Source organism: Kitasatospora sp. NPDC127121 (genome assembly GCF_042677305.1).
Lineage (GTDB): Bacteria > Actinomycetota > Actinomycetes > Streptomycetales > Streptomycetaceae > Kitasatospora.
The window spans coordinates 57672-114847 of the sequence record NZ_JBHXTQ010000009.1 but is presented as its reverse complement, the minus strand read 5'-3'; the positions used below and the strand labels follow the sequence as shown (position 1 = coordinate 114847).

The window sequence follows — 57176 nt, the reverse complement described above, 5'->3', positions numbered from 1 at the left end:
ATCCCGTTCGGCCCGACCTTCGGGGACTTCGAGACGGTCGGCGTGCTGAGCGCGCTCGGCGCCGCCGTGCTCGGCCTCGGGCTGCACCAGGCCGCGTTCGCCGCCGAGATCATCCGCGGCGGCGTCATCGCGGTGGACGCCGGCCAGCGGGAGGCCGCCACCGCGCTCGGCATCCCGCGCTGGCGCCAGAGCTGGCGGATCGTGCTGCCGCAGGCGATGCGCGGCATCCTGCCGGCCGCCGCCAACGAGGTGATCTCGCTGCTCAAGGGCACCTCGGTGGTCTACGTGATGGCCATCGGCGAGCTCTTCTACCAGGCCCAGGTGGTCTACGGCCGGACCGGCCGGGTGGTGCCGCTGCTGATGGTCGCCACCGTCTGGTACGTGCTGCTGACCACGGTGCTGTCCATCGGCCAGTACTACGTCGAGCGCTACTTCGCCCGCGGCGCGCAGCGCACCCCGCCGCCCACCCCGCTCCAGCGCGCCCGGGCCTTCGTCCGGAGCCTGCCCGCCCGCACGCCGACCACCCGCACGCCGACCACCCGCGCAGCGACCGCCCGCACCACCGGAGGACGTCGATGACCACGCTCACCAAGACCGAACCGGCGGCCGCACCGATGGTGCAGGTCCGCGGCCTGCACAAGAGCTTCGGGCCACTGGAGGTGCTGCGCGGCCTCGATCTGGACGTCCCGGCCGGCTCGGTCACCGTGGTGCTCGGCCCGTCCGGCTCCGGCAAGTCCACGCTGCTGCGCGCGATCAACCACCTGGAGAAGCTCGACGGCGGCTACGTCGCCATCGACGGCGAGCTGATCGGCTACCGGCGCTCCGGCGACCGGCTGTACGAGCTCAAGGAGCGCGAGGTGCTGCGCCAGCGCACCCACATCGGCTTCGTGTTCCAGAACTTCAACCTGTTCCCGCACCTCACCGTGCTGGAGAACCTGGTCGAGGCGCCGATCGCCGCGCTGCGCCGCCCCCGGGCCGAGGCCAGGGCGACGGCGTTGGCGCTGCTGGAGCGGGTCGGGCTGGCGGACAAGGCCGCCGCGTACCCCCGGCAGCTCTCCGGCGGCCAGCAGCAGCGGGTGGCGATCGCCCGGGCGCTGGCCCTGGAGCCGAAGGTGCTGCTGTTCGACGAGCCCACCTCGGCGCTCGACCCGGAGCTGGTCGGCGAGGTGCTGGACGTCATCAAGGACCTCGCCCGGACCGGCACCACCATGATCGTGGTCACCCACGAGATCGGCTTCGCCCGCGAGGTCGCCGACACCGTCGTCTTCATGGACGGCGGCGTGGTGGTCGAGCAGGGCCCGCCGGCCGAAGTCCTGGACCGCCCCCGGCACGAACGCACCCGGGCCTTCCTCGCCAAGGTGCTCTGAGCCGAGGTGCTCTGAGCCGAGGTCCTCCAGCCCTTCCCGCCGCTCCGAAACCCCCTTCACCGAGCAGGAGTTCCGTCATGCCCCTACCCCGTCGCGCCCTCGTGGCCGCCGCCGGCTCGCTCGCCGCCGCCCTCGCCCTGACCGCCTGCGGCGGCGCGTCCTCGGGGGCCACGGCGGAACTCGCCCCGGCCAAGGGCAGCACCGCGCCGAACGGCGCCGTGGTGAACCTGACGGCCGACCAGAACCGGGTGACCACGGCCAAGGTCGACGCGATCGCGGCGCTCGTCCCGGAGGAGATCAGGAGGAGGGGGACCCTGGCCGTCGTCGACTCCCTCGGCACCACCCCGCCGCTGGACTTCTACGCCAACGACGACAGGACCATCATCGGCGTCGAGCCGGACATCGCCACCCTGGTCGGCAACGTGCTCGGCCTCAAGGTCGAGTTCAACCCGGTCTCCTGGGAGAACATCTTCGTCGGCCTGGACAGCGGCAAGTACGACGTCGGCCTCTCCAACATCACCGTCACCGAGGCGCGCAAGGAGAAGTACGACTTCGCCACCTACCGGCTGGACGTCCTCGGCTTCGAGGCCAGGAAGGGCAGCGGCCTCAAGGTCACCGGCGCCAAGGACCTGGCGGGCAGGTCGGTGGGCGTCTCCTCCGGCACCAACCAGGAGAAGCTGCTGATCTCCTGGAGCGAGGAGAACACCAGGAACGGCCTCAAGCCGATCGACATCAAGTACTTCCAGGGCGCCGAGTTCTACCTGGCGCTCTCCTCCGGCCGGATCGACGCCTACGTCGGCCCCAATCCCAACCTGGCCTTCCACGTCGCGCAGACCGGCGAGACCGAGATCGTCGGCACCTACTCGGGCGGCGGCGCGGACGTCCTCGGCAAGATCGCCGCGACCACCCGCAAGGGCAACGGGCTGGTCCAGGCGCTCAACGGGGCGCTGAACGAGGTGATCAGGAACGGCAGTTACAGCCAGGTGCTCAAGCGCTGGGGCCTGGACAACGAGGCGGTGCCGACCTCCGAGGTCAACCCGCCCGGGCTGCCCAAGCCGTAGGGCCCGTCCGTTCACCCGTTCGCCGCCCCCCGCCGCTATGGTGACCCCTCCGATCCGACGGCGAACACCGCCCGGACACGGCGGACTTGGGGGAGGACATGCAGCAGGGGGAGGTGCTCGACGGCCGGTACCGGCTGGACGAGTGGCTGGGCAGGGGCGGCTTCGGGGTGGTCTGGAAGGCGACCGACCAGCGGCTCGACCGCGAGGTCGCGGTCAAGCTGCTGCTGGCGGAGCACGCCGCCGACCGGGAGGCCGTCGGGCGGTTCGTCCGCGAGGCCCGTACGGCCGGCGGCCTCTCCAATCCGCACATCGTGACCGTGTACGACTACGGCCTGGTCGCGACCGCCACCGGGGGGACCCACTACCTGGTGCTGGAACTGGTCCGCGGCCGGGCCCTGTCCGACATCCTCAAGGACGGTGTCCCGGACCAGGAGGCCGCGCTGAAGTGGATGCGCCAGGTCTGCAAGGCGCTGGACGCCGCGCACCGCTCGGGCGTCGTCCACCGCGACATCAAGCCCGAGAACGTGATGGTCGACGCGGGCGGCAAGGCCAAGGTGCTGGACTTCGGCATCGCCCGGTTGCTCACCCAGTCCGCGGTGCTCACCTCCACCGGCAGCGTGGTCGGCACCGTCCCGTACCTGGCGCCCGAGTGCTGGTCCGGCGCCGCCGTGGACGGTCGGGCCGACCTCTACGCGCTCGGCGTCATGCTGTACGAACTCTGCACCGGGCGGCGCCCGTTCCGCGCCTCCTCGGCCGCCGAGTACATGTACAAGCACCTGGAGGAGACCCCGCCCCGGGTGCGCAGTACCGATCCGGCGCTGGCCGACCTGGTCGCCGGGCTGCTCGCCAAACGGCCCGCGGACCGGCCGGCCACCGCCGCCGAGGTGCTGGAACGGCTGCGCCGGATCCGGCCCGGGGTGCTCCGCCCGGACGACCCCAGCCCGGAGCAGCTGCGCCGCCGGGCCGACCAGGCCTGGCTACGCGGCGCGCAGGGCGCCCCCGGGGAGGCCGTCGAGATGCTCACCGCGCTCATCCCCGACCTCGCCCGGATCTGCGGCCCGGCCGACCCGCGCACCCTGCGCACCTGCCACGACCTGGCCCTGTGGCTGGCCCAGGACGGCAGCCCGGGCGCCGCCGTCGCGCTGCTGCGCGAGCTGGCCGCGGAGCCGGCCGCCGAACCGGACGTCCGGGCCGACGCGCTGCGCGACCTCGACCGCTGGCACCGGGAGGCCGCCCGGAGCGGGCCGGGCCGGCCGCGGGCGCTGAGCCTGGCCGGCCTGATCGGCGGCGGTCCGCAGGGCGGCTGAGGGCCCTCGGCGCCGTACGGGCGGGAGGCTGTCAACCGTGCGGGCCGCTGATTCGGCGTCTGCGGCGACTGTGGGAATTGAGAGGAATCCGCCCACCGGGACGGTCTGGTTCACGGCCGGTGGCGTTGATATACCTCGTTGCCAGAGTCGGGTGCGGTGTCTTCGGCCGCCCCGGTGAGCTGCGACGAAAAGGCTGGTGACGGATCGATGAAGCTCCTCCGCGTCGGACCCCCGGGCGCCGAGCGCCCGGTCGTGCTGGGCCAGGACGGCATCGGGTACGACCTCTCCGGGCGTGCCCGGGACATTGACGGGGCCTTCCTGGCCGGGCTGGACACCGCCGCCCTGGCGCGGGACGTGGCCGCCGGGGCGCTGCCCCGGGTGGACCTCGCCGGGCAGCGGGTGGGCGCGCCGGTCGCCCGCCCGGGCAAGGTGGTCGGCATCGGGCTCAACTACCGCGACCACGCCGCCGAGGCCGGGGTCGCGCCCCCGGACGAGCCGGTGATCTTCCTCAAGCCGAGCTGCACCGTGGTCGGCCCGTACGACGAGGTGCTGGTGCCGCGCGGCGGCGAGAAGACCGACTACGAGGCCGAGCTGGCCGTCGTGATCGGCCGCACCGCCCGCTACCTGGCCGGGCACGAGGAGGCCGCGGCGGTGATCGCCGGCTACACGATCGCCAACGACGTCACCGAACGGGCCTTCCAGTTCGAGCGCGGCGGCCAGTGGGACAAGGGCAAGTCGGCGGAGACCTTCACCCCGCTGGGGCCCTGGCTGGTCACCGCGGACGAGGTGGCCGACCCGCAGCAGCTGCCGCTGCGGCTGTGGGTCAACGGCGGCCTGCGGCAGGACGGCAACACCGGCAAGATGATCTTCCCGGTGCTCGAACTGGTCCGCTACGTCAGCCAGTTCATGGTCCTGGAGCCGGGCGACGTGATCGTCACCGGCACCCCGGCCGGCGTCACCCTGGGCCACCCCGGCACGCCGTTCCTGGCCCCGGGCGACATCGTCGAGATCGAGATCGAGGGCCTCGGCCGCCAGCGGCAGGTGCTCGGCAAGGCGTAACGCCCTGCCGGCGCGGCACCGGCCGCCCCGACCCCGGGCACGGGGGTCGGGTCACCGGGCCGCCAGCACCTCGCGCAGCCGCTCGGCCCGCGACGCCTGCGGCCCCTCCAGCGCGAGCAGCACGGCCAGCACCTGCGCGGTCTGCGGGTCGTGCAGCGCGGTCGCCGCCGCCATCGCCGTGAACTGGTCCACCAGCCAGTCGCGCAGCTCGCCCACCGGCAGCGTGCGCCCCTCGTCCAGCCAGGTCAGCGACGCGCCCTCGACCACCGCGATCCACGAGCGCACCAGCAGTGTCAGCCGGGGCCCGGCCTCCCGCACGCCGAGGTGCCGCAGGGTCCGCTTGAGCGCCGCCCGCCGGACGTCGTCGACGATCGCCGAGGTGCGGGCCGTCTCCACCACCGAACCGCCGCGCAGCAACGCCGAGTAGCCGGCGTCGTGCTCGGCCACGAAGGCGAAGTAGCCGTCCAGGACGGCCGCCAGCTGCTCGGACGGGGTCCCGGCCAGCGGGACGGTGAAGCGGCTGGTCAGCTCGTCGGCAGCGCTGCGCAGCGCGGCCTCGTACAACTGCTGCTTGCCGCCCGCGAAGTAGCGGTAGACCAGCGGGCGGGAGGCCCCGGCGGCCTCGGCGACGTCGTCCAGGCCCACCTCCTCGGGCGGCCGGGCGGCGAACAGTTCCAGGGCGACCGCGATCAGCTGTTCGCGGCGCTGCTGCACCGGCAGCCGCCGGTAGCCGGTGCGGCGCGGGCGGGGGCCGGGTGCGGCCGGGGCGGGCACCTGGTCGGTTGCCGTGGCGGGGCGGGCTTCCATGGCGGTCAGCGTAATGGGCGTGGGCCCGATCGGATCCTGTCGCGCGCGGCGGTTTCCCGAACGTGTGTTTGCGTGGGTCCGCCCGGCGGCGGTCGGCCGGTGCATGTCACCGATCGCCCGGTAAAGGCTTGCAATCGGCCCCCGCCACGCCATGATGTCCGAATGGTTGAAGAACTGATCACCTCCGACGCCACCACCCCGCGCCGCGTCGCCGACGGTTACGTCCGGGCCCTGGCCGAACTCGACCCGCTGACCGCGGTCTACCTGGGGTTCAGCCCCGAGGACGACCGGCTGCCCGACCTCTCGCCGGCCGGCGCCGAGGCGATCGCCGACCTCGGCCGCCGCACCCTGGCGGCCCTCGCCGAGGCCGAACGCTCCGACGCCGCGCAGGACGAGGCGGAGCGCCGCTGCGCCCGCCTGCTGCGCGAGCGGCTGACCGCCTCCCTCGCCGTCCACGAGGCCGGGGAGAACTTCCGCGCGGTGCGCAACCTGGGCTCCCCGGTGCACGAGGTCCGGGACGTCTTCACCCTGATGGGGACGGACACCGAGGCCGAGTGGCAGGTGGTCGGCCGCCGGCTGGCCCGCGTGCCGCTCGCGCTGGCGCAGTACCGGGAGACGCTGGCCGCCGGCATCGAGCGCGGCCTGCTGTCCGGCCCGCGCCAGGTGGCCACCGTGGTCGGGCAGCTCGGCGAGTGGCTGGAGGGGGACGTGCCCGGCGGCTGGTTCGGCGCGTTCGTCCAGGGCGCGCCGGAGGGCCTGCGCGCCGAGCTGTCCGGGCCCGCGCTGGCCGCCGGGGAGGCGCTGGCCGCCCTGCGCGACTGGCTGCGCGACGTCTACGGCCCGGCCGCCGCCGACACCTCCGACACCACCGGCCGCGAGCGCTACCGCCGCTTCGTCCGCTTCTGGACCGGCTCCGACCTGGACCTGGACGAGGCCTACGCATGGGCCTGGGGCGAGTTCCGCGACCTGCTCGCGCAGATGGAGGCCGAGGCCGAGAAGGTCCGCCCCGGCGCCGGCCCGATGGCGGCGATGAAGTGGCTGGAGGCGGACGGCCCGGCCGTGGAGGGCGCCGAGGCCACCCGGGTGTACCTCCAGGAGCTGATGGACCAGGCGGTCCGGGACCTCCAGGGCACCCACTTCGACCTGGCCGAGCCGATCACCCGGGTCGAGTCGAGGATCGCCCCGCCCGGCAGTGCGGCCGCGCCGTACTACAGCGCGCCCTCGCTGGACTTCAGCCGCCCCGGGCGGACCTGGCTGCCGGCGCTCGGCCGGGAGCGCTTCCCGGTCTGGGACCTGGTCTCCACCTGGTACCACGAGGGCGTTCCGGGCCACCACCTGCAGCTCGCGCAGTGGAACTACGTCGCGGACCGGCTCTCCACCTACCAGGTCAGCCTGGGCGGGGTGAGCGCCAACCTGGAGGGCTGGGCGCTGTACGCCGAGCGCCTGATGGACGAGCTCGGCTACCTCACCGACCCGGGCCACCGCCTCGGCTACCTCAACGCGCAGATGATGCGCGCGCTGCGGGTGATCGTCGACATCGGCATGCACGCGGGCCTGGACTTCCCGGCCGACTCCCCGTACCTGCCGGGCGAGCCGGTCAGCCCGGAGGCGGCCCGGGAGTTCTTCGGCCGGTACTGCGGCCTGACCCCCGACTACCTGGACAGCGAGCTGGTCCGCTACCTGGGCATGCCCGGCCAGGCGATCGGCTACAAGCTGGGCGAGCGCGCCTGGCTGCGCGGCCGGGCGGCGGCGCGGGCGGCGCACGAGGCGCGCGGCGAGGAGTTCGACCTCAAGGCCTGGCACATGGCGGCGCTCTCGCAGGGCTCGCTGGGGCTGGACGACCTGGTCGAGGAGCTGTCCGCACTGTAGGGCGGCCGCCGGCCCCGGGTCTCGTCCGCGAGTCCCGGGGCCGCTGGTCCTTTGGCCCGAAAAGGTCGATTTGGTGAGGTTTTTCCTTGCCATCCGTCCGTGCGGGAGCTTCGCTTGAAGGCGACTGCGTGACTTCCCCGACTGCGTGACCCCTCCGTACCCCTCCGGAAGGCTGACCAGTGTCTGCGCGAACCGCCACCGGTCATGAGAACGCGGACAGCCGCCGCTGGTGGGCGCTGGCGGTCATCGCCGTCGCCCAGCTCATGATCGTCCTCGACGTCACCATCGTGAACATCGCGCTGCCGTCGGCCCAGCGGGACCTGGGCATCTCCGACGCCGACCGGCAATGGGTGATCACCGCCTACACGCTCGCCTTCGGCGGCCTGCTGCTGCTCGGCGGACGGCTGGGCGACCTCTTCGGCCGCAAACGCGTCTTCACCGTCGGCCTGCTGGGTTTCGCCGCCGCCTCCGCCCTCGGCGGCTCGGCGGACGGCCCGGCCATGCTCTTCGGCGCCCGCGCCCTCCAGGGCGGGTTCAGCGCCCTGCTCGCCCCCTCGGCCCTGGGGCTGCTCTCCACCACCTTCACGGACCCCAAGGAGCGCAGTACGGCCTTCGGCGTCTTCGGCGCGATCGCCGCCGGCGGCTCCGCACTCGGCCTGATCCTGGGCGGGCTGCTGACCGAGTACCTGGACTGGCGCTGGTGCCTGTTCGTCAACGTCCCGATCGCCGCCGCCGCGGCCCTCGCGGCCACCTGCCTCCTGGAGCGCGACGACGCCGCCGGGGGGCGCCGGGTCCGGCTCGACCTGCCCGGCGCGCTGCTCGGCTGCGGCGGCCTGCTGGCGATCGTCTTCGGCACCTCCGAGGCCGTCACCCGGACCTGGGGCGACGGGCTGGTGCTCGGCTCGCTGGCCCTCGGCCTGGCGCTGCTCGCGGTGTTCGTCCTGGTCGAGAGGCGCACCGCGCACCCGCTGCTGCCGCTGCACATCGTCGCCGACCGCAACCGCGGCGGCGCCGCCCTCTCGGTCGGCCTGGCCATGATCGGCATGTTCGGCCTGTTCCTCTTCCTCACCTACTACCTCCAGGTCATCAAGCACTTCTCGCCGGTGCTGTCGGGCGTCTCCTTCCTGCCCATGACGGCCGCCATCGTGCTCAGCTCGACCGGCTTCGCGGCCCGGCTGATGACCAGGGTGCCGACCCGGAACCTGGTCTGCCCCGGGCTGCTGCTCGCCGCGGCCGGCATGGCCTGGCTGACCCGGATGACGGTGGACAGCCCGTGGGCCGGCACGGTGCTGCCCGCCGAACTGCTGCTCGGCTCCGGCATGGGCCTGGTCTTCATGCCGTCGATGAACCTGGCCACCCTCGGGGTCTCCCCGCGCGAGGCGGGCGCGGCCTCGGCCACCATCAACTCGGCCCAGCAGGTGGGCGGTTCGTTCGGCACGGCGCTGCTGAACACGGTCGCGGCCAGTGCCACCGCGTCGTTCCTGGCCACCCGGATCGCCTCGTCGCCGGTGGTGCGGGCCCAGGCCACGGTGCACGGCTACGTGGTCGCGAACTGGGTGTCGACGGGCGTCCTGCTGCTGGCCGCGCTGATCGCCTTCCGGGTGATCGACCACCGGCCGGCGCCCGCCGTGACGACCGTCGCCCCGGTCGAGGTGCAGGCGGGGGCCCACCCGGCCGTCCCGGCAGAGCCCCGACGAGAACCCTGAAATTTTCAGCAAGACCTTGCAGTCAACCTCCGGCGCCTGCTTGACTCCTGGCCACCGTCCAGGGACCAAGGAGGCGCCGTCGTGCTGCCCGAGTTCGACCTGCTCGTCGTCGGCGGCTCCGGCGTCGACACCATCGTCCGGGTGGACCGGCTGGAGGTCCCGCCCGGCGACTCGCTGTTCGTCGGACCCGTCCGCGACTACGTCGGCCACACCGGCAACGGCGTCGCCCTCGGCGCCCACCGCCTCGGCCTGCGCACCGCCTTCCTCGACTTCCTCGGCGACGACCCGCAGGGCGCCCTGGTCCGCGCCTCCTACGAGCACCACGGCCTGCACTTCGCGCACCTGGTGAGCCCGCACGGCACCCCGCGCGGGGTCAACCTGGTGGACGCCGCCGGCCGCCGGTTCTCCTTCTTCGACGGCCGCCACCCCGCCGACCTGCGGCTGCCGCCCGAGTTCTACCTGCCGTACGCGCGGCGCAGCCGGCACGTCCACCTCTCCATCACCGGCGTCAACCGGGACATGTACGCCGACCTCCACCGGCTCGGCCGCACCACCTCCACCGACCTGCACGACTGGGACGGCAGCAACCCGCACCACCGCGACTACGCGCTCGGCTCGGACCTGGTGTTCCTCTCGGTGGCCGGCTGCCGCGGCCGGCACGAGCAGGTGATGCGCGCGATCCTCGCCGAGGGCCGCGCCGGTGTCGTCACCGCCACCGCGGGCGCCGACGGCTGCTACCTGCTCACCCGGGACGACGACGAGGTGCGCCACCTGCCGGCCGTCGACCCGGGCCGCCCGGTGGTGGACACCAACGGCGCCGGGGACGCCTTCGTCGCGGGCTTCCTCGCCTCCTGGTTCCGGGGCCGCCCGCCGCTGGAGTGCGCCCGGGCCGGCTCGGTCGCCGGTGCCTTCACCTGCACCGTCGCCGGGACGCACACCGCCTTCATCGGGGCCGAGGAACTGGGGAGCGCGCTGGACCGCTTACGCGCCGACGGGTGAGCTTTTTCTCATGGATATCCCAGCCACCGGTAACGACCTTTCCAGGCTGAAGCGGCATAGTCGTTGATCGCACGCAGCCCCCGGGAAGCCGTCGATCACTGGCAGGAGAGACAGACATGGGTCAGCACAGCCGCCCGACGTCGCGCCGCCGCCGCAGCCTTCTGGGGCCGACCCTGTTCACCGCGCTCTCGGCGGTGGTGGTGGCCGCCGTGGTCACCGGCACGCACGGGCTGAGCCTGTCCGACGCGACGGCCGCCGGGAAGGCGGCCCGCAGCTCCCGGGCCGCCGTCGCGCCGGCCGCGACCGCGCCCGCGTCCGAGGCGCCCGCCGCACCCGCACCGGTCGACGCCCCCGCTCCGACCGACAGCCCCTCCGCCGCCCCGACGGACGGCCCGACCGGCAGTGCGGGCGCCGGCGCGAGCGCCGACCCGGGCAGCGCCCCGGCGGCCACCCCGACGCCCTCCGCGCCGGCCACCCCCGACACCCGCGGCGTCGTCCTCGGCACCACCGCCACCGCCGCCGCCACCCCCGAAGCGGCCACCGTGGGCGCGCTGTTCAGCGGCGCCGCGGCGGCCGGCAACCACTTCTGCACCGCCAGCGTGCTGCACAGTCCCGGCGGCAACCTGCTGCTGACCGCCGCGCACTGCCTCGGCAGCGCCGGCGGCGTCACCTTCGTCCCCGGCTACCGGGACGGCTCCGCCCCGTACGGCAGCTGGCAGGTCACCGCGGTCCACACCACCACCGGCTGGTCCCAGAAGGGCGACCAGGACGAGGACTTCGCCATCCTGGAGACGGCCCCGAACAACGGCCGCAACGTCGAGGACGTGGTCGGCGGCAACCGGCTCGGCGCCGACGAGCCCTTCGGCGCCACCGTCCGCCTCTACGGCTACCCCGGCGACGCCGAGGAGCCCATCCTGTGCACCAACACCACCGGCCGGCAGAGCACCTACCAGCGCGTCATCGACTGCCCCGCCTACCCGTCCGGCACCAGCGGCGGCCCCTGGATCAACGTCGCCACCGGCGACGTGGTCGGCGCCATCGGCGGCTACCAGCAGGGCGGCGACAGCGACGACGTGTCCTACAGCGCCTACTTCGACCACACCATCGCCGGGCTGGTCTCCCAGGTCGAGGGCACCTCGTCCTGAGCCCGGTCGGGCCCGCAGCGCGCGCCGCCGACCGGGCCCGGACATGACGAAGGCCCAGATCCGTGGATCAACTCCACTGATCTGGGCCTCAGTTGCACTTCTTGCGAAGTGCCCCCGGTAGGATTCGAACCTACGCACCCGCCTCCGGAGGGCGGTGCTCTATCCCCTGAGCTACGGGGGCCTGCTCGATGTCGTCGGCGTTTCGGCCTCCGACGTGAAGAACACTACCAGGCTCGGGGCGTGGTCCGTGCACGGGTTTGCGGCAGGGGTGCCGGCGCGGGTGCGGGGTGCGCCGGCGGCGGGCGGCGGGGGTGGTGGAAGTGCCCAAAGGCCGGACGGGGCGGCGGGGGCGCCGATACCCTCGGTGAGGTGTCGGGAGTGTCCGGGCGGGTCCTCGTGGTGGACGACAGCGAGGTGATCCGCCAGCTGATCAGGGTCAACCTGGAGCTTGAGGGCTTCGAGGTGGTGACCGCCGCCGACGGCGCCGAGTGCCTGGAGGTGGTCCGCCGGGTGAAGCCGGACGTGGTGACGCTGGACGTGATGATGCCGCGCCTGGACGGCCTGCGGACGGCGGCCCGGCTGCGCGCGACCCCGGGGACCAGCCGGCTGCCGATCGCGATCGTGAGCGCCTGCACCCCGGCCGATCTGGACCTGGGGGAGGCCGTCGGGGTGGACGGCTACCTCGGCAAGCCCTTCGACCCGGCCGATCTGGTGGCGCTGGTGCGGCGGCTGATGACCCTGGGCGGACAGCCGAGCGGGTTTCGCCCTGAGCGAACAGAGCGGACGGATCGAGGCTGACACCGCTGACGGGAGCGCCCGCGGGCGTCCCGACCGGCAAACCGGGTGGCGGGCGGGTACCCCGTCTCGCCTACGCTTGGCGTCGTGACACCCGCAGAGCTTTCCCAGGCAGTCCAGGCCGCAGTGAGCGCCGCCGTCGAGGCGGGCGAGCTGACCGTCGCCGTGCCCGAGCACGTGACGGTCGAGCGACCCAAGAACAGGGACCACGGCGACTACGCGATCAACGTGGCCCTCCAGCTCGCCAAGGCGGCCGGCCGCCCGCCGCGAGCCGTGGCGGAACTGCTGGCCGACCGCCTGCGAGGGATCACCGGCGTCGCCAAGGTCGACATCGCCGGGCCGGGCTTCCTGAACATCACCATGGACGCCGCGACCCAGGGCGCGCTGGCGCGCACCATCGTCGAGACGGGCGAGGCCTACGGACGCAACGAGGCGCTCAAGGGCCTGAAGATCAACCTGGAGTTCGTCTCCGCCAACCCGACCGGCCCGATCCACATCGGCGGCGTCCGCTGGGCCGCCGTCGGCGACTCGCTGGCGCGCGTGCTGCGGGCCAGCGGCGCCGACGTCACCACCGAGTACTACCTGAACGACGCCGGCGTGCAGATCTCCAAGTTCGCCGGCTCGCTGAAGGCCGCCGCGAACGGTCAGCCCGTCCCCGCCGACGGCTACGTGGGCGAGTACATCGGCGACATCGCCAAGGCCATCACCGACGGCGTCCCGGGCGTGCTCGACCTGCCCGACGCCGAGCAGCTGGAGGCCTTCCGCGCCGAGGGCCTCAAGCTCATGGTGGCCGAGATCCAGCGCTCGATGCAGGAGTTCGGCACCCACTTCGACGTCTGGTTCTCGGAGAAGTCGCTGCACGACTCCGGCGCGGTCGAGAAGGCCATGGACCGGCTGCGCGAGCAGGGCCACGTCTTCGAGCAGGACGGCGCGGTCTTCCTGCGCACCACCGACTTCGGCGACGACAAGGACCGCGTCCTGGTCAAGGCCGACGGCGAGACCACCTACTTCGCCGCCGACGCCGCGTACTACCTGTCGAAGCGGGACCGCGGTGCCGAGGTCTCCGTCTACATGCTGGGCGCCGACCACCACGGCTACGTCAACCGGCTGAAGGCCATCGTGGCCTGCGCGGGCGACGACATGGACCGCAACATCGAGGTCAAGATCGGCCAGTTCGTGAAGATGCTTCGCGACGGCGAAGAGGTCCGCATGTCCAAGCGGGCCGGCAACATCATCACGATCGACGACGTGATCGAGTGGATCGGCGTGGACGCCGCCCGCTACACCCTGACGCGGTCCCCCACGGACTCCACCATCACGCTCGACATCAACGTGCTGACCAGCCAGTCCAACGAGAACCCGGTCTACTACGTCCAGTACGCGCACACCCGGATGTGCGGTGTGGCCCGCAAGGCCGCGCAGCTCGGTGTCGACAAGGGCGCGGCGCAGGACTTCAAGCCCGAGCTGCTCGCCACCGTGTGGGAGAACGACATCCTCGGTGCCCTCGGCGAGTTCCCGCGGATCCTGGCCACGGCCGGCGAGCTGCGCGAGCCGCACCGGGTCGCCCGCTACCTGGAGGACCTGGCGGGCAAGTACCACCGCCTGTACGAGAACTGCATGTTCCTGCCCAAGGGCGACGAGGAGCTCACGGACACGCACCGCGCCCGGCTCTGGCTGGTCGAGGCCACGCGAACGGTGATGGCCAACGGCCTGACGCTCCTGGGCGTCACGGCGCCCGAGCGGATGTAGGCACCACCCCCAAGTGCGCAGCGGGGGCGGCTGACGGTCAACGGAGACCGTCGCCGCCCCTCGCCATAGGTCAAGGAAGCAGGACATGTCTCGCTCCGCACACCCCGCAGGCCCCCGTCACGGTGACGTGCTGCCCGAGGGCCACTACTCCGCCCCGCCGGCCGACCTGAACGCGCTCGACCCCAAGGTCTGGTCGTGCACCGTCGCCCGCGACGCCGAGGGCGTGGCCACCGTCGGCGGGATCGACGTCAAGTCCCTGGCGGCCGAGTTCGGCACGCCGGCCTACGTGCTCGACGAGGACGACTTCCGGGCCCGGGCGCGGGCCTGGCGCGACGCCTTCGGCACCGAGGCGGACGTCTTCTACGCCGGCAAGGCGTTCCTCTCCAAGGCGATCGTGCGCTGGCTGCACGAGGAGGGCCTGAACCTCGACGTGTGCAGCTCCGGCGAGCTGACGGTGGCGCTGGCCGCCGGGATGCCGCCGCAGCGGATCGCGCTGCACGGCAACAACAAGACGGCGGACGAGCTCGAACACGCGGTGAAGACCGGCGTCGGGCGCATCGTGGTCGACTCCTACGAGGAGATCGAGCGGCTGGCCGCCGTCACGGCCCGCCAGGGCGTCCGCCAGCAGGTGCTGATCCGGATCACCGTTGGGGTCGAGGCGCACACCCACGAGTTCATCGCCACGGCGCACGAGGACCAGAAGTTCGGGCTGTCACTGGGCAACGGATCGGCGGCCGAGGCGGTGCGCCGGGTGCTCGGGCACGAGGGCCTGGAGCTGCGCGGCATCCACTCGCACATCGGCTCGCAGATCTTCGACACCGCCGGCTTCGAGGTGGCCGCCCGCCGGGTGGTCGGCCTGCTGGCCGAGATCCGCGACGAGCACGGCGTCGAGCTGCCCGAGATCGACCTGGGCGGCGGCCTGGGCATCGCGTACACCAGCGAGGACGACCCGCGCGAGCCGGCCGAGATCGCGGCCGCGCTGGCCGACATCGTGCGCCGCGAGTGCGCCGCCGCGAACCTGGACACCCCCCGGCTGAGCGTGGAGCCGGGCCGGGCGATCGTCGGCCCGACGGCGTTCACGCTGTACGAGGTCGGCACCGTCAAGCCGCTGGAGGGCCTGCGCACCTACGTCAGCGTGGACGGCGGGATGTCCGACAACATCCGGACCGCGCTGTACGACGCCGAGTACTCGGTGGCCCTGGTGTCGCGCCGCAGCGACGCCGAGCCGATGCTGGTGCGGGTGGTCGGCAAGCACTGCGAGTCCGGCGACATCGTGGTCCGGGACGCCTTCCTGCCGGCCGACCTGGCCCCGGGCGACCTGGTCGCGGTGCCCGCCACCGGCGCGTACTGCCGCTCGATGGCGAGCAATTACAACCACGCCCTGAAGCCTCCCGTGCTGGCCGTCAAGGACGGTGCCGCGCGGGTGATCGTCCGGCGCGAGACGGAGGAGGATCTCCTGCGTCTCGATATCGGATGACGAAATCCTTGTCTCAGATCATGGAACGACCGTAGATCCGTGCGGGAAGTCCCCGAGACTGGTACGGACCGAAGTTCCCGGCGGCCCCCAGAATCCCGCCGGAATTACCGAAGCACGAAGAATGCAGAGCGGAGTCGGATGATGCGTACGCGCCCGCTGAAGGTGGCGTTGCTGGGTTGTGGTGTGGTGGGCTCCGAGGTGGCGCGCATCATGACGACGACGGCCGACGACCTCGCCGCGCGCATCGGTGCCCCGGTCGAGCTCGCCGGGATCGCGGTCCGCCGGGCCGGCCGGGTGCGTCCGGGCGTGCCCGAGCACCTGATCACCACCGACGCCGAGGCCCTGGTCAACCGGGGCGACATCGACGTGGTGGTCGAGGTCGTCGGCGGCATCGAGCCGTCCAAACACCTCATCCTGTCGGCGTTCGAGCGGGGCGCCTCGGTGGTCAGCGCCAACAAGGCGCTGCTCGCCAAGGACGGCACCGAGCTGCACGCCGCGGCCGCCGGGGCCGGGGTGGACCTGTACTACGAGGCCGCGGTGGCGGGCGCGATCCCGCTGCTGCGCCCGCTGCGCGAGTCCCTCGCGGGGGACAAGGTCAACCGGGTGCTGGGCATCGTCAACGGCACCACCAACTTCATCCTCGACAAGATGGACACCACCGGCGCCGGCTACTCGGAGGCGCTGGAGGAGGCCACCGCGCTGGGCTACGCCGAGGCCGACCCGACGGCCGACGTCGAGGGCTTCGACGCCGCCGCCAAGGCCGCGATCCTGGCCGGCATCGCCTTCCACACCAAGGTCACCGCGGCGGACGTCTACCGCGAGGGCATCACCGAGGTGACCGCCGCCGACATCGCCTCCGCCAAGGAGATGGGCTGCGTGGTCAAGCTGCTCGCGATCTGCGAGCGGGCGGCGGACGGCGAGTCCGTCACCGCGCGGGTCCACCCGGCGATGATCCCGCTGTCGCACCCGCTGGCCTCCGTCCGCGAGGCGTACAACGCGGTGTTCGTCGAGGCCGAGGCGGCCGGCCGGCTGATGTTCTACGGCCCGGGCGCGGGCGGCTCGCCGACCGCCTCCGCGGTGCTCGGCGACCTGGTCGCGGTCTGTCGCAACAAGCTGGCCGGCGCCACCGGTCCCGGTGACTCGGTGTACACGCAGCTGCCCGCCAAGCCGATGGACGAGGTGGTCACCCGCTACCACGTCAGCCTGGACGTGGACGACCGTGCGGGCGTCCTCGCCCAGGTCGCGTCCGTCTTCGCGGAGCACGGCGTCTCCATCGACACCGTGCGCCAGCAGGGCCGCGACGGCGACGCCTCGCTCGTCGTGGTCACTCACCGTGCCACCGACGCCGCGCTGTCGGCGACGGTCGACAAGCTCCGCGCGCTGGACAGCGTGCGGGACGTGGCCAGCATCATGCGGGTCGAAGGGGAGTAAGGAACAGCCATGAACGCCGTTGCCGAGAACGTCGTCCGAGGCGCGCACACCCACCAGTGGCGCGGCCTGATCGAGGAGTACCGGGACCGCCTGCCGGTCACCGCGGCCACCCCGGTGGTCACCCTGCTGGAGGGCGGCACGCCGCTGGTCCCCGCCCAGGTGCTGTCCGAGCGCACCGGCTGCGAGGTCTACCTCAAGGTCGAGGGCGCCAACCCGACGGGCTCCTTCAAGGACCGCGGGATGACGATGGCCATCTCCAAGGCCAAGGAGGAGGGGGCGCAGGCCGTCATCTGCGCCTCCACCGGCAACACCTCGGCCTCCGCCGCCGCGTACGCGGTGCGGGCCGGGATGGTCTGCGCGGTGCTCGTCCCGCAGGGCAAGATCGCCCTCGGCAAGATGGGCCAGGCGCTGGTGCACGGCGCCAAGATCCTCCAGGTGGACGGGAACTTCGACGACTGCCTCACCCTCGCGCGTGAACTGTCCGAGAAGTACCCGGTGGCGCTGGTCAACTCGGTGAACCCGGTGCGGATCGAGGGTCAGAAGACCGCGGCCTTCGAGATCGTCGACATGCTCGGCGACGCCCCGGACATCCACGTCCTGCCGGTCGGCAACGCGGGCAACATCACCGCGTACTGGAAGGGCTACCGCGAGTACTCCGCCGACGGCCTGGCCACGCGCACCCCGCGGATGTGGGGCTTCCAGGCCTCCGGCTCGGCCCCGATCGTGGACGGCGCGCCGGTGCTCAAGCCGCAGACCATCGCCACCGCGATCCGGATCGGCAACCCGGCCTCCTGGGACTTCGCGCTCGCCGCGCGGGACGAGTCGGGCGGCCTCATCGACAAGGTGACGGATCGTCAGATCCTGTCCGCCTACCGGCTGTTGGCCGCGCAGGAGGGCGTCTTCGTGGAGCCCGCCTCGGCCGCCTCGGTGGCCGGCCTGCTGGCCAAGGCGGAGGCCGGCCTGGTCGACCCGGGCCAGCGCATCGTCTGCACCGTGACCGGCAACGGCCTCAAGGACCCGGACTGGGCGGTGGCCGGCGCACCGCAGCCGCAGATCGTCCCGATCGACCCGGAGGCGGCGGCGCAGCGCCTGGGCCTGCTGGACTGACCTGCCGTCGGGCCCCGCGGGCGCCCGACGCCTCGACGGGCCGACCCTTTCGGGGGTCGGCCCGTCGATGTTCTCCGGTGACACTTTTGTGTCAATTACGCCGCGCATTCCGATCCGATTCCGGTACGCATTCCGGCCAGAAGCGGCAACACACCAGATCGGAGGACCACGGGGTGTACCACTGGGGAACCTCTCTTCGATACTCTGGGTTCGGCCGTGTGGCACATGCCCCGGGTCCGGCCTTCTCCAGGCCGCGCCAACGACCGTGACCGCCCGCCCCGCCGGGGCCTGCGGTCCATTCCCCGCCTTCGCACCGACGACGCGATCCGCGCCGCCCGATTTCCCCAGGAGAGTCCACCGCATGGCCGGTCCCGCGTTCCGTGCCGCCGCCGTCCGGGTCCGGGTTCCCGCGACCAGCGCCAACCTCGGCCCGGGCTTCGACGCCTTCGGCCTCGCGCTGGGCCTGTACGACGACGTGGTCGTCCGGGTCGCCGACTCCGGGCTCTCCATCGACATCGCCGGCGAGGGCGCCGAGACGCTGCCCCGCGACGAGCGCCACCTGCTGGTCCGCTCGATGCGCGCCGCCTTCGACCGCCTCGGCGGCCAGCCGCGCGGCCTCGAAGTGGTCTGTGCCAACCGGATACCGCACGGCCGTGGCCTCGGCTCCTCCTCGGCCGCGATCTGCGCCGGCATCGTGGCCGCCCGCGCGGTCACCATCGGCGGCCCGTCCGCGCTGGACGACGACGCGCTGCTGGCCCTCGCCTCCGAGCTGGAGGGCCACCCCGACAACGTCGCGGCCTGCCTGCGCGGCAACTTCACCATCGCCTGGACGGACGAGGAGTCGGCCAAGGCGGTCAGCCTGGAGCCCTCCGACCAGGTCGTCCCGGTGGTGTTCGTCCCCGCCGACGAGGTGCTCACCGAGACCGCCCGCGGCCTGCTGCCGAAGACCGTCCCGCTGACCGACGCCGCCGTCAACGCCGGCCGCGCCGCGCTGCTGGTCGAGGCGCTGACCAGGCGGCCCGAGCTGCTGCTCGCCGCCACCGAGGACCGCCTGCACCAGGACTACCGCTCCTCCGCCATGCCCGACAGCGCCGCCCTGGTGGGCGCGCTGCGCGCGGAGGGCGTCCCCGCGGTGATCTCCGGGGCCGGCCCGACCGTCCTCGCGCTCACCGACGAGGCGGGCGCCGACAAGGTGCTCTCCTTCGCCGGGCACCACGGCCACGGCGGCGACCCGGCGTTCGCCGCGCACCGCCTGGAGCTCGACCGGATCGGGGCCACCGTGCTCCCGCTGGACGGCTGAACGGCCCGTCCGGGCTGCTCGTCCGGCCTGGCCCGGCCACCTGCCGAGCCGGGCCGTCCGGACACGATTGGCAAGCGCAAGGCTGGGGAATGTCTGAGGGGGTCGGTAGTGTTAACCTCATTGCTGCACCAGGTGCCCTCCGGGGCTCGGTGCGCCGCGTCCCGATCCCAGCACTCCACTGCCGTGGAGTCGCGGCGATGCACGGGGCGACGATTCTCCGGGAGCCCACCGCAGCGCGTACGCAGCCTGCCTGCGCGACACGCGGCCGCATCCCGAAGCCGTGACGGCACCTGACTCCCACTCGCGGCCTCCCACCTTGAGGCCAGGACGGGCGGAGCGCGGTCCACCGTCACGCGACGGGGGCCCGGGATTCGCAGGCAAGCGTGGGGGTACGCCCGGTCGGCACACGACCGACCGGCCCGCCGCGCCACTCAGCACCACCGTGCTTCACGCACCGCACCTCGCAGCTCTCCCTCGACCGGCTTCCGCCTTTCGGGGGATCACCGCCTCGGACCGACGCAGTCGAGCGTCGGTCAGGACAGCACAACCGGTCGCCGAGCCAGACAGGCCGACGTCCGCTCCAGGGAAGGACCCTTAGTGAGCGACTCCACCGATCTGATGGGCGCGCGCCAGGACGCCGAGGCGTCGGACGCAGCCGCCGCCCCCGCGGCCCCGGCGCGGCGCCGCCGTACCGCCGCCGCTGGCCTGGACGGCATGGTCCTGGCCGAGCTGCAGAAGCTCGCCGGGGACCTGGGCATCACCGGTACCGGACGCATGCGCAAGAGCCAGCTGATCGAGACCATCAAGGAGAAGAGCGGCGGAGACCCGCTGCTCGCCGCCGGTGGTGCTCCGGCCGCCGCCACCAAGCGCACCGCCGCCAAGGCGGACGCCGCCGAGGCGCCGGCCGAGAAGCCGGCCCGCCGCACCAAGGCCGCCGCCGCTGCGGCCGCCGCGGCCCCGGCCGCCGCCGAGTCGCAGGCCCAGATCGAGATCCCGGTCCAGGCCGCCGCCGAGACCGCCGCGCCCGCCCGTGCCGAGCGCACCCGCCGCCGCGCCACCTCGGCCGCCGGCGCCCCGACCGCCGACGTCACGGCCGACGCCGCCGTCGTCGTGGCCGAGCCCAAGCAGGCCGAGACCCGCCAGGCCGAGACCCGCGCCTTCGAGGGCCGCGAGGAGGGCCGCACCGAGACCCGTCGCGACCGCCGGGACCGCCGGGACCGCAGCGACCGCCCGGAGCGGGCGGAGCGCCCCGAGCGCGCCGAGCGCCAGGACGGCGGCGAGGCCCAGGACGGCGACTCCCGCGAGTCGCGCCGCGACCGCCGCAACCGCCGCGAGCGCACCGACCGCCAGCCCCAGCAGGGCGGCGGCCAGCAGCAGGCCGCTCAGGGCGACGGCCAGCAGGCCCGCCAGGGCGGCCAGCAGACCCAGCAGCCGCAGGTCCAGCAGGGCGGCTACGACGACGACGAGTTCGGTGACGGCCGCCGCGGCCGCCGTGGCCGCTACCGCGACCGCCGGGGCCGTGGCGCCCGCCGCGAGGGCTTCGAGGCCGGCCCCGCCGAGCCGCAGGTCGGCGAGGACGACGTCCTGATCCCGGTCGCGGGCATCCTCGACATCCTCGACAACTACGCGTTCGTGCGCACCTCCGGCTACCTGCCGGGCCAGAACGACGTCTACGTCTCGCTCGCCCAGGTCCGCAAGAACGGCCTGCGCAAGGGCGATGCCATCACCGGCGCGGTGCGCCAGCCCAAGGACGGCGAGCGCCGCGAGAAGTTCAACGCCATGGTGCGGCTGGACTCCGTCAACGGCATGGACCCGGAGAGCGGCCGCGGCCGCCCCGAGTTCAACAAGCTCACCCCGCTCTACCCGCAGGACCGGCTGCGCCTGGAGACCGAGGCGGGCATCCTGACCACCCGGATCATCGACCTGGTGTCGCCGATCGGCAAGGGCCAGCGCGGTCTGATCGTCGCGCCGCCGAAGACCGGCAAGACGATGGTGCTGCAGGCGGTCGCCAACGCGATCACCCACAACAACCCCGAGTGCCACCTGATGGTCGTCCTGGTCGACGAGCGTCCGGAAGAGGTCACCGACATGCAGCGGTCGGTGAAGGGCGAGGTCATCTCCTCGACCTTCGACCGCCCGGCCGAGGACCACACCACCGTCGCCGAGCTGGCCATCGAGCGCGCCAAGCGCCTGGTGGAGCTGGGCCACGACGTGGTCATCCTGCTGGACTCGATCACCCGCCTCGGCCGCGCCTACAACCTGGCGGCGCCGGCCTCCGGCCGCATCCTGTCCGGTGGTGTCGACTCGACCGCGCTGTACCCGCCGAAGAAGTTCTTCGGCGCCGCGCGCAACATCGAGAACGGCGGCTCGCTGACCATCCTGGCCACCGCGCTGGTCGAGACCGGCTCGCGCATGGACGAGGTGATCTTCGAGGAGTTCAAGGGCACCGGCAACATGGAGCTCAAGCTCGACCGCAAGCTCTCGGACAAGCGCATCTTCCCGGCCGTCGACGTGGACGCCTCCAGTACCCGCAAGGAGGAGATCCTGCTCGGCAGCGAGGAGTTGGCCATCGTCTGGAAGCTGCGCCGGGTGCTGCACGCGCTCGACTCGCAGCAGGCGATCGAGCTGCTCCTGGACAAGATGAAGCAGACCAAGAGCAACGCCGAGTTCCTGATGCAGATCGCCAAGACCACCCCCGGCTCCAACGACTGACCGTAGCCGGACGGTTGTCGCCCACCGAACCCCGGATCGCGCGAGCGGTCCGGGGTTCGGTGCGTCCACCCGGCTTTGTTCCAGAGTTGGGACATCATGAGGCTTTTTGATCATCTTGTCCGTTTTACTCTGGACCGTATGGCCGAGCACAAGAGGGTCCTGACCCGCCGCCGCAAGATCCTGCGGGCGGCCGCCTGCGCGTTCGCCGCGCTCGTCGTCCTCGGCGCCGGAGCGGCCGGCTACGCGTACGTCAAACTCAACGGCAACATCAAGAGCGTCGACATCAACGCCCGCCTCGGCGACGCCCGCCCGCCGGCCGCCACCGACGGCTCGTTCAACGTCCTGGTGCTGGGCTCCGACTCGCGCAACGGCGAGAACGGCGACCTGGCCGGCGGCGACACCGGCGACACCGCCCGCTCGGACACCGCGATGGTGCTGCACGTCAACCAGGACCACTCGCACGCCGAGGTCGTCTCGATCCCGCGCGACACCCTGGTCACCCGGCCCGACTGCACCGACGCCGGCGGCAAGGCGGTGGCCGGCGCCAAGCGCGCGATGTACAACAGCGCCTTCGAGGCCGGCGGCGCGGCCTGCGCGGTCAAGACCACCGAGCAGCTCACCGGGCTGCGGATGGACCACTACGTGCAGATCGACTTCGCCGGCTTCGCCCGCGTCGTGGACGCGATAGGCGGGGCCACCGTGAGCACCACGGTGGCCATCCACGACAAGGACAGCGGGCTCGACCTGGCACCGGGCGAGCACCACCTCGACGGACAGCAGTCGCTGGCCTTCGTCCGCACCCGGCACGGCGTCGGCGACGGCAGCGACCTCGGCCGGATCGAACTCCAGAAGCAGATGGTGAAGTCGCTGCTCCAGCAGGCCGGCGGGATCGGGCTCTACTCCAACCCGGTCAAGCTCTGGTCGATCGGCGACACCATGACCCGCAGCATCACCACCGACTCCGCGCTGGGTTCGGTGAACGCCCTGGTGGGGCTCGTCCAGGAGCTCAAGGGGATCGGGCCGGATCAGCTCGGCATGGTGACCCTGCCGGTGGTGACCGCGCCCGGCGACCCCAACCGGGTGGTCGAGCTGCAGCCGCAGGCGGACCAGCTCTGGGCGGCCCTCAAGGCCGACCAGCCGGTCCCGCAGGCGATCGTCTCGGCGCAGCCCGAGAACCCCGCCCAGGCCGCCCCCACGGCCGCCCCCACGGCCCCGGCGAAGGCTCCCGCCCGGCGCTGAGCTGCGCCCGGAATATCCCGGAACACGACCCGGTTTGGGAAGATGCGGCCGGTCCTGGCAGACTGGTCCGTCGGTCCCGGTTCACGTGCGGCGCTCCCGCCGCCGACCCGGTGCCCTCCCGAACCTAGGAGAACCCCTTGAAGCCCAACGTTCACCCCCAGTACGTGGTCACCCGTGTGACCTGCACCTGCGGTGCCGAGTTCACGACCCGCTCGACCGAGGCCAGTGGCGAGATCCGCGCCGAGGTCTGCTCGCAGTGCCACCCGTTCTACACCGGCAAGCAGAAGATCCTCGACACCGGTGGCCGCGTGGCCCGCTTCGAGGCCCGCTTCGGCAAGCAGCACAGCGCGAAGGCCTAGCGCTCCCACGGCGCCGGTTCCCGGTGCCCCCGTACTCGTTCCGGGGGCGCTGGGGGCCGGCGCCGTTCGCATCCCCCCAGCACCCCCTCCAGCGGTTCGCACGACCGGCCGGTCCTCACCGGCTCCCAACGGTTCTCACGGGAAGAAGGCCCACTCCATGTTCGAGGCAGTCGAAGAGCTCCTCGTCGAGCACGCCGACCTCGAGAAGAGGCTGGCCGACCCGTCCGTCCACGCCGACCAGGCCAACGCTCGCAAGCTGGCCAAGCGGTACGCCGAGCTGACCCCGATCACCCGGGTCTACCGGCAGTGGCGACAGGCCGGCGAGGACATCGAGGCCGCGCGCGAACTCGCCGCCGAGGAACCGGAGTTCCTCGCCGAGGTGAAGGAGGGCGAGCAGCGCCGCGAGGGGCTGACCGAGGAGCTGCGGATGCTGCTCGTGCCGCGCGACCCGAGCGACGACAAGGACGTCATCCTGGAGATCAAGGCGGGTGAGGGCGGCGAGGAGTCCGCGCTGTTCGCCGGCGACCTGCTCCGGATGTACCTGCGCTTCGCCGAGCGGATCGGCTGGAAGACCGAGATCATCGACGCCAACGAGTCCGACCTCGGCGGCTACAAGGACGTCTCGGTGGCCGTGAAGACCAAGGGCAACGCCGAGCCCGGGCAGGGCGTCTGGGCCCGGCTGAAGTACGAGGGCGGCGTGCACCGCGTGCAGCGCGTCCCCGCCACCGAGTCCCAGGGCCGCATCCACACCTCCGCGGCGGGCGTGCTGGTCACCCCCGAGGCGGAGGAGGTCGAGGTCGAGATCGTCGCCAACGACCTGCGGATCGACGTCTACCGTTCGTCCGGCCCCGGCGGCCAGTCGGTCAACACCACCGACTCCGCGGTCCGGATCACCCACCTGCCGACCGGTATCGTGGCGTCCTGCCAGAACGAGAAGAGCCAGCTGCAGAACAAGGAGCAGGCGATGCGCATCCTGCGGTCGCGCCTGTTGGCCGCCGCGCAGGAGGAGGCCGAGCGCGAGGCCTCGGACGCGCGTCGCAGCCAGGTCCGTACGGTGGACCGCTCCGAGCGGATCCGGACGTACAACTACCCGGAGAACCGCATCTCGGACCACCGCACGGGGTTCAAGTCGTACAACCTGGACCAGGTCCTGGACGGCGAACTGAACGCGGTGATCCAGTCCTGCGTCGACGCGGACGCGGCGGCCAAGCTCGCCTCGGCCCAACAGAACTGAGACCGGCGCGCCCCAGCCCGAGCGACGGCGCGAGCCGGAGCGCAGAAACAAGAGGTCGTACGGATGAACCTGCTGCTCGCCGAGGTGGCCCAGGCCACCCAGCGGTTGGCCGCGGCCGGCGTGCCGTCGCCGCGCTTCGACGCGGAGGAACTCGCCGCCTACGTCCACAACGTCAAGCGCAGCCAGCTGCACTCGGTGAAGGACGCCGACTTCGACGCCCGCTACTGGGAGGCCGTCTCCCGCCGCGAGGCGCGCGAACCGCTCCAGCACATCACCGGGCGGGCGTTCTTCCGCTACCTCGAACTGGAGGTCGGCCCCGGGGTGTTCGTGCCCCGGCCGGAGACCGAGACGGTCGTCGAGTGGGCCATAGACGCCGTCCGAGACATGGACGTGGCCGAGCCGCTGGTCGTCGACCTGTGCTCCGGCTCCGGCGCCATCGCGCTCGCCCTGGCCCAGGAGCTGCCGCGCTCGACCGTGCACGCCTTCGAACTCGACGAGGGCGCGCTGCAGTACACCCGGCGCAACATCGAGGCCAGCCCCGACCGCGCCCGGGTCACTCTGCACGCCGGTGACGCCACCCGGGCCTTCGCCGACGACCGCTCCTGGGACGGCCGTTTCGACCTGGTGATCTCCAACCCGCCGTACATCCCGCTCACCGAGTGGGAGTACGTCGCCCCGGAGGCCCGCGACCACGACCCGCAGATGTCGCTGTTCTCCGGCGAGGACGGCCTGGACACCATCCGCGGCATCGAGCGGGTGGCCGCCCGGCTGCTGCGCCCCGGCGGCGCGGTGGTGATCGAGCACGCCGACCAGCAGGGCGGGCAGGTCCCGTGGATCTTCAATGAGGAACGCGGCTGGACGGACACCGCCGACCACCGCGACCTGAACAACCGACCGCGCTTCACGACAGCCCGCAGGGCGTCGTTGTGACCAGCCGGGCCGCGGCCGCGCCGCTCGCCCGGCCGCGCCGTGAAGACCGTGCTGTGAACGCTGTGATGAGCCATTCCGGAAGGGGACCGCACCGATGAGCCGCCGTTACGACTGTGCCGACGCCGGGGACCGCGCCACCGGCCTGCGCGAGGCCGCCTCGGCCATTCGCCGGGGCGAACTCGTCGTGCTGCCCACCGACACCCTGTACGGGGTCGGCGCGGACGCCTTCTCGCCGGAGGCCGTCGGCGACCTGCTGGCCGCCAAGGGCCGCGGCCGCAACATGCCCTCGCCCGTGCTGGTCGGCTCGCCGACCACCCTGCACGGCCTGGTCACCGACTTCTCCGAGCAGGCCTGGGAGCTGGTCGACGCGTTCTGGCCGGGCGGGCTCACCCTGGTCGCCAAGCACCAGCCCTCGCTGCGCTGGGACCTCGGCGAGACCCGCGGCACCGTCGCCGTCCGGATGCCGCTGCACCCGGTCGCCATCGAGCTGCTGAACGCCACCGGCCCGCTGGCCGTCTCCAGCGCCAACAAGACCGGCGGCCCGTCCCCGGCCACCTGCGACGAGGCGCAGGCGCAGCTCGGCGACGCCATCTCGGTCTACCTGGACGGCGGACAGGCGGACCACGCGACCGCCTCGTCCATCGTCGACGTCACGGGCAAGGTCCCGGTCCTGCTGCGGGCGGGCGCGATCAGCGTCGAGCAGCTGAGGGAGGTCGTCCCCGACCTGGAGGCCGGCAGTTGACGCCCATCGCCTCGCTCCATGCCGGGCCCGGCATAGCGCCGTACCTGAGTGTGGGCCCCAGGCCGCTGGACCACTTCCGGATCCTGTTCGTCTGCACCGGCAACATCTGCCGCTCGCCGATCGCCGAGCGGCTCACCCGGCGTGAGCTGGACACCCGGCTCAGCCCCCGGGTGGCCGGCCGGATCCTGGTGGAGAGCGCCGGCACCTGGGGCCACGTGGGCGCGCCGATGGAGGACCACGCTGTGACCGTCCTGGACGAGTACGGCGCGGACAGCGGCGGCTTCACCGGCCGCGAGCTGCTGGACGAGCACGTGGTCGAGGCCGACCTGGTGCTCACCGCGACCCTGGACCACCGCGCCCAGGTCATCTCGATGGGCCACGAGGCGGGGCTGCGCACCTTCACCCTGAAGGAGTTCACCCGCCTGGTGCGGACGATCGACCCGGGCACCCTGCCCGACCCGCGCCGCGGCGCCGACGTCACCGAGCGCGCCCGCGCCCTGGTCCGGGCGGCCGCCGCGCTGCGCGGCTGGCTGCTCGCCGCCACCCCGGAGTCTGACGAACTGGACGACCCGTACGGGGCCCCGATCGGCATGTTCCGCAACTGCGGCGAGGAGATATTCCACGCGGTCGACCCGGTGGTCACCGCGCTCACCGGCGTGCCCGCGCTGCGCTGACCGCCCGCGCCGCGAGCGGCCCGGAGGCCCCCCGGCGGCCCGGGGACGGCCCGCGGCGGCCGAGCGCCGAATGGCCCCGCGCCGACGAGCCGCCCGGCCCGGCCGGTCCTACGCTGGAGGAACCCACCCTTCCCGGCCCCACGCCGGGAGGCGCCCCCACGCCGCCCCGGAGCCCCGCCATGACCGTCACCGACGCCCCGACCGGCCCGACCGCGACCAGAGGGCGCCCGTGGGCCTCCGAGGCACTGCACCGGGCCGATCCGCAGGTGGCCGACCTGCTGGCGGCCGAGGCCGAGCGGCGGGCCGAGACGGTCCAGCTGCTGGCGGGGGAGAACCTGACCTCCCCGGCCGTCCTGGCGGCGCTGAGCGGGCCGCTGATCGACAAGTACGCCGAGGGCTACCCGGGCCGCCGGCACCACACCGGCTGCGCCCTCGCGGACGCCGCCGAGCTGCTGGCGATCGACCGGGCCCGTGAGCTGTTCGCCGCTCCGCACGCCAACGTCCAGCCCCGGTCGGCGACTTCGGCGATGCTGGCGGCGTACGCGGCGCTGCTGCGGCCCGGCGACGGGGTGCTGGCGATGTCGCTGGAGCACGGCGGCCACCTCAGCTGCGGCTCGCGGGCGAACTTCTCCGGCCGCTGGTTCGCCTTCACCGGGTACGGGGTGCGCGAGGCCGACGGCCTGATCGACCTCGACCAGGTGCGCGACCTGGCCCGCGAGCACCGCCCGAAGGCGATCGTGGCGGGCTCGATCTCGCACCCCCGGCACCCGGACTGGGCCGCCTTCCGGGAGATCGCCGACGAGGTGGACGCCTACCTGATCGCCTCGGTCGCCCAGACCGCCGGCCTGGTCGCGGCCGGCGTGGCGCCCTCCCCGGTGCCGTACGCGGACGTCACCGTGGCGGCCACCCACAAGCTGCTGCGCGGCCCGCGCGGGGGCCTGCTGCTGTCCACCGCGGAGCTGGCCGAGCGGATCGACCGGGCGGTGTTCCCGTTCAGCCAGGGCGGGGCGGCGATGAACGAGGTGGCCGGCAAGGCGGTGGCGCTGGCCGAGGCGGCGACGCCCGGCTACCGGGCGTACGCGCAGCGGACGGTGGACGGGGCGCGGGTGCTGGCGACAGGGCTCGCGGCGGCCGGGATGCGCCTGCTGACCGGCGGCACCGACACCCACCTGGTGACGGCGGACGTGAGCCCGCTGGGCGTCACCGGCGCGGAGGCCGAGCGGCGCTGCGCCGTGGCCGGACTGCTGCTCGGCAAGTGCGCGCTGCCCTTCGACCCGGCGCCGGCGGCCGAGGCCTCCGGGATCCGGCTGGGCACCGGCACGGTGACCAGCCAGGGGATGGGCGAGGCGGAACTCGCCGAGCTCGCCGGGCTGATCGCTCAGGCGCTCGCCGGGGGCACGGGCGCGCGGGTGGCGAACCGGGTCCGGGAGCTGGCCCTGTCCTTCGCCGACCGACGGTGACGAGAGCCTCGTCGACGGATATTCGGATCTCCTACCCGGGAGAGCGAACCGCGATGCGTGCCTTGAGCGTCCGACTCAATAAGGTGTGGGGCGTGGCGACGCACCTCGAACCCCGGGAACGCAGGGGAGTACCTTCGGTACCTCCCCGTTGGACAGTGACGCAGGAGGCCGGTGGTGCGTGAGTATCTGCTGGTGCTGTTCTGCACCGCCGCCGTCACCTACCTGTTGACCGGCCCGGTCCGGAAGTTCGCCATCGCGGCCGGCGCCATGCCGCCGGTCCGCGCCCGCGACGTGCACCGCGAGCCGACGCCGCGGCTCGGCGGGATCGCCATGTTCGGCGGGCTGTGCGCGGGCATCCTGGTCGCCTCGCAGCTGGACAACCTGAGCAAGGTGTTCTCGCAGGGCACCGACATCCGCGCGCTGCTGTCCGGCGCCGGGATCATGTGGCTGCTCGGGGTGCTCGACGACAAGTGGGGCGTGGACGCGCTGGTGAAGCTCGGCGGCCAGATGATCGCCGCCGGTGTGATGGTCTGGCAGGGCGTCACGGTGATCACCCTCCCGGTGCCCGGTGTCGGCGCGGTCGCGGTGAGCCCCACCCAGGGCATGGTCATCTCGGTCACCCTGGTCGTCGTCATGGTCAACGCGGTGAACTTCATCGACGGCCTGGACGGCCTGGCGGGCGGCATGGTCTGCATCGCCGCGATGGCGTTCTTCCTGTACAGCTACCGGCTCTGGTACGGCTACACGATCACCGACGCGGCGCCCGCGGTGCTGTTCAGCGTGTTGTTGATCGGCATGTGCCTGGGCTTCCTGGCGCACAACATGCACCCCGCGCGGATCTTCATGGGCGACTCCGGCTCGATGATGCTGGGCCTGATGCTGGCCGTGGCCGCGATCTCCATCACCGGCCGCGTCGACCCGGACCTGATCAGCAGCGAGACCGGTTCACAGACCGCGACCGTGCACGCCCTGGTGCCGATCTACATCCCGCTGCTGCTGCCGCTGACGGTCATCGCGCTGCCGCTGGCGGACCTGCTGCTCGCGGTGGTGCGCCGCACCTGGGCCGGCCAGTCGCCGTTCGCCGCGGACAAGCGCCACCTGCACCACCGGCTGCTCCAGGTCGGGCACTCGCACAGCCGTGCGGTCCTGATCATGTACTTCTGGGCCGCGCTGATCGCCTTCGGCACGGTGGCCTTCTCGGTCACCAACACCGGCCGCACGGTGGTGCTGACGCTCGCCGGGCTCTGCCTGGTCGGCCTGGTGGTGCTGCTGACGCCGCAGTTCCGGCCGCGCGCGCCGAAGGCGGTGCAGGCCTTCGTCCCGCCGCGCTACCGGCGCCGTCCGCCCGCCCCCATGGCCGAACTGTCGGCAAAGGACAAGCAACTTCTCGGTGAAGCCGACCGGGGAGCCTCCGCGCTCGACGACCACGGCCGGACCACCGGACGCCGCTAGCAAGGCAGTTGATGTTCCGTCAAATGGGCTCACCCGTTCGGCTGTACCGTTGCGCCGTCGGTGTGACAGGTGCCACACATTCATGGTAAAGCTCTCATCAAATAGTTTGTGATACCGTTCACGAGTACCGAGAACACGCCGAAAGACCTGACAGGTGGAGGACTTCCGTCCCTGGTCGGTCTCCCTCGACGGGCCCGCCGCTCCAGCGGGCGGCCCGGGCGGCGGCCTCTCGGTCCGGTGTCACCCACCACCTTCTGTGCCCCGTCCCCCCGTCTCATCGACATGCCGCCGGAGCTGCCGACATGCCGTCCACCGACGCCCGGATCCTCCGAGGCGCCGCGATTCCCACTGCGGCCGCCGGGATCATCGCCATGGCGATCTCGTTCGCCGTCGCCGGCGGGAAGGGGCTGCTCGGCGCCCTCTTCGGCGCGCTGCTGGTGATGGCCTTCTTCAGTTCCGGCCAGGTCGCGCTCGACCGCCTGACCAGGTCGAACCCGCAGATCATGATGGCCGCGGCGCTCCTGGTGTACACCACGCAGATCCTGCTGGTCGGCATCGTCCTGGCCGTCTTCAAGGACACCGGGCTCTTCAACCGGCAGGCCTTCGCCTTCACGCTGCTCGGCTGCGCGCTGATCTGGACGGGGTTCCAGGTGCGTGGCGCGCTGAAGGCCAAGACCTTCTACGTCGACCCCGACGCCTCGGAAAAGAAGGGTGACAAGCCTTCCGACTCGGGGCGTCAACAGTGACGAGGCCCGACTGTCCCCCCAACGAGGGGGGCGGTGTTTATGCCGCACTGACGGACTGCTATCGTCCGTCGCAACAACGGAGTACGGGAAGCGGCCAGGTCTGTCCGAACAGCGGACGGATCGCCCCCCGAATCCGCGCAGTCTTCGATGATCCCGCTGTGGTGCGGCGCACCGGCGCGCGGGATCCGCGAGAAACCCATCAAGTTTCAGTGCCGCTCCGTGGCCGCAGGCCACGCCGACACACCGAGGTTGCCGTAACCATGCGTCACGACGAAGGAGTCCGTGGTGAGTGCTGATCAGCTCACGTTCCTCGCCTCAGGCAGTTGCCACTTCGGGGACGCTGGCTGCGGCTTCCCGGCCCCGGGTCTGAACGAGTTCCAGTTCAAGCCGATCTTCTCGATCGGCAGCATCGAGTTCAACAAGCCGATGCTGCTGTCGGTCATCGTTGCGCTCCTGGTCGTCGTCTTCTTCTGGGCCGCCTTCGCCAAGCCGCGCCTGGTCCCCGGCAAGCTGCAGCTGGTCGGCGAGATCGGCTACGACTTCGTCAAGCGCTCCATCGTGCTGGAGACGATCGGCAAGAAGGGCGAGAAGTACGTCCCGATGCTCGTCTCGATGTTCTTCTTCATCTGGTTGATGAACATCATGTCGATCATCCCGTTCGCACAGTTCCCCGTGACGGCGGCGATCGCGTTCCCGGCCGGCCTCGCGGCGGTCGTGTGGATCACCTACATGACGCTGACCTTCAAGAAGCACGGCTTCGTCGGCGGTCTCAAGAACCTCTGCTGGCCCTCGGGCATCCCCGGCTGGGTCATGTTCATCCTGGTGCCGATCGAGTTCTTCTCGAACATCTTCGTGCGCCCCTTCACGCTCGCGGTCCGAGCCTTCGCGAACATGTTCGCGGGCCACCTGCTGGTCGTGATGTTCTCCGTTGCCTCCTGGTACCTGCTCAGCCCGACCCTGGGTGCGCTCTACGGCTCGGCCTCGTTCGTCGTCGCCGTCGGCCTGACCGCCTTCGAGCTGCTGGTCCAGTTCCTGCAGGCCTACATCTTCGTGATGCTCGCCAGCAGCTACATCGCCGGTGCCCTCGAAGAGGCGCACTGAGCCAGGGGGCCCCGGCCCTCCTGAACCACTCCCGGAACGCCCGGTGGCCAATCACCACCGGTACACCATCCCCGCAAAGGACACACTGCAATGAGCATGCTCGCTGAGGTCGGCGTCTACGGTTCCGTCGCTTCGATCGGTTACGGCCTCGCCGCGATCGGCCCCGGCATCGGTGTCGGTCTCATCTTCGGTAACGGTGTGCAGGCGATGGCCCGCCAGCCCGAGGCTGCCGGCCTGATCCGCTCCAACATGTTCATCGGCTTCGCGCTGACCGAGGCGCTCGCCCTCATCGGCATCGTCATGCCGTTCGTCTTCGGCCAGGGCCCCAAGTAATCCCCGGCGTAGACCCTTCGAGGAAGGTCCAGATATGAGCGTCGTGGCTCAGCTTGCGGAGACGGAGGAGATCATGAATCCTCTCCTGCCCGCGTGGCCCGAGATCATCATCGGCCTGCTCTGCTTCTTCATCGTCTTCGGCCTGCTCGGCAAGAAGCTCCTCCCCAGCATCGAGAAGGTGCTGTCGGAGCGTCGGGACGCCATCGAAGGCGGCATGGAGCGCGCCGAGGCCGCCCAGGCCGAGGCCCAGGCCCTGCTTGAGCAGTACCGCGCCGAGCTCGCCGAGGCGCGTCACGAGGCTGCCCGCATCGTCGAGCAGGCTCGCGAGCAGGGCGCTGCCCAGCTCACCGAGATGCGCGAGGAGGGCCAGCGTCAGCGCGAGGCCATCGTCGCCGCCGGCCACGCGCAGATCGAGGCCGACAAGAAGCAGGCGACCGCCGTCCTGCGCCAGGACGTGGGTTCGCTGGCCTCCCAGCTGGCTTCCCGCATCGTGGGTGAGTCCCTTGAGGACAGCGCTCGGCAGAGCGGCGTGATCGACCGTTTCCTGGACGAGCTGGAGGCCAAGGCCGCCGTTGCTCAGGGTGCGGCCAAGTGATCGGCGCCAGCCGCGAGGCCCTCGCCGCCGGCCGGCAGAACCTGGAGAGCCTGACCGACTCCACCTCGGTGGACGCGGCCAAGCTCGCCGAGGAGCTCACCGCCGTCACGGCCGTGCTGGACCGTGAGGTGTCGCTGCGCCGTGTCCTGACCGACCCGTCCCGGTCGGGTCAGGACAAGGCCCAGCTGGTCTCCTCGCTGCTGACCGGTCAGGTCTCCGGCGAGACCGTCGACCTCGTCTCCGGTCTGGTCCGCTCCCGCTGGTCGGGCTCGCGCGACCTGGTGGACGGGACCGAGGAGCTGGCCGCGTACGCCGAGGTCATCGCGGCGGACAGGGCAGGCGCCCTGGACGACGTCGAGGACGAGCTGTTCCGGTTCAGCCGGGTGGTGAGCGGCTCGCACGAGCTGCGCGCCGCGCTGACCGAGCCGAAGGCCGGCATCGCCCCGAAGGCCGCGCTGATCAACAAGCTGCTCGGCGGCCGCGCCCACGCGGGCACCGTCCGGCTGGTCACGGCCATCGTCAACGCGCCGCGTGGCCGTAGCCTGGAGCAGGGCCTGGAGTCCTACTCGAAGCTCGCCGCCGCGCGCCGCGGCCGCGTGGTGGCCCTGGTCACCACTGCGGTGCCGCTGTCGGACACCCAGAAGGAGCGCCTGTCCGGTGCTCTGGCCCGGATGTACGGCCGCCAGGTCCACCTGAACATCGACGTCGACCCCGAGGTCGTCGGCGGTGTCCGGGTGCAGGTCGGCGACGAGATCATCGACGGCACCGTGTCGAGCCGCCTCGAAGGCGCTCGCCAGTCGCTCGAAGGCTGAGCACCGAAGCAGCAGCACATCCGACCCTCGGTCGGGAAACCGGCTCCCCAAGGAGCCGGCACATCGGACGGCCGGTTCGGCAGACCCGGCCGAGAGTCGAATACTTGCGGCCCTCAATGGCGGGCCGAGGATCGCAAACTAGGAGAGCAGGGAAGCCTGATGGCGGAGCTTACGATCCGTCCGGAGGAGATCCGGGACGCGCTGGCCGACTTTGTCCAGTCGTACCAGCCGGACGCCGCTTCTGTGGAAGAGGTCGGCACGGTCACTGACGCGGCGGACGGCATCGCGCATGTCGAGGGCCTGCCCTCGGTCATGGCGAACGAGCTGCTGAGGTTCGAGGACGGCACGCTCGGCCTCGCGCTGAACCTCGACACCCGCGAGATCGGTGTCGTCATCCTCGGCGAGTTCGGTGGCATCGAAGAGGGCCAGACCGTGCGCCGCACCGGCGAGGTCCTCTCGGTTCCGGTCGGCGACGGCTACCTCGGCCGCGTCGTGGACCCGCTGGGCAACCCGATCGACGGTCTGGGTGACATCGCCTCCACCGGCCGTCGTGCCCTGGAGCTGCAGGCCCCCGGCGTCATGGCCCGCAAGTCGGTCAAGCAGCCGCTGCAGACCGGCATCAAGGCCATCGACTCGATGACCCCGATCGGCCGTGGCCAGCGTCAGCTGATCATCGGTGACCGCCAGACCGGCAAGACCGCGGTGGCCGTCGACACGATCATCAACCAGCGCGACAACTGGCGCTCGGGCGACCCGGAGAAGCAGGTCCGCTGCATCTACGTCGCCGTGGGCCAGAAGGGCTCCACCATCGCGTCCGTCCGCGGCGCCCTGGAGGAGGCCGGCGCGCTGGAGTACACCACCATCGTGGCCGCTCCCGCCTCCGACCCGGCCGGCTTCAAGTACCTTGCCCCGTACACCGGTTCGGCCATCGGCCAGGAGTGGATGTACGACGGCAAGCACGTCCTGATCATCTTCGACGACCTGTCGAAGCAGGCCGAGGCCTACCGCTCCGTGTCGCTGCTGCTGCGCCGTCCGCCGGGCCGCGAGGCCTACCCGGGCGACGTCTTCTACCTGCACTCCCGCCTGCTGGAGCGCTGCGCCAAGCTGAACGACGCCCTGGGCGGCGGCTCGATGACCGGTCTGCCGATCATCGAGACCAAGGCCAACGACGTCTCGGCGTACATCCCGACCAACGTCATCTCCATCACCGACGGCCAGTGCTTCCTGGAGTCCGACCTGTTCAACGCCGGCATCCGCCCGGCCGTGAACGTCGGCATCTCGGTCTCCCGCGTCGGTGGCTCCGCCCAGATCAAGGCCATGCGCTCGGTCGCCGGCCGTCTGCGTCTGGACCTCGCCCAGTACCGTGAGCTGGAGGCCTTCGCCGGCTTCGGTTCCGACCTGGACGCGGCCTCCAAGGCCCAGCTGGCGCGTGGTGCACGCATGGTCGAGCTGCTGAAGCAGGGCCAGTACCAGCCGTTCCCGGTCGAGGAGCAGGTCGTCTCCATCTGGGCCGGCACCACCGGCAAGCTGGACGACGTCCCGGTCGCCGAGATCCGCCGCTTCGAGCGCGAGTTCCTGGACCACGTGCGCCTCCAGCACAAGGACCTGCTCGCGGGCATCGTCGAGACCGGTCTGCTCGCCGAGGGCACCGTCGACGCGCTGACCACGGCCATCGACGCCTTCAAGCAGGGGTACCAGACCGCCGACGGCAAGCTGCTCTCCGAGCAGGCCTGAGTCCGGTAGCGAGGGAAAGGACGTAACGACCCATGGGAGCACAGCTTCGGGTCTACAAGCGCCGGATCCGCTCTGTCACCGCGACGAAGAAGATCACCAAGGCGATGGAGATGATCTCCGCGGCGCGCATCGGCAAGGCGCAGCGCGCGGTGGCCGCCTCCGCTCCGTACGCCGATGAGCTCACCCGGGCGGTGACGGCGGTGGCCACCCGGTCCAACGCCAAGCACCCGCTCACCACCGAGAACCCGAACGCCACGCGTGCCGCCGTCCTGCTGATCACGGCGGACCGCGGCCTGGCGGGCGGTTACTCGTCCAACGCCATCAAGGCGGCGCTGGCGCTCACCGAGCGCCTGCGCGGCGAGGGCAAGGACGTGGTGACCTACATCGTCGGTCGGAAGGGTCTGTCGTACTACACCTTCCGTGACCTGGCGGTCGGGAACTCGTGGACGGGCTTCTCGGACAAGCCGACCTACGGTGACGCGAAGACGGTCGCGGGCGAGCTGATCGAGGCCTTCACGGCCGAGACCGGCGGCGTGGACGAACTCCACGTGGTCTCGACCGAGTTCGTCTCGATGCTGACGCAGGACGCGGTGGACGCCCGACTGCTGCCGCTGAAGCTGGACGAGGTCCAGCTCAGCGACCAGACGTCGGCCAAGGCCGAGATCTTCCCGCTGTACGACTTCGAGCCGTCGGCGGAGGGCGTCCTCGACGCGCTGCTGCCGCGGTACGTCGAGAGCCGGATCTACAACGCGCTGCTGCAGTCGGCCGCCTCCGAGCACGCCGCCCGCCGCCGCGCGATGAAGAGCGCGACGGACAACGCCGGCGAGCTCATCAAGTCGCTCACGCGGCTTGCCAACTCGGCCCGTCAGGCCGAGATCACCCAGGAAATCAGCGAGATCGTCGGCGGTGCCAACGCCCTCGCCGACGCTAGCCGCGGGAGCGAATGAGAATGACCACCACTGTTGAGCCGACCACGGCGACGGGCCGCGTCGCGCGGGTCATCGGCCCGGTCGTCGACGTGGAGTTCCCCGTCGACGCCATTCCGAACATGTTCAACGCCCTGCACGTCGAGGTGGAGAACCCCGACGGCTCGGGCAAGAAGACCCTGACCCTCGAGGTCGCCCAGCACCTGGGCGACGGCATGGTCCGCGGCATCTCGATGCAGCCGACCGACGGTCTGGTCCGTGGCACCCAGGTCACCGACACCGGTGCCGCCATCTCGGTGCCCGTCGGCCAGATCACCAAGGGCAAGGTCTTCAACGCCCTCGGCGACGTGCTGAACGTGGACCAGAAGGAGTTCGACCAGCAGGTCGAGGTCCGCTGGCCGATCCACCGCAAGGCGCCGGCGTTCAAGGACCTCGAGTCCAAGACCGAGATGTTCGAGACCGGCATCAAGGTCATCGACCTCCTCACCCCGTACGTCCAGGGTGGCAAGATCGGTCTGTTCGGTGGTGCCGGTGTCGGCAAGACCGTTCTGATCCAGGAGATGATCTACCGCGTCGCCGAGAACTTCGGTGGTGTGTCGGTGTTCGCCGGCGTCGGCGAGCGCACCCGTGAGGGCAACGACCTCATCGACGAGATGGTCGACTCGGGCGTTCTGGACAAGACCGCGCTGGTCTTCGGCCAGATGGACGAGCCGCCGGGCACCCGTCTGCGCGTCGCGCTCTCCGCGCTGACCATGGCGGAGTACTTCCGTGACGTCGAGAAGCAGGACGTGCTCCTCTTCATCGACAACATCTTCCGGTTCACCCAGGCCGGTTCCGAGGTGTCGACCCTGCTCGGCCGCATGCCCTCCGCGGTGGGCTACCAGCCGAACCTGGCCGACGAGATGGGCCTCCTCCAGGAGCGCATCACCTCGACCCGCGGTCACTCGATCACCTCGATGCAGGCGATCTACGTCCCCGCGGACGACCTGACCGACCCGGCCCCGGCCACCACCTTCGCCCACCTGGACGCGACGACCGTTCTGTCGCGCCCGATCTCGGAGAAGGGCATCTACCCGGCCGTCGACCCGCTGGACTCCACGTCCCGCATCCTCGACCCGCGGTACATCGCGCAGACCCACTACGACACGGCCCTCCGTATCAAGGGGATCCTGCAGAAGTACAAGGACCTCCAGGACATCATCGCCATCCTCGGTATGGACGAGCTGTCGGAGGAGGACAAGATCACGGTCCACCGGGCCCGTCGCATCGAGCGCTTCCTCTCGCAGAACACCTACGTGGCGAAGCAGTTCACCGGTGTCGAGGGTTCGACCGTGCCGCTGTCGGAGACCATCGAGGCCTTCAACTCGATCGCCGACGGCAAGTACGACTCCGTCCCGGAGCAGGCCTTCTTCATGTGCGGTGGCATCGAGGACCTCGAGAAGAACGCCGCCGAGCTGGCGAAGAAGTAATCGCGGCCGGTAGCAGCTGAGTGACCGTGAGGGGTGGCCCCGAGCCCGGGACCACCCCTCACGTCGCATCGGCTGTGATTCCGGTCAAATCCGTGCCGCCGGTTTCATGCCGGGGGCGCGCGGCCGTTATTCTTACCGAAACTCCCGAGTAATCGGGGGTTGCATGAGCCTAGGAGCCCACGTTGGCTGAGCTGCACGTCGAGCTGGTCGCAGCCGACCGCAAGGTGTGGTCCGGTGCGGCCACCATCGTCGTCGCCCGTACGGCCTCCGGCGACACCGGCATCATGCCGGGTCACACCCCGGTGCTGAGTGTGCTGGAGACCGGTCCGGTCACCATCCGCACGACGGACGGCGGCACCGTGATCGCCGCGGTGCACGGCGGCTTCATCTCCTTCGCCGACAACAAGCTGTCTCTGCTCGCGGAGATCGCCGAGCTGGCGGACGAGATCGACGTCGCCCGCGCCGAGCGCGCGCTGGAGCAGGCCAAGTCGGGCCTGGACGAGCACGCCGAGCGGCGCGCCGAGGTCCGCCTGTTCGCGGCGCGCGGCCTCAAGGCCCACGTCTGAGTGCGCCAAGACCCCGGTTCAGCGGGGTCGACCGACGGTCCCGGGGACGCGTGAGCGTGACCCCGGGACTGTCGTCGTAGTTGGTAGGTCAACGCGGTCGCTTGATACGACCGATACGGGGAACGCGGGTAGCGAGGAGGTAGGTGAGCATGGTCCTCGCGCTTGTGGTGTGTGCGGCGGTCGTGGCGCTGGGTGTGATCGGCCTGGTGGCGTTCGCGGTACGACGCCGCCTGATCCAGCGGGTCGGCGGCACGTTCGACTGCAGTTACCGACTCAAAATGCCCGCCGACGCCTCGACGCAGCCCGACCTCGACGAGAACGGCAAACCCACCTCGGCCCCGGTCCCCCAGACCGACGGCAAGGGGTGGGTTTTTGGTATCGGCCGCTACAGCGGTGACTCGATCGAGTGGTTCCGGGTCTTCTCGTACGCCCCGCGCCCGCGCAGGGTGCTGCCGCGCCGGGAGATCGAGGTGCTCGGCCGGCGCTACCCGGAGGGCCAGGAGGAGCTCGCCCTGCTCTCCGGCTCGGTGGTGCTGCGCTGCCTGCACAACGGGGAGCCGCTGGAGCTGGCGATGAGCGAGGACGCACTCACCGGCTTCCTCGCCTGGCTGGAGGCCGCCCCACCCGGGCAGAGGGTCAACGTCGCGTAGCGACGGACCCTCGGGGTGGGGGCACCCCCGGCCGCCGGGCTGATCCCCGCTCGGGGTTAACGCCGCCTAACCCGTCCGGCTACGCTGGCCGCATGGTGAATCTGACGCGCATCTACACCCGTACCGGCGACGACGGCACCACCGCGCTCGGCGACATGAGCCGGACCACCAAGACCGATCCCCGCCTGGCGGCGTACGCCGACACCAACGAGGCGAACGCGGCGATCGGGGTGGCCGTCGCGGCCGGATCGCTGCCCGAGGACATCGTCACGGTGCTCGTCCGGATCCAGAACGACCTGTTCGACGTCGGCGCGGACCTGTCCACGCCGGTGGTCGAGGACCCGAAGTACCCGCCGCTGCGGGTGCTGCCGTCGTACATCGACCGGCTGGAGGGGGACTGCGACCACTACCTGGAGCAGTTGGAGAAGCTGCGCAGCTTCATCCTGCCCGGCGGCACGCCCGGCGCGGCCTACCTGCACCTGGCCTGCACGGTGGTGCGGCGGGCCGAGCGGGCCACCTGGGCGGCGATCGCGGAGCACGGGGACAGCGTCAACCCGCTGACCGCGAAGTACCTCAACCGGCTCTCCGACCTGCTGTTCATCCTGGCCCGGGCGGCCAACAAGGAGCGCGGCGACGTGCTCTGGGTGCCGGGCGAGAACCGCTAGGGCGAGTCCCTCAGAGCCGCTTCTCCGGGACGCCGGCGACGGGCTGCTCGGCGATCGGGGCGTGCGCGTCCTGCTCGCCGGCCGGCGGCTGCTTGGGCCAGAGCGTGTAGCTGACGGCGATGACCACGTTGACCACGGCGGCGATGCCCAGCTTGAGGTACCACTGGAGGAAGGTGCCGAAGTGCGCGGAGCCTCCCGACAGCGGCACCAGCAGGGTGATCAGGCTCAGCGTGATCACGGCCGAGACCACCGTGCGGCGGCAGATCTGCCACTCGTACCGGGACCGCTCCGCGCCGTACTTCGGTGAGCGCGGCGGCTTGGGGCCGCCGGCGAAGCGGTACATGAAGTGCCGGTCGGCCCAGCGGACCAGGGAGGGCCCGTACCCGATGGAGAAGCCCGCGTAGCTCGCCGCGAGGGCGTGCGTCCAGCTCGCGGCGGCGCCGCCGCGCAGGTCGAGCACGGTGAGCGCGTACAGGGTGAGGTCCACCACCGGCAGGCCGACCAGCAGGGCGGTGCTGGTGCGGCGCCACCGCAGCAGGTAGCGGGCGGCGAGACCGAGGCCGAGCAGGATCCAGAAGGAGATCTCGGCCGCGACGATGAGGGTGACGATCACGTTGTGCTCCCGGGCGGTCGGCGGTGCCTCCAGCCTGGTGCGCGGGCGTGGCCGCGTCGTCGTCGCCGGGTGCCGTCCCGGCCTGCACCTTTCGATGTACGGCTGCTCCTCCGGGGACGGGAGCCGCTCGGCGCCCGGGGATGGTGAGATGGGGGTGTGCTGAGACCGACCCTCACCCCGCGCCAGGAGGACCGGGGGATCGCCCTGCTCGGTCTGTTCGGCGGAGCGCTGCTGATCGCGCTCCAGGTCTACGACAACTCCTCGCGGATCCCGCGCTGGGCGGTGGTGCCGTCGCTGCTGGTGATGGCGGTGCTGGAGCTGTTCCGCCGGACCAGGCCGGTGCTCACCACGACGCTGGGCGGGCTCGCCTTCGGGTACAGCATCTTCACCGGCGCCCTGCTGGCGACCAGTCTGATGTACACCGACCTGCTCTACGCGGCGGTGCTCTACGGCACCCCGAGGATGTCCCGGATCCTGCACCTGACCGGCACGGGCTCGGTGCTGGTGCTGTCCACCCTGGTGCTGATCTACAGCGATGCCTCGAACGCGGTGGCGGTGGTGGTGCTCACCGTGCTGATCTACCTGGCGCCGGTCTGGACCGGGGACGTGGTCCGCAAGCACCGTGACCGGGCGGTGAGCGAGCGGCTGCGGGCCGAACAGACCGCGCTGCTCTCGGAGATGGACCGGCGTGAGGCCGTCGTCGCCGAACGCGCGAGGATGGCACGGGAGTTGCACGACGTGGTGGCCAACCACCTGTCGGCGATCGCGATCCACGCGACCGGTGCGCAGTCCGTCGCCCGGCGCCGTCGGCTGGCCGGGGACGACCCGCTGGTGGAGGTGCTGGCGGTGATCCGGGAGAGCAGCGTCCAGGGTTTGGCCGAAATGCGTCGCATGATCGGACTGCTGCGCGACAGCGGCGGGGGAGAGGCGGACGAGTCGTACGCGGCGCCCGACCTGGCCGCCGTGGACGCCCTGCTGGCCAAGGCCCGGGCGGCCGGTCAGGACGTCGGGCTGGACTTCGAACTCGCCGAGCAGGGCGAGCGCGGGGAGGTCCCGGTGCCGGTCCGGCTGGCCGCGTACCGGATCGTCCAGGAGTCGCTGACCAACGCGCTCAAGCACGCCGGGCCCGGACTGGTCAGCGTGCGGATGGAGTTCGGCCCCGAGGAACTGCGGATCGCCGTCGACAGCCCGTACCGGCACGGACCGGGCCGCGAACTGCCCGGCGCCCGGGCCGGGCTGGTCGGCATGGCGGAGCGGGCCGGGCTGCTCGGCGGCAGCTTCGAGGCGGGGCCACGGAACGACTACTGGAGCGTGCGCGCGGTACTGCCGCGCGGGCGGGAGAGCGGGGCAGGGGCATGACGATCCGGGTGCTGGTGGCCGAGGACCAGGCGGCGGTACGGGCGGCGCTGGTGATGATCCTGCGGGCCGAACCGGACATCGAGGTGGTCGGGCAGGCCGCCGACGGCGAGGAGGCCGTCCGGCTGGCGCTGGAGCTGCGGCCCGACGTGGTGCTGATGGACGTGCAGATGCCCCGGCTGGACGGCGTCTCGGCGACCCGGCAGGTGGTCGCCGCCGGGGCCGGCCAGGTGCTCGTGCTGACCACCTTCGACCTGGACGAGTATGTCTACGGCGCGCTGCGGGCCGGCGCGGCCGGGTTCCTGCTCAAGGACCTGGAGGCGGACACCCTGGTCGAGGGCGTCCGGACGGTGGCGCGCGGGGACGGCATGCTGGCGCCCTCGGTGACCAGGCGGCTGATCGGCGCCTTCGCCCGGCCGGACCGGGCGGTCGGGCCGGAAGCCAGGGAGGCGGTGGCCGGACTGACCCCGCGTGAGCGGGAGGTGCTGGCCTGCATCGGGGCCGGGCTGTCCAACGGGGAGATCGCGGCCCGGCTGGAGATGGCGGAGGCGACCACCAAGACGCACGTCAGCCGGATCCTGGCGAAGCTGGGGCTGCGCAACCGGGTGCAGGCGGCGATCCTGGCGCAGGACCTCGGGCTGAGTGTCTGACCGTCCGACCGTCTGATGGTCTGGCCATCCGGTCCGGTCAGATGGCCCGATCGGCTGGTCTGATCAGCTGGTCACGGCGGGTCTGGGTCGCCCGACCAGGTCGGGCGCAGATCACACTCCCGATTGACACCACGGGGCCGGATTGGGCATTAGAGTCCCGGCAACGAGCGACGCGGCTCTCCGGCGGTGACCCCTGCCCTGAGCCGCCTTCAGGGCCCGCCCCAGGGCGGCGACGGCATCGGGAGACCCAGCCATGAGCAATGCGTCCAGCAAGCAGATCGCCGTGATCGGTGCCGGCCTGATGGGCGCCGGCATCGCCCAGGTGTCCGCGCAGGCCGGCCACCCGGTGGTGCTGCGGGACGTCACCGAGGAGGCCCTGCAGCGCGGTCTCGCGGGCATCCGCGCCTCCTACGCGAAGTTCGTCGCCAAGGGCCGGCTGAGCGCCGAGGACGCCGAGGCCGCGCTGGGCCGGATCACCACCACCACCGACCTGGGCGCCGTCGCCGAGGCCGACATCGTGGTCGAGGCCGTGTTCGAGCAGTTCGAGGTCAAGGAGGCCGTCTTCCGGGAGCTCGACAAGCTCGCCAAGGACGGCGCGGTGCTGGCCTCCAACACCTCCGCCATCCCGATCACCCGGATCGCCGCCGCCACCCGGCGCCCCGAGTCGGTCGTCGGCGTGCACTTCTTCTCGCCGGTGCCGCTGATGAAGTTGGTCGAGCTGGTCCGCGGCTACAAGACCAGCGACGAGACCCTGGCCGCCGCCCGTGCCTTCGCCGAGGGCGTCGGCAAGGACGTCGTGGTGGTCAACCGGGACGTGGCCGGCTTCGTCACCACCCGCCTGATCACCGCACTGGTCGTCGAGGCCGCCAAGCTGTACGAGTCGGGCGTCGCCACCGCCGAGGACATCGACACCGCCTGCCGCCTCGGCTTCGGCCACCCGATGGGCCCGCTGGAGACCGCCGACCTGACCGGCGTGGACATCCTGCTGCACGCCGCCCGCAACATCTACGAGGAGACCCAGGACGAGAAGTTCGCCGCCCCGGAGATCATGGCGCGCATGGTCACCGCCGGCGACCTCGGCCGTAAGAGCGGCCGCGGCTTCTACCCGTACGAGGGCAAGTGAGCCCCCGCCGGAACGGGTGAACGACGACGCCCGGAGACCGGGCGGGCCGTGCGGCCGAACACCGTACGGCCCGCCCGGTCGGGGGCGGGTGAGTTTCCTCACGCCAGGTGCCGCAGACGGGTGATTTGGGCGGTAATCGAGCGTAGGTGTGGAGACTGACTGCGTATATTCCCTCGGACGAGTGAAGTTGCTTCAGATCTGGCCGGAACCAGCAACCTGCGCTGCTGGTTCGCCGTCAGAAGAGGGAGACCCGGCCCAGCACGACGAGGCTGCGACCGGACCCGGGCGAGGGGCCACGGCCCGCCCGGATGGACACCCCACCCCCCGCCCCGGCACGGCCGGGTCGGACCACCCCCGTACCGGACCGGTCAGGCGAAGGAGGAGAGCATGCGCATCACCGGCGACCACAGGGCGCTGGCCATCGAAGGCCGCCTCGACGTGCGCACCGCCGCCGACGCGCGTGCCCGGCTGCACCAGGCCGTGGACGGCGGCCTCGGCGACCTCGTGCTCGACCTCGCCCGGCTGGAGTTCTGGGACGCCACCGGCCTCGGCGTGATCATGGGCACCCACCGCAGGGCCGGCCGGATCGGCCGCCGGCTGGTGCTGCGCTCCGTCCCGGCCCAGCTCCAGCGGCTGCTGGTGGCCACCAAGCTGCACCGCATCCTGGCCGTCGACGGCGTCACCGAGGCCCAGGGAATCGCCCTCTAGGGCCTGTCCCGCCCTGCCCTCGTTCGGCCTCTGCCCTTGCTCGTTCCCAGCCCGCGTTCGTCCCCTGCCCGGTCTTCGTCCGGCTCCGACCCGGCCCGGATCGGCCGTCGCCCGGCCCCCGACCGGACTGCCCCTGCGCGGGCGGGCCCGGATGTGCAAGAGTCTGCCCGTCAGATGACGGCCGCCTCAGCCAGCTGCCCCCAGCCCGCGCGCGGCCGCGACCGAGACGTCAGCCGACCGGCGCGGGGCGCCGGCGGCCGAGCAGGATGCGGAGCAGAACGTGGCACAGCCAACCGGGGAGTTCCGGCAGGAGGCCGCCCGCACCCGAGGCGGCGAACTCGTCTCCGGCGCCCTGCTGGTCGGCGTCGGCGCCCCGGACGGCTCCGAGGTCAGGCCCTGCCCCGAGGAGTGGCGGCCCCGCCCGCGCCGGATCGAGCGCAGCGAGCCCGCCCGGGGCCCGGTCGGCGGCGTCGGCCGCGCGGTCGGCCCGCTCGCCCTCGGTGCCGGGCCCGCCGACCTGCCGCTGCTCGACCGCGAGGCCGACGTCGCCGAACTCCTCGGCCTGCTCGCCGAGGGCCGCTCGATACGCCTGGTCGGCCAGGCCGGCTCGGGCCGCAGCGCGCTGCTGTCGGCCGTCGCCGAGGCCGCCGCCGACCTCGCCCCCGGAGGCGTCGTCCAGCTCTGCGGGCACCGCCGCACCACCGCCGACCTGCTCCAGGACCTCTTCGCGGCCACCCACCACGCCCCCGGCTACCGGCCCGACCCGGGCCGGCTGGCCGTGCACCTCGCCGAGGTCGGCGCGATCGTGGTCGTCGACGGCGCGGAGCAGTCCGGCGCCGAGCTGGAGGGCCTGCTCGCCATCGCCCCCGGCTGCGCCTTCCTGATCTCCGTCGCCCCCGGGAGCCCGGCGCTGTCGCCCGGCTCCCGCTTGCAGGACCACCTGGTCGCCGGGCTCTCCCGCTCCGCCTGCCTCGCCCTCGCCGCCCGCCAGGCCGGTCGGCCGCTGGACGTCGAGGAGAAGGCCTGGGCGGTCGACCTCTGGTTCGAGTCCGAGGGACTGCCGCTGCGCTTCGTCCAGGCCGCCGCGCTGCTGCGCCAGCGGGACGTCGCGGTGGACGCGCTGGTCGCCGCCGAGGAGGACCGGATGGGGGTCTTCGGCGCGGTCGAGGAGCCCGTCCACGACCCCGACCCGGCCGTCCGCGAGAACGCGCTGCGCCGCACCGTCCCGCTGCCGTCCGTCGCCGAGACCGCCTCACCCGCCGTCCGGCTCGCGGAGGGCCTGAGCGAGCCCGCCCAGGCCGTCCTGAGGCTCGCCGTCGCGCTCGGCGGCGAGTGCCCCACCGCGCCGCACCTGCCCGCGCTGATCGACGTCGGCCAGGGCGAGAGCGCCCTCGCCGAACTCGCCGACGCCGGGCTGGCGGTGTCCATCGGCGGGCACCACCGGCTGACCGCCGGGGTGCTGGACCTGCTCGCCCCGCACTGGCCGGCCCGCGGCTGCCTGGACGGCGCCGCCCAGCACTTCGCCTGGTGGGTCGGGCACAGCTCGGTGTCGCTGGCGCAGGTCGCGGCCGAGGCGGAGGTGGTGGTCGGCGTGCTGGTCGCGGACCGGGAGGCCGGCCGGCACGACGCGGTCGTGCGCCTGGCCCGGGCGGCCGCGCCCGCGCTGGCGCTGGCACTGCGCTGGGGCGCCTGGGAGCGGGTCCTGCACCTGGGACTGGAGGCGGCCCGCAGGACGGGCTCCGGCACCGACCAGGCCTGGTTCCACCACGAGGCGGGCGTGCACGCGTTCTGCGTCCAGGAGCCGTCCCGGGCGATGGCCGAGCTGGAGACGGCGCTCACCCTGCGGTCCGCCGCCGGCGAGCAGCGCGGCGTCGCGGCAGCCGGCCGGATGCTGGACCTGCTGCGCGCCGACGGGCGGCAGCTGGCGCCCGCCGCGACCCCCGGGCCGGCGCCCGTGCGGCGGCCCGTCATCCGCGCGATAGCCAAGGTGCCGTCCAGCCTGCGCTCCGGGACCAGGCGCCGGGTGATCGCCGCGTCGGCGGCCGTCCTCGCGCTCGGGGCGCTCGGGACGGCGGTGGCGATGAGCGCCACCGGTCCGGAGCAGCACCCGGGCAACGACCCGCACACCCGGCTCGACGACCCCGACGGCGGGCAGGGCGGGCCGCTCCCGTCGCCGCACGCCGGCGGCGGCCCGACCGCCGGCACCGGTGCCACCGGTACGGGGACGCCGGGGACGGACGCGGGCGGCGGTCCGGCGGCGGACGGGACCAGCCCGGAGCCGTCGCAGAGCGGTGGCGCGTCGCGCTCGCCGAGTGCGTCGAAGAAGTCGAGCCGTGGGCCGAGCGAGACCGCGGCGGCCACCGAGCAGCCGCAGCAGTCGCAGCCGCCCGCACCGGGACAGTCGCAGCCGCCGGCCCAGCAGTCCGGCCCGCCGCCGGGCGGTGGCAGTGGTGGCAGTGGCGGCAGTGGTGGTGCCGGTGGTGGCAGCGGTGGCGGTGGCAACTCCGGGGGCACTCAGCCCGGCGGAGGCGCCAGCACGCCGCCCCCGTCGAAGCCGTCGACCACGTCGCCCTCGGCGACCGCGAGCACACCGCCGCCCGCCACGACGGGCCCCGCGACCGGGACGCCCAGTCCGTCGTCGACGGCGTCCTCGCCGCCCGCGACCTGACCGGTCAGAACAGCTTGAGCTTGTCGTCGTCGATGCCGCGCAGCTCGTCGTAGTCCAGCACCACGCAGCCGATGCCCCGGTCGGTGGCCAGCACGCGGGCCTGGGGCTTGATCTCCTGGGCGGCGAAGATGCCCTTGACCGGGGCCAACAGCGGGTCCCGGTTGAGGAGTTCGAGGTAGCGGGTGAGCTGCTCGACGCCGTCGATCTCACCGCGGCGCTTGATCTCGACGGCCACCGTGGTGCCGTCCGAGTCGCGGCAGAGGATGTCGACCGGGCCGATCGCGGTGGGGTACTCGCGGCGGATCAGGGACCAGCCGGCGCCGAGCACCTCCATCCGGTCCGCGAGCAGCTCCTGGAGGTGCGCCTCGACGCCGTCCTTGATCAGGCCCGGGTCCACCCCGAGTTCGTGGGAGGAGTCGTGCAGCACCTCCTCCAGCGTGATGATGAGCTTCTCGCCGGCCTTGTTCACCACCGTCCAGACCCCGTCCGCCTCCTTGAGGGCGCACGGCGGGGACATCCAGTTGAGCGGCTTGTAGGCGCGGTCGTCGGCGTGGATGCTGACGCTGCCGTCGGCCTTGACCAGGATGAGCCTGGTGGCGGAGGGCAGATGGGCGGAGAGCCGACCGGCATAGTCGACTGAGCAGCGGGCAATTACGAGACGCACGGTCGACCACGCTAGCCCACCGGGGCCAGTTGATGCGATTCCACGACGACCGGGTGAAGAAACCGGGAACCCCGCGAACATGGAGGTTCGGCAATTCCGCGCACCGCCCGTCGCGGTCTGGCGCCCACCCCCTGGGGTCGCTACCGTACGTGACGGCACGCGTGCGGGATCGCTGTCAACGGGGACGGAGACTTCAGATGAACGATCCGACGGGATCCGGCCAATGTGGTGCACCACCGCGTATTTCCAAAGCAATCCACAGGAATGACCGGCCCGTCCCGCCGTTGACTGCCACGCTGTTCCGAGCGCGGTCGGTGTCCGGGACGTCACGTCCCGTGGTGCCTCCGCCTTCGCAGGGTGTCAAAAACGCCCGTTCCACGGCGTTCCGGACACCACGCGCGATCCGCCCACCCTCACTGTGAGCTTGGACTACGCACGACCACCCGGGCGCCGCGCGGGTGGACCGCGAGAGGAGAATCCATGTCGCTCGACGTCTCACCGGCCCTGCTGGAAAAGGCCGAGCGGGGCGAGGTCGACGAGCGGGAATTCGTCGACTGCGTCCGCGTCTCGCTGCCGTACGCCTGGGACCTGATCAGCTCGCTGGTCGCCCAGGCGAAGGTCGACGGTACCGACTTCGCCGACAACCAGGTACCGCCGCCCAGCGAGCAGGCCCGCGGCCAGCTCCTGCGGGCCCTCGCCAGCGACGCCATCCGGGGGGCCCTGCAGCGGCACTTCGGGGTGCGGCTGGCCTTCCAGAACTGTCACCGGGTGGCGGTCTTCCTGCCGTCGGACGCCAACGAGGCGCGGCACGCACGCTTCACCTCGGTCCGGGAGCAGCTGCTCAACCAGTCCGAGGAACTGCGGGACTGCTGACCCGGCAGCACCGCCGATCCCGGGCCCTGGGTCCTGATCGGCCCTAGCGGTCCTGAAGGTCGTCGGGCCGCCCCCGTCCCCCGGTGCGGGGGGAGGGGCGGCGGCCCGGACCGGGCCCGGCCGCTCCACCCCCGGTCTCACCCCAGCTGCGGCAGCACCTCGGAGCCGAGCCGGGCGATGTTGTGCAGGGTCGCCTCGCGCTCGCCGCTGCCCTCCGCGAGCAGCGCGAAGCGGCGGATGCCGGTCCGCTCGGCGGTGGCCAGCAGCCGGTCGGCGCACTGCCGCGGCGTGCCCACCGCGTGCAGGTCGCAGAGGAGTTCGGTGTACTCGCGCGGGTCGCGCATCTTGCGCTCCCGGCCGTCCACGGTGCGGTGGGCGCCGAGCCCGTACTCGAACCAGCCCGGCATGGCGTTCAGCAGGGTGGCGCGGGCCGCCGAGGTGCGGTCGTCGACCTGGGCCACCCCGGCCGCGACGTGCCGGCGGTTCACCCGGCGCAGCTGCTCCTCGCCGCGCCCGGCGGCCAGCCAGGCGGTGCGGTACAGCTCCAGCATGCGCAGCTTGTCGTCGTCGCCGGAGTGCATGCCGAGCAGCATCGGCAGGCCGCGTTCGGCGGCCAGCCGCACCCCGCTCGGCGAGGTGCACGCGACCACCATCGGCGGGCCGGCCACCGGCCGCCCGGACGGGTCGAGTTCCTCACCGACGCCCTCGACGTCCTGGCGCTGGCGCGGGAAGCGCACCGGGCCGGACTGCTCGCCGAGACCGAGCCAGCTGCCCAGTCCTGGCCGGCGCACCGGTTCGGTGGCGCGCGGCACCACCGCCACCTCGGGGAAGGCGAACTGCGGGCCGTCCGCGCCGACCCGGGAGCCGCGCAGCCAGCGCAGCAGCAGGTCCAGCCGCTCCGGGAAGCCGTTCTCGAAGGCGTCCACGCCGCCGCCGAACACGTCCAGGTCGATCCAGGGGCCGCCGCGGCCCACCCCGAGCGTGAAGCGCCCGTCCGAGGTGAGGTGCAGCAGCGCGGCCTGCTCGCCGAGCGCCACCGGGTGGGCGGTGGAGAGCACGCTGACCGCCGTGCCGACGCCGATCCGGCGGGTGCGGCCGAGCAGCAGCGCGGCCAGCGTGGCGGCGTTGGGGCAGACCCCGTACGGGACGAAGTGGTGCTCGGCCAGCCAGACGCTGTCCAGGCCCGCGTGTTCGGCCTCGACGGCGGCCCGGACGGTGCGGTCCAGCGCCTCGCGGTGGCTCTGCCCGGGGAACTGCGCGGACAGCAGGAACGCGCCGACCCGCACCGGCGCGGTGTCCGGCGGGAGCGCGCCCGCCCGCTGCGGCACGGGCAGCGGCTCGCCCGCCGCGGCCGTGACCGGGGCGGGCGAGGTCAGCACCGGGCCGGGGGCGGGCGGCCGGACTCCTACGGGCCGACGGGTCTCGGCGCGGGCGCTGGTCTTGGTCATGGTGGGGCCTCCTCGGGTGCGCGCAGGGTCTGCGGGCCCCGCCTGTTCCCCTTGTGGGTATCCGATGTCATGTGCCAACGGCACGCGGAAACCCGGATTTCGTCGGAGATCGGGTGGATCTCGGCAAAAACGCGGGAGCGTCGGACGATGCCGTGATAGTGGCCTGCCGGAGGGGTGGCCGGCCGTAGGCTGGAACGGCCCCGAAACCCCGGAAGAGAGGTAGTCCGACGTGTCGCCGCGCCGCAACCGGATCAAGAGCGCCGACCCGAGCGGGAGCGCCGAGCAGGCCTCCCCGCTCGGTGGATCGCTGCGCCGCACCGAGAGCCACCAAGGCGACGACTGGGTGGTCCAGACGGTCGCCGGGACGGCCGGGCGGCACTACCGGTGCCCGGGCTGCGACCAGGAGATCCCGCCGGGGATGGGCCACGTGGTGGCCTGGCCGATGCACGGCGCGGGCGTGGACGACCGGCGGCACTGGCACCGCGCCTGCTGGGGCGCGCGGGAGCGCCGGGCCTCCAACGTCCTGCGGGGCCGCGGCGCTCCGCGGTACTGAGCCGGCTGCGTGCCCCCTAGGCGTCCCGGTTCTTGAGCACCAGCGCGCCGCCGAGCAGGGCGGCGAGCGTCCAGGCCAGGCAGATCACGAAGCCCGCCCACGGCCCGTACGGCTGGCCGTACTGCTCGTACACCAGCAGCATCCGCGAGCCCGCGTAGTCCGGGAAGTAGTGGGCCAGGGTCTTGACCTTCGGCACCGCGGAGAGGATCGGTGAGAGCAGGAAGAAGAACGGGACCAGTACGCCCAGCGCCAGCGTCTGGCTGTGCAGCATCGTGGTGACGCCGGCCGAGAACAGGCACAGCATCGTCAGGTACAGCGCGGCGCCGAACACCGCGCGCAGCACGTGCGGTTGGTCGAGGCTGGTGGAGTGCGAGCCGAGCAGCGCCTGGCCGGTGAAGAAGGTGACGAAGGCCGTCACCACCGAGACCGCCAGGGCCATCGCGCCGAGCACCACCGCCTTGCCGGTGAGCAGGGTGCCGCGCTGCGGGACGGCGGCCAGGGTGACCCGGATCATGCCGGTGCTGTACTCGTTGCCGATGGCCAGCACGCCGAAGACGATGATGGCGAGCTCGCCGAGCATGATGCCGGAGAAGGCCGTGCCGGTGGCGTCGAAGACGGACTGGTCGCCCCGCCGGAACTCGCCGAAGTTGTTGTTGGTGAGCAGGGACAGCAGCGCGCCGATGCCGACGGTGACGACGAAGGTCAGCGCGAGCGTCCAGACCGTCGAGCGGACGCTGCGGATCTTCGTCCACTCGGAGCGCAGGATCGCCGGGAAGGACGTCATCTCAGTTCTCCTCCTGCCGGGCCGCCGCGGTCTGCGGGGCGCCGTCCGCCTTCCAGCCGGCGCCCCAGACGCCGGGTGCGCCGGCCGCGTCCCGGCCCGGGCCGTCGCCCGCGTGGTACTCCACCGAGTCGGCCGTCATCTGCATGAACGCCTCCTCCAACGAGGCCTGCTGCGGGCTGAGTTCGTGCAGGACGACGCCGTGGGCCGCGGCCAGGTCGCCGAGCCGGGCGAGGTCGCCGTCGACCACCTCGTAGGAGCCGCCGGGCCCGGGCTCGGGCCGGAGCCCGACGCCGGACAGGGCGTCGAGCAGGCGCTCGGGGTGCGGGGTGCGCAGCCGGACGGCGGAGCGGGAGTTGCGTCGGATGAACTCCGGCATCGGCAGGTCGGCGAGCAGCCGGCCCTTGCCGATGACCACCAGGTGGTCGGCGGTGACGGCCATCTCGCTCATCAGGTGGGAGGAGACGAAGACGGTCCGGCCCTCGGTGGCGAGCCGCTTCATCAGGTTGCGGATCCAGAGGATGCCCTCCGGGTCCAGCCCGTTGACCGGCTCGTCGAACATGACGATCTCCGGGTCGCCGAGCAGGGCGGAGGCGATGCCCAGGCGCTGGCCCATGCCGAGCGAGAAGCCGCGGGCCCGCTTGCGGGCGACCGGGGTGAGGCCCACCAGGTTGAGCACCTCGTCCACCCGGCGGGTCGGGATGCGGTTGCTCTGGGCGAGCCAGAGCAGGTGGTCGCGGGCGGTGCGGCCGGGGTGGACGGCCTTGGCCTCCAGCAGTGCGCCGATGTACTTGAGCGGTTCGCTGAGTTGCCCGTAGCGCTTGCCGTCGATGGTGACCCGGCCGCTGGTGGGGCGATCGAGGTCGAGGATCATGCGCATGGTGGTGGACTTGCCTGCGCCGTTGGGGCCGAGGAAGCCGGTCACCACGCCCTGCGGGACCTGGAAGCTGAGCCGGTCCACCGCGAGGGTCCTGCCGTAACGTTTTGTCAGGTCGTGCAACTCGATCATTCGCGCTCCCTTACTCTTTGTCAGGCTAGGACAAAGCGGATATCGCGGCCCGCTGAGTGGGCCCGCCGGGCGTGCCGGAATACGGTGGGCCCATGACCCAGCCCCCCTCCGCAGTGTCCGTCCGCGAGAGCGGCACCGGAACACCCCTCGTACTGCTGCACGCCTTTCCGTTGAACGCCTCGATGTGGTCCGCCCAACTGGACGCGCTGCCCGGTCTGACCGGCGACGAGGCCCGGGTGCTCGCCCCGGACCAGCGCGGCTTCGGCGGCACCGAGCTGGGGACCGACGAACCCTCGCTGGACCTGGTCGCCGACGACCTCGCCCTGCTGCTGGACGCGGCCGGGATCGAACGCGCGGTGGTCGGCGGGCTCTCCATGGGCGGCTACGTGGCGCTGGCCTTCGCCCGCCGCCACCCGGACCGGCTGGCCGGACTGCTGCTGGCCAGCACCCGCGCCACCGCCGACACCGACGCCGTCCGGGCCAACCGGGAGCGGATCGCGGCCGCCGTCACCGCCCGGGGCAGCGTCCAACTGCTGCTCGACGAGGAGGTCGCCGCCGGGCAGCTCGGGCCGGACTCGCGGCACCTGGTGGAGCGGGTGCGGTCGCTGGTCGCCGCCGCGTCGCCGGCCGCCGTCGCCTGGGCCCAGCGGGCCATGGCGGCCCGGCCGGACGCGCTGGACGTGCTGGCCGGGCTGCGGGTGCCCACCGCCGTCGTCGCGGGCGCGCAGGACGGCCTGGTGGCGCCGGAGGAGGCCGAACTGATGCTCCGGGCCCGGCCGGACGCCGAACTGTCCGTCATCCCCGGGGCGGGCCATCTGAGCGCCCTGGAGGCGCCGGAGGCGTTCAACACCGCCGTCCGCGACCTGCTGGCCCGGGCGGCGGCCGGATGAGGGAGGAAGCGACCGGCTGGGACTTCTCGGCGCTGGAGGTGACCGGCCGGATGCCCGTGACCAACCGCGGCGAGGGCCTGGTCGAACTGACCCTGGAACCGCTCGGCGAGGACTACTGGCTGCGCCCCGGCGAGACCTTCATCGTCACCTCGTACGGCGACCACGGCTCCGGCCACCCGTTCGAGGTTCAGTACTGGCCGGACTCGGTGTCGGTCTGGTGCACCTCGTGGTTCGGCACCGTCTCCGACGACGAGGGCAACCAGCTCAGCAGCGGGTACCAGCGGCCCGACGGGGCCTACCCCAGGTGACGCCCGCTCACCCAGGTCACCCGAGATGATGACGGTGGAAAGACGGCAGGCCCTCACCCGGGTGGGTGAGGGCCTGTCTGCTGTTCCGCACGTGCCGTCCGTTGCGCACGTACCGCCGGGCGCAGGCGCCCGGCGGCGGCGTCAGCGCGACTGCTGGGCGGGCACGCCCATGGTGTCGTCGCCCGGCAGCGAGGCGGCGGCCACGGCCGCGCCGGTCAGCGTCGCCAGCATCTCGCGGACGTTGGTCAGCTGGGCGTTGATGCTGTCGCGGCGGTTGGTGAGCGCCGCCAGCTCGCGCTCGGACTCGCTGCGGATCCGGTCGGCCTTGGCGTTGGCGTCCGCCACGATGTCCTCGGACTGGCGCTGCGCCGTCTCGACGGTCTGGCGGGCGCGGCGCTCGGCGTCGGTGCGCAGCTTCTCGGCCTCCAGGCGCAGCTGCTCGGCCCGGTGCTCGATCTCGGCCAGGCGCTTCTCGGCCTTGGCCTGACGGGCGGCCAGGTCACGCTCGGACTGCTCGCGGCGCTTGGCCAGGTTGGTCTCGAACTCCAGCGCGGCCTGGGCGGCCTTGGTGCGGGTCTCCTCGAAGAGGGCGTCCGCCTCCTCGCGCTTGTTCTGGGCGTCCTTGTTGGCCTCGGCGCGCAGCTGGGCGCTGTCGCTCTTGGCCTTGTCGACGATCCGCAGACCCTCGTCCTCCGCCTTGGCCTTGCGGTCCTTGGCGTAGTTCTCGGCCTCGGTGCGGACCTGCTGGGCAGCGGCCTCGGCGAGCTCGCGGTGCTGCTCGGAGGCGCGGTGCGCCTCGTCGCGCAGGTCCTTGGCCTCCTCCTCGGCCAGTCGCAGGATCTTCTCGACCCGGGCGCCGAGACCGGCGTACGAGGGCTCCGCCTCGGTGACCGCCGCCTGCGCGGTCTGGGTCTCCAGGTGGAGCTCCTCGATGCGCTTCTCGAGCGCGCTGATCCGGGTCAGGGCACTGTCACGGTCGGCCACCAGCTTGGTGATCCGCTCGTCGACCTGGGCGCGCTCGTACCCACGGCGCACCAGGTCGAAGCCGTGAGGGGAGTGACTGTCGCTCATGGGGTTCTGGGCTTCCTGTCGTCAAACCGCTGAGGTGGTTGAGGGAATCCTGACACGGTACCGGAGTGTCGACGGCGAGATGCCGTCGTCCCGCGGACAATGTCCGCTCAATCGGGTGGTGCGTTCTTGGAGCGATTGCCACCCGACCGGGGGGAACCAATTCCGGCACCCGCCTTGGCACCCCCGTCCTTCTTGGTGCTGCTTCCCCCGTTGGTCTGGGCGACCGGTGCCGGTGCCTCGAACGCCTCCAGTGCGGACAGCACGTCCTGCACCCTGGAGATCTCGGTGTTGATGTCCTTGCGCCGCCGCACCAGCTCGTCCAGCTCGCGCCGGCCCTCGTCGGTGACCCGCTTCGCCTCGGCCTGCGCCTCGGCGAGCAGCCGCTCGGCCTCCGCCTTCGCCAGCTCGACCTGCTCGTCGGCGCTGCGGTCGGCGTCCTGCAGCCGCTTCTCCGCCTCGGTGGCGGCGTTCTCCAGCCGCTCCTCGGACTCGGCCTCGGCCGACTGGAGCCTGGCCTCGGCCTTGACGATCAGCGCCTCGGCGCGGCTGGTGGAGTCGGAGAGCTTGGTCTCCGCCTCCTTCAGCAGCCCCTCGGCCTTGCGGACGGCCGAGATCCGGACCTTGCTGGCCTCCGCGGACGCCTCCGAGGTGAGCTCGCCCGCGCGGTCCTCGGCGGCCGCGACCAGGGCCGCCGCCCGGTCCTCGGCCTCGGCGACGGTGGCCACCGCCTGCTCCTCGGCCTCGGTCAGCTGCTCCTGAGCGGCCGTCACCAGGGCGTCGACCCGCTCGCCGGCCGACTTCATGGCCGCCGCGTTCTCCTTGCGGGCGCGCTCGTGCAGCGCCTCCACCTCGGCGTCGGTGCGCTCGCGCAACTCTTCGGCGCGCTCGCGGATCGCGGTGGAGTCCCGGCGGGCCTCGGCGAGCAGCGTGTCGGCGTCGGAGCGGCCCTTCTCCACCTCGGCCTGGCCGGCCGCCTCGCCGGCGGCGACCAGCCGGTCGGCCTCCTTGCGGGCGGCGGCGACCATCGCGTCCGCCTGCTCCTCGGCGGCGGCGGTGGTGGCCAGTGCGGTGGTCTGGGCGTCCTCGCCGAGCGACTCGGCATCCGCGAAGGCCTTCTCCAGGACGGAGTTGGCCTGCTCGCGGGTGGCCTTGTCGAACTGCTCGGCGGCCTCCCGGGTCTCCGCGTCGTACGCGTCGGCGCGGCTGTGGGCGGCCGCGTCGTACTCGTCGGCGAGGGTGCGGGTGGCGAGCGCGTACTCCTCGGCCTCGGCGCGCAGGGCGGCGGCCAGCTCCTCGGCGTCGGCGACCAGGCCGGCCGAGCGCTCGTCGGCGGCGGCCATCGTCCGGACGGCCTGGGCCTCGGCGTCCGCGCGCAGCTGCCCGGCGCCCTCCCGGGCCGCGTGCAGCACGGCGTCGGCCTCCGCCCGCAGGTGCTCGTCGTAGGCCTGGGCCTCGGCGCGCTGATGGCCCAACTCGGCCTCGTGGGCCTCGCGTTCGGCGGCCAGTTCGCGGTCGGTCAGCTCGCGTAGGGCGGTGGTCTCGGCGTCGGTGCGGGCGCGCAGTTCGGTGGTCTCGTGGTCGGCGAGGGCCCGCTGCTCGGTGGTCTCGGCGTCGGCGAGTTCGCGCAGGGCGGTGGTCTCGGCGTCGGCGAGGGCCCGCTGCTCGGCGGTCTCGCGCTCGGCCAGCTCGCGTAGTTCGGCGGCGGCCTGCTCGGCCCGGTCGCGGACCTCGGTGGCCTCCCGCTCGGCGGCGGCCTTCCGCTCGGCGATCTGCTCGGCGGCGGCCTCGTGCATGCCGGCCACCGACTGGCGGACCTCGGCGGCCTCCTCCTCGGCGGCCTCGACCAGGGCGGCGCCCTCGACGCCGGCGGCGGCGACCAGCTCCTCGCCGTCGACCCGGGCCTGCTCCAGGACGGCGGTGGCCTCGGCCCGGATGCCGTCGGCGGTGGCGCGGGCCTCGGACAGCTCGCGGCCGGCCTCGGCGCGGACCGTCTCGGCCTGCTCGGCGGCGAACGCCAGCTCGGCGGCGGCCTTCTCCCGTACGGCCTTGGCGTCCCGGGCGGCCTCGGCCCGGCGCTGCTCGGCGGCGCTCCGGGCGCCCTCCAGCAGTTCCTCGGCTTCGGCGCGCAGTTCGGTGACGTGCTGCTCGGTCGCCTCGCGCTTTTCGGTGGTCTCGCGTTCGGCGAGGGCGCGCAGTTCGGTGACGTGCTGTTCGGTCGCCTCGCGCTGTTCGGTCGTCTCGGTGGCGGTGCGTTCGGTGAGTTCGGTGGCGGCCTGTTCGGCCTTGGCCCGGACGTCGGCGGCGTACGCCTCGGCGGCGGTGCGCTGCTCGGTGGTCTCGCGGTCGGCGAGCTCGCGCAGTTCGGCGGTCTCCCGTTCGGCGAGCTCGCGCAGTTCGGCGGTCTCCCGTTCGGCGAGCTCGCGCAGTTCGGTGACGTGCTGTTCGGTCGCCTCGCGCTGTTCGGCGGTCTCGGCGGTGGTGCGTTCGGTGAGTTCGGTGGCGGCCTGTTCGGCCTTGGCCCGGACGTCGGCGGCGTACGCCTCGGCGGCGGTGCGCTGTTCGGCGGTCTCCCGTTCGGCCAGCTCGCGCTGTTCGGTGGTTTCGCGGTCGGCGAGTTCGCGCTGTTCGGCGCTCTCCCGCTCGGCGAGCTCGCGCAGTTCGGCGCTCTCGCGTTCGGCGAGGGCCCGCAGCTCGGTCGCGGTCTGCTCGGCCTGCTCGTGGGCGGCCTGGGCGGCGGCCAGCTGCTCGGCGGTCTCCTCGCGTTCGCGGTGCAGCCCGGCGGCGGCCTCCTCGTGCTCGCGCCGGCTCTCCTCGCGCAGCGTGTTCGCGGCGGCCTCGGCCTCGCTGCGGGTGCGGGCGGCCTCGGCGTCGGCCTCGGTGCGG

52 protein-coding genes and 1 tRNA gene (2 of these 53 cut by a window edge) are annotated in these 57176 nt (G+C 72.5%); 44 read left to right on the top strand and 9 right to left on the bottom strand.

Features of this window, described 5'->3' with window-relative positions; genetic code table 11:
• The 5 genes from ACFVHI_RS07955 to ACFVHI_RS07935 all read left to right on the top strand — a co-directional run.
• Positions 1-579, top strand: partial view of an amino acid ABC transporter permease gene (locus ACFVHI_RS07955; RefSeq protein ID WP_380336784.1) — the 3' portion only. The gene continues 525 nt to the left of window position 1, outside the view; only the last 579 of its 1104 coding nucleotides appear in the window; its start codon lies off the left edge, out of view; its stop codon occupies positions 577-579.
• Entirely contained in the window at positions 576-1367 is a 792-nt protein-coding gene (locus tag ACFVHI_RS07950; protein WP_063347826.1) for an amino acid ABC transporter ATP-binding protein, read from the top strand. Before ACFVHI_RS07955 ends, ACFVHI_RS07950 begins: the two co-directional genes overlap by 4 nt.
• Before the next feature lie 77 nt (positions 1368-1444).
• Positions 1445-2428 (top strand): ABC transporter substrate-binding protein, encoded by a 984-nt coding sequence (locus ACFVHI_RS07945; RefSeq protein WP_380336781.1) that lies wholly within the window; start codon positions 1445-1447, stop codon positions 2426-2428.
• Between the two features lie 98 nt (positions 2429-2526).
• Positions 2527-3735 carry a serine/threonine-protein kinase gene (locus tag ACFVHI_RS07940; protein WP_380336778.1) on the top strand — a complete coding sequence of 403 codons (1209 nt, stop codon included), beginning with the start codon at positions 2527-2529 and terminating at the stop codon, positions 3733-3735.
• A 207-nt stretch (positions 3736-3942) separates the two neighbouring features.
• Positions 3943-4794: a fumarylacetoacetate hydrolase family protein gene (locus ACFVHI_RS07935; protein ID WP_380336775.1), complete on the top strand. Its 852-nt coding sequence runs from the start codon at positions 3943-3945 to the stop codon at positions 4792-4794.
• 51 nt (positions 4795-4845) lie between these two features.
• On the opposite strand, the gene ACFVHI_RS07930 is transcribed toward ACFVHI_RS07935, so the two are convergent.
• Positions 4846-5601 carry a TetR/AcrR family transcriptional regulator gene (locus ACFVHI_RS07930; RefSeq protein ID WP_380336772.1) on the bottom strand — a complete coding sequence of 252 codons (756 nt, stop codon included), beginning with the start codon at positions 5599-5601 and terminating at the stop codon, positions 4846-4848.
• Positions 5602-5763: 162 nt separating this feature from the next.
• On the opposite strand from ACFVHI_RS07930, the gene ACFVHI_RS07925 reads away from it, so the two are divergent.
• The 4 genes from ACFVHI_RS07925 (at position 5764) to ACFVHI_RS07910 (ending at position 11320) form a co-directional block, all read left to right on the top strand.
• Positions 5764-7470: a DUF885 domain-containing protein gene (locus ACFVHI_RS07925; RefSeq protein WP_063347822.1), complete on the top strand. Its 1707-nt coding sequence runs from the start codon at positions 5764-5766 to the stop codon at positions 7468-7470.
• Between the two features lie 263 nt (positions 7471-7733).
• Entirely contained in the window at positions 7734-9176 is a 1443-nt protein-coding gene (locus ACFVHI_RS07920; RefSeq protein ID WP_380336830.1) for an MFS transporter, read from the top strand.
• An 81-nt stretch (positions 9177-9257) separates the two neighbouring features.
• On the top strand, positions 9258-10175 hold the full coding sequence (locus ACFVHI_RS07915; RefSeq protein ID WP_380336769.1) for a carbohydrate kinase family protein: 918 nt from the start codon (positions 9258-9260) through the stop codon (positions 10173-10175).
• Positions 10176-10291: 116 nt separating this feature from the next.
• Positions 10292-11320, top strand: coding sequence for a trypsin-like serine peptidase (locus ACFVHI_RS07910; protein ID WP_380336766.1), 1029 nt, complete (start codon positions 10292-10294; stop codon positions 11318-11320).
• Between the two features lie 109 nt (positions 11321-11429).
• On the opposite strand, the gene ACFVHI_RS07905 is transcribed toward ACFVHI_RS07910, so the two are convergent.
• Positions 11430-11501: transfer RNA gene (locus ACFVHI_RS07905), tRNA-Arg, on the bottom strand.
• A 197-nt stretch (positions 11502-11698) separates the two neighbouring features.
• Here ACFVHI_RS07905 and ACFVHI_RS07900 point away from each other — a divergent pair.
• The 26 genes from ACFVHI_RS07900 (at position 11699) to ACFVHI_RS07775 (ending at position 39578) form a co-directional block, all read left to right on the top strand.
• Positions 11699-12118 (top strand): PleD family two-component system response regulator, encoded by a 420-nt coding sequence (locus tag ACFVHI_RS07900; protein ID WP_063347820.1) that lies wholly within the window; start codon positions 11699-11701, stop codon positions 12116-12118.
• Between the two features lie 84 nt (positions 12119-12202).
• The gene (gene argS / locus ACFVHI_RS07895; protein ID WP_380336763.1) at positions 12203-13864 is read left to right on the top strand and encodes an arginine--tRNA ligase; all 1662 of its coding nucleotides are present in this window, start codon (positions 12203-12205) and stop codon (positions 13862-13864) included.
• 85 nt (positions 13865-13949) lie between these two features.
• Entirely contained in the window at positions 13950-15341 is a 1392-nt protein-coding gene (lysA, locus tag ACFVHI_RS07890; protein WP_380336760.1) for a diaminopimelate decarboxylase, read from the top strand.
• Between the two features lie 138 nt (positions 15342-15479).
• Entirely contained in the window at positions 15480-16772 is a 1293-nt protein-coding gene (locus tag ACFVHI_RS07885) for a homoserine dehydrogenase (protein WP_363371883.1), read from the top strand.
• 9 nt (positions 16773-16781) lie between these two features.
• The gene (gene thrC, locus ACFVHI_RS07880) at positions 16782-17879 is read left to right on the top strand and encodes a threonine synthase (protein WP_063347816.1); all 1098 of its coding nucleotides are present in this window, start codon (positions 16782-16784) and stop codon (positions 17877-17879) included.
• Positions 17880-18240: 361 nt separating this feature from the next.
• Positions 18241-19179 (top strand): homoserine kinase, encoded by a 939-nt coding sequence (thrB, locus tag ACFVHI_RS07875; RefSeq protein WP_063347815.1) that lies wholly within the window; start codon positions 18241-18243, stop codon positions 19177-19179.
• 597 nt (positions 19180-19776) lie between these two features.
• Positions 19777-21891 carry a transcription termination factor Rho gene (gene rho, locus ACFVHI_RS07870; RefSeq protein WP_380336756.1) on the top strand — a complete coding sequence of 705 codons (2115 nt, stop codon included), beginning with the start codon at positions 19777-19779 and terminating at the stop codon, positions 21889-21891.
• A gap of 138 nt (positions 21892-22029) precedes the next feature.
• Positions 22030-23130, top strand: a complete 1101-nt coding sequence (locus ACFVHI_RS07865; RefSeq protein ID WP_380336753.1) for an LCP family protein — start codon at positions 22030-22032, stop codon at positions 23128-23130.
• A 137-nt stretch (positions 23131-23267) separates the two neighbouring features.
• Positions 23268-23489, top strand: coding sequence for a 50S ribosomal protein L31 (gene rpmE / locus ACFVHI_RS07860; RefSeq protein WP_063347812.1), 222 nt, complete (start codon positions 23268-23270; stop codon positions 23487-23489).
• Positions 23490-23646: 157 nt separating this feature from the next.
• Positions 23647-24723: a peptide chain release factor 1 gene (prfA, locus tag ACFVHI_RS07855; protein WP_380336750.1), complete on the top strand. Its 1077-nt coding sequence runs from the start codon at positions 23647-23649 to the stop codon at positions 24721-24723.
• Positions 24724-24786: 63 nt separating this feature from the next.
• A complete protein-coding gene (gene prmC, locus ACFVHI_RS07850) occupies positions 24787-25653 on the top strand; it encodes a peptide chain release factor N(5)-glutamine methyltransferase (RefSeq protein ID WP_063347810.1) in 867 nt (288 codons plus the stop codon).
• A gap of 94 nt (positions 25654-25747) precedes the next feature.
• Positions 25748-26395 carry an L-threonylcarbamoyladenylate synthase gene (locus ACFVHI_RS07845; protein ID WP_063347809.1) on the top strand — a complete coding sequence of 216 codons (648 nt, stop codon included), beginning with the start codon at positions 25748-25750 and terminating at the stop codon, positions 26393-26395.
• A 32-nt stretch (positions 26396-26427) separates the two neighbouring features.
• Positions 26428-27069 (top strand): protein-tyrosine-phosphatase, encoded by a 642-nt coding sequence (locus ACFVHI_RS07840; RefSeq protein ID WP_063351136.1) that lies wholly within the window; start codon positions 26428-26430, stop codon positions 27067-27069.
• Positions 27070-27248: 179 nt separating this feature from the next.
• Complete coding sequence (gene glyA / locus ACFVHI_RS07835) at positions 27249-28529, top strand: serine hydroxymethyltransferase (protein ID WP_063347808.1); 1281 nt, start codon at positions 27249-27251, stop codon at positions 28527-28529.
• 174 nt (positions 28530-28703) lie between these two features.
• Positions 28704-29981: an MraY family glycosyltransferase gene (locus tag ACFVHI_RS07830; protein ID WP_063347807.1), complete on the top strand. Its 1278-nt coding sequence runs from the start codon at positions 28704-28706 to the stop codon at positions 29979-29981.
• Between the two features lie 302 nt (positions 29982-30283).
• Complete coding sequence (locus tag ACFVHI_RS07825; protein ID WP_063347806.1) at positions 30284-30727, top strand: hypothetical protein; 444 nt, start codon at positions 30284-30286, stop codon at positions 30725-30727.
• A 285-nt stretch (positions 30728-31012) separates the two neighbouring features.
• Positions 31013-31828 (top strand): F0F1 ATP synthase subunit A, encoded by an 816-nt coding sequence (gene atpB / locus ACFVHI_RS07820; RefSeq protein WP_063347805.1) that lies wholly within the window; start codon positions 31013-31015, stop codon positions 31826-31828.
• Positions 31829-31918: 90 nt separating this feature from the next.
• The gene (gene atpE, locus ACFVHI_RS07815; RefSeq protein WP_030302757.1) at positions 31919-32161 is read left to right on the top strand and encodes an ATP synthase F0 subunit C; all 243 of its coding nucleotides are present in this window, start codon (positions 31919-31921) and stop codon (positions 32159-32161) included.
• A 34-nt stretch (positions 32162-32195) separates the two neighbouring features.
• On the top strand, positions 32196-32756 hold the full coding sequence (locus ACFVHI_RS07810) for a F0F1 ATP synthase subunit B (protein WP_063347804.1): 561 nt from the start codon (positions 32196-32198) through the stop codon (positions 32754-32756).
• A complete protein-coding gene (locus ACFVHI_RS07805; RefSeq protein WP_063347803.1) occupies positions 32753-33568 on the top strand; it encodes a F0F1 ATP synthase subunit delta in 816 nt (271 codons plus the stop codon). Before ACFVHI_RS07810 ends, ACFVHI_RS07805 begins: the two co-directional genes overlap by 4 nt.
• 159 nt (positions 33569-33727) lie before the next feature.
• Positions 33728-35302 carry a F0F1 ATP synthase subunit alpha gene (gene atpA / locus ACFVHI_RS07800; RefSeq protein WP_063347802.1) on the top strand — a complete coding sequence of 525 codons (1575 nt, stop codon included), beginning with the start codon at positions 33728-33730 and terminating at the stop codon, positions 35300-35302.
• Between the two features lie 32 nt (positions 35303-35334).
• A complete protein-coding gene (locus ACFVHI_RS07795; RefSeq protein ID WP_063347801.1) occupies positions 35335-36249 on the top strand; it encodes a F0F1 ATP synthase subunit gamma in 915 nt (304 codons plus the stop codon).
• Positions 36250-36251: 2 nt separating this feature from the next.
• Positions 36252-37697: a F0F1 ATP synthase subunit beta gene (gene atpD, locus ACFVHI_RS07790; protein ID WP_363371902.1), complete on the top strand. Its 1446-nt coding sequence runs from the start codon at positions 36252-36254 to the stop codon at positions 37695-37697.
• 182 nt (positions 37698-37879) lie between these two features.
• Complete coding sequence (locus ACFVHI_RS07785) at positions 37880-38263, top strand: F0F1 ATP synthase subunit epsilon (RefSeq protein ID WP_063347799.1); 384 nt, start codon at positions 37880-37882, stop codon at positions 38261-38263.
• A gap of 149 nt (positions 38264-38412) precedes the next feature.
• Positions 38413-38913 (top strand): DUF2550 domain-containing protein, encoded by a 501-nt coding sequence (locus ACFVHI_RS07780; RefSeq protein WP_063347798.1) that lies wholly within the window; start codon positions 38413-38415, stop codon positions 38911-38913.
• Between the two features lie 92 nt (positions 38914-39005).
• The gene (locus tag ACFVHI_RS07775) at positions 39006-39578 is read left to right on the top strand and encodes a cob(I)yrinic acid a,c-diamide adenosyltransferase (protein ID WP_063347797.1); all 573 of its coding nucleotides are present in this window, start codon (positions 39006-39008) and stop codon (positions 39576-39578) included.
• Positions 39579-39588: 10 nt separating this feature from the next.
• Here ACFVHI_RS07775 and ACFVHI_RS07770 read toward each other — a convergent pair whose 3' ends face one another.
• Entirely contained in the window at positions 39589-40191 is a 603-nt protein-coding gene (locus ACFVHI_RS07770; RefSeq protein ID WP_363371907.1) for a hypothetical protein, read from the bottom strand.
• A gap of 156 nt (positions 40192-40347) precedes the next feature.
• Here ACFVHI_RS07770 and ACFVHI_RS07765 point away from each other — a divergent pair, with 156 nt between their 5' ends.
• From ACFVHI_RS07765 to ACFVHI_RS07745, 5 genes are all read left to right on the top strand, one after another.
• Positions 40348-41550, top strand: a complete 1203-nt coding sequence (locus ACFVHI_RS07765; RefSeq protein ID WP_244293366.1) for a sensor histidine kinase — start codon at positions 40348-40350, stop codon at positions 41548-41550.
• The gene (locus ACFVHI_RS07760; protein WP_063347795.1) at positions 41547-42197 is read left to right on the top strand and encodes a response regulator transcription factor; all 651 of its coding nucleotides are present in this window, start codon (positions 41547-41549) and stop codon (positions 42195-42197) included. The genes ACFVHI_RS07765 and ACFVHI_RS07760 overlap by 4 nt, the downstream gene beginning before the upstream one ends.
• Before the next feature lie 253 nt (positions 42198-42450).
• Positions 42451-43320, top strand: coding sequence for a 3-hydroxyacyl-CoA dehydrogenase family protein (locus ACFVHI_RS07755; protein ID WP_063347794.1), 870 nt, complete (start codon positions 42451-42453; stop codon positions 43318-43320).
• A 387-nt stretch (positions 43321-43707) separates the two neighbouring features.
• Positions 43708-44028: an STAS domain-containing protein gene (locus ACFVHI_RS07750; protein ID WP_063347793.1), complete on the top strand. Its 321-nt coding sequence runs from the start codon at positions 43708-43710 to the stop codon at positions 44026-44028.
• A gap of 280 nt (positions 44029-44308) precedes the next feature.
• Positions 44309-46696, top strand: a complete 2388-nt coding sequence (locus tag ACFVHI_RS07745; protein ID WP_380336735.1) for an ATP-binding protein — start codon at positions 44309-44311, stop codon at positions 46694-46696.
• 4 nt (positions 46697-46700) lie between these two features.
• Here the strand turns inward: ACFVHI_RS07745 and nucS are convergent, their stop codons facing one another.
• Positions 46701-47360: an endonuclease NucS gene (nucS, locus tag ACFVHI_RS07740; protein WP_063347791.1), complete on the bottom strand. Its 660-nt coding sequence runs from the start codon at positions 47358-47360 to the stop codon at positions 46701-46703.
• 480 nt (positions 47361-47840) lie between these two features.
• Here nucS and ACFVHI_RS07735 point away from each other — a divergent pair, with 480 nt between their 5' ends.
• Positions 47841-48233: an SCO5389 family protein gene (locus ACFVHI_RS07735; protein ID WP_063347790.1), complete on the top strand. Its 393-nt coding sequence runs from the start codon at positions 47841-47843 to the stop codon at positions 48231-48233.
• Between the two features lie 137 nt (positions 48234-48370).
• On the opposite strand, the gene ACFVHI_RS07730 is transcribed toward ACFVHI_RS07735, so the two are convergent.
• On the bottom strand, positions 48371-49519 hold the full coding sequence (locus ACFVHI_RS07730; protein ID WP_380336827.1) for an LLM class flavin-dependent oxidoreductase: 1149 nt from the start codon (positions 49517-49519) through the stop codon (positions 48371-48373).
• Positions 49520-49910: 391 nt separating this feature from the next.
• Here ACFVHI_RS07730 and ACFVHI_RS07725 point away from each other — a divergent pair, with 391 nt between their 5' ends.
• The gene (locus ACFVHI_RS07725; RefSeq protein WP_063347789.1) at positions 49911-50234 is read left to right on the top strand and encodes a hypothetical protein; all 324 of its coding nucleotides are present in this window, start codon (positions 49911-49913) and stop codon (positions 50232-50234) included.
• Between the two features lie 16 nt (positions 50235-50250).
• Here the strand turns inward: ACFVHI_RS07725 and ACFVHI_RS07720 are convergent, their stop codons facing one another.
• The gene (locus ACFVHI_RS07720) at positions 50251-51018 is read right to left on the bottom strand and encodes an ABC transporter permease subunit (RefSeq protein WP_063347788.1); all 768 of its coding nucleotides are present in this window, start codon (positions 51016-51018) and stop codon (positions 50251-50253) included.
• Between the two features lies 1 nt (position 51019).
• Positions 51020-52024, bottom strand: coding sequence for an ABC transporter ATP-binding protein (locus tag ACFVHI_RS07715; RefSeq protein WP_380336731.1), 1005 nt, complete (start codon positions 52022-52024; stop codon positions 51020-51022).
• Between the two features lie 92 nt (positions 52025-52116).
• Between ACFVHI_RS07715 and ACFVHI_RS07710 the strand changes: the two genes are divergently transcribed.
• Positions 52117-52914: an alpha/beta fold hydrolase gene (locus ACFVHI_RS07710; RefSeq protein WP_380336729.1), complete on the top strand. Its 798-nt coding sequence runs from the start codon at positions 52117-52119 to the stop codon at positions 52912-52914.
• Positions 52911-53222 (top strand): hypothetical protein, encoded by a 312-nt coding sequence (locus ACFVHI_RS07705; protein WP_063347785.1) that lies wholly within the window; start codon positions 52911-52913, stop codon positions 53220-53222. The genes ACFVHI_RS07710 and ACFVHI_RS07705 overlap by 4 nt, the downstream gene beginning before the upstream one ends.
• Before the next feature lie 141 nt (positions 53223-53363).
• Here the strand turns inward: ACFVHI_RS07705 and ACFVHI_RS07700 are convergent, their stop codons facing one another.
• Both ACFVHI_RS07700 and ACFVHI_RS07695 read right to left on the bottom strand, forming a co-directional pair.
• A complete protein-coding gene (locus ACFVHI_RS07700) occupies positions 53364-54293 on the bottom strand; it encodes a hypothetical protein (protein WP_063347784.1) in 930 nt (309 codons plus the stop codon).
• Positions 54294-54400: 107 nt separating this feature from the next.
• A protein-coding gene (locus tag ACFVHI_RS07695) for a hypothetical protein (protein WP_380336725.1) crosses the window boundary here: on the bottom strand, positions 54401-57176 show its 3' portion. 2096 nt of this gene lie beyond the right edge of the window; the window shows 2776 of its 4872 coding nt (coding positions 2097-4872); its start codon lies beyond the right edge, outside the window — the gene reads right to left on this strand; it ends in the stop codon at positions 54401-54403.

Bases quoted from the DNA above. Each gene is read 5' to 3' on its own strand.
- ACFVHI_RS07950 (WP_063347826.1), top strand. From the start codon at position 576: ATGACCACGCTCACCAAGACCGAACCGGCGGCCGCACCGATGGTGCAG.
- ACFVHI_RS07945 (WP_380336781.1), top strand. From the start codon at position 1,445: ATGCCCCTACCCCGTCGCGCCCTCGTGGCCGCCGCCGGCTCGCTCGCC.
- ACFVHI_RS07940 (WP_380336778.1), top strand. From the start codon at position 2,527: ATGCAGCAGGGGGAGGTGCTCGACGGCCGGTACCGGCTGGACGAGTGG.
- ACFVHI_RS07935 (WP_380336775.1), top strand. From the start codon at position 3,943: ATGAAGCTCCTCCGCGTCGGACCCCCGGGCGCCGAGCGCCCGGTCGTG.
- ACFVHI_RS07930 (WP_380336772.1), bottom strand. From the start codon at position 5,601: ATGGAAGCCCGCCCCGCCACGGCAACCGACCAGGTGCCCGCCCCGGCC.
- ACFVHI_RS07925 (WP_063347822.1), top strand. From the start codon at position 5,764: ATGGTTGAAGAACTGATCACCTCCGACGCCACCACCCCGCGCCGCGTC.
- ACFVHI_RS07920 (WP_380336830.1), top strand. From the start codon at position 7,734: ATGATCGTCCTCGACGTCACCATCGTGAACATCGCGCTGCCGTCGGCC.
- ACFVHI_RS07910 (WP_380336766.1), top strand. From the start codon at position 10,292: ATGGGTCAGCACAGCCGCCCGACGTCGCGCCGCCGCCGCAGCCTTCTG.
- lysA (WP_380336760.1), top strand. From the start codon at position 13,950: ATGTCTCGCTCCGCACACCCCGCAGGCCCCCGTCACGGTGACGTGCTG.
- ACFVHI_RS07885 (WP_363371883.1), top strand. From the start codon at position 15,480: ATGATGCGTACGCGCCCGCTGAAGGTGGCGTTGCTGGGTTGTGGTGTG.
- thrC (WP_063347816.1), top strand. From the start codon at position 16,782: ATGAACGCCGTTGCCGAGAACGTCGTCCGAGGCGCGCACACCCACCAG.
- thrB (WP_063347815.1), top strand. From the start codon at position 18,241: ATGGCCGGTCCCGCGTTCCGTGCCGCCGCCGTCCGGGTCCGGGTTCCC.
- ACFVHI_RS07865 (WP_380336753.1), top strand. From the start codon at position 22,030: ATGGCCGAGCACAAGAGGGTCCTGACCCGCCGCCGCAAGATCCTGCGG.
- prfA (WP_380336750.1), top strand. From the start codon at position 23,647: ATGTTCGAGGCAGTCGAAGAGCTCCTCGTCGAGCACGCCGACCTCGAG.
- prmC (WP_063347810.1), top strand. From the start codon at position 24,787: ATGAACCTGCTGCTCGCCGAGGTGGCCCAGGCCACCCAGCGGTTGGCC.
- ACFVHI_RS07845 (WP_063347809.1), top strand. From the start codon at position 25,748: ATGAGCCGCCGTTACGACTGTGCCGACGCCGGGGACCGCGCCACCGGC.
- glyA (WP_063347808.1), top strand. From the start codon at position 27,249: ATGACCGTCACCGACGCCCCGACCGGCCCGACCGCGACCAGAGGGCGC.
- ACFVHI_RS07825 (WP_063347806.1), top strand. From the start codon at position 30,284: ATGCCGTCCACCGACGCCCGGATCCTCCGAGGCGCCGCGATTCCCACT.
- atpE (WP_030302757.1), top strand. From the start codon at position 31,919: ATGAGCATGCTCGCTGAGGTCGGCGTCTACGGTTCCGTCGCTTCGATC.
- ACFVHI_RS07810 (WP_063347804.1), top strand. From the start codon at position 32,196: ATGAGCGTCGTGGCTCAGCTTGCGGAGACGGAGGAGATCATGAATCCT.
- atpA (WP_063347802.1), top strand. From the start codon at position 33,728: ATGGCGGAGCTTACGATCCGTCCGGAGGAGATCCGGGACGCGCTGGCC.
- ACFVHI_RS07795 (WP_063347801.1), top strand. From the start codon at position 35,335: ATGGGAGCACAGCTTCGGGTCTACAAGCGCCGGATCCGCTCTGTCACC.
- atpD (WP_363371902.1), top strand. From the start codon at position 36,252: ATGACCACCACTGTTGAGCCGACCACGGCGACGGGCCGCGTCGCGCGG.
- ACFVHI_RS07780 (WP_063347798.1), top strand. From the start codon at position 38,413: ATGGTCCTCGCGCTTGTGGTGTGTGCGGCGGTCGTGGCGCTGGGTGTG.
- ACFVHI_RS07775 (WP_063347797.1), top strand. From the start codon at position 39,006: ATGGTGAATCTGACGCGCATCTACACCCGTACCGGCGACGACGGCACC.
- ACFVHI_RS07760 (WP_063347795.1), top strand. From the start codon at position 41,547: ATGACGATCCGGGTGCTGGTGGCCGAGGACCAGGCGGCGGTACGGGCG.
- ACFVHI_RS07755 (WP_063347794.1), top strand. From the start codon at position 42,451: ATGAGCAATGCGTCCAGCAAGCAGATCGCCGTGATCGGTGCCGGCCTG.
- ACFVHI_RS07750 (WP_063347793.1), top strand. From the start codon at position 43,708: ATGCGCATCACCGGCGACCACAGGGCGCTGGCCATCGAAGGCCGCCTC.
- ACFVHI_RS07735 (WP_063347790.1), top strand. From the start codon at position 47,841: ATGTCGCTCGACGTCTCACCGGCCCTGCTGGAAAAGGCCGAGCGGGGC.
- ACFVHI_RS07720 (WP_063347788.1), bottom strand. From the start codon at position 51,018: ATGACGTCCTTCCCGGCGATCCTGCGCTCCGAGTGGACGAAGATCCGC.
- ACFVHI_RS07715 (WP_380336731.1), bottom strand. From the start codon at position 52,024: ATGATCGAGTTGCACGACCTGACAAAACGTTACGGCAGGACCCTCGCG.
- ACFVHI_RS07710 (WP_380336729.1), top strand. From the start codon at position 52,117: ATGACCCAGCCCCCCTCCGCAGTGTCCGTCCGCGAGAGCGGCACCGGA.
- ACFVHI_RS07705 (WP_063347785.1), top strand. From the start codon at position 52,911: ATGAGGGAGGAAGCGACCGGCTGGGACTTCTCGGCGCTGGAGGTGACC.
- ACFVHI_RS07700 (WP_063347784.1), bottom strand. From the start codon at position 54,293: ATGAGCGACAGTCACTCCCCTCACGGCTTCGACCTGGTGCGCCGTGGG.